Source organism: Pantoea sp. paga (assembly GCF_007558755.1).
In the GTDB taxonomy this organism is placed as follows: Bacteria; Pseudomonadota; Gammaproteobacteria; order Enterobacterales; family Enterobacteriaceae; genus Pantoea; species Pantoea agglomerans.
On the sequence record NZ_VLTF01000001.1, the window covers coordinates 1 to 57,671 of the forward strand.

Annotated in this window: 51 protein-coding genes and 2 pseudogenes (1 of these 53 running past the window's edge); 18 read left to right on the top strand and 35 right to left on the bottom strand. The window is 53.5% G+C overall.

The genetic code is table 11. From position 1 onward, the window contains the following. From FOV68_RS00005 to FOV68_RS00085, 17 genes and pseudogenes are all read right to left on the bottom strand, one after another. Positions 1–1,091: pseudogene (locus FOV68_RS00005) on the bottom strand (IS3 family transposase); the annotation flags it as partial. A gap of 313 nt (positions 1,092–1,404) precedes the next feature. Then, positions 1,405–2,199, bottom strand: coding sequence for an HAD-IIA family hydrolase (locus tag FOV68_RS00010; protein ID WP_122458706.1), 795 nt, complete (start codon positions 2,197–2,199; stop codon positions 1,405–1,407). 165 nt (positions 2,200–2,364) lie between these two features. Beyond that, the gene (locus FOV68_RS00015) at positions 2,365–3,918 is read right to left on the bottom strand and encodes an alkaline phosphatase family protein (protein WP_122458703.1); all 1,554 of its coding nucleotides are present in this window, start codon (positions 3,916–3,918) and stop codon (positions 2,365–2,367) included. Then, entirely contained in the window at positions 3,911–5,548 is a 1,638-nt protein-coding gene (locus FOV68_RS00020) for a dephospho-CoA kinase (RefSeq protein ID WP_122458701.1), read from the bottom strand. The genes FOV68_RS00015 and FOV68_RS00020 overlap by 8 nt, the downstream gene beginning before the upstream one ends. Next, positions 5,545–6,669, bottom strand: coding sequence for a hypothetical protein (locus FOV68_RS00025; RefSeq protein WP_122458700.1), 1,125 nt, complete (start codon positions 6,667–6,669; stop codon positions 5,545–5,547). The genes FOV68_RS00020 and FOV68_RS00025 overlap by 4 nt, the downstream gene beginning before the upstream one ends. Further along, positions 6,662–7,891 (bottom strand): hypothetical protein, encoded by a 1,230-nt coding sequence (locus FOV68_RS00030; RefSeq protein ID WP_122458698.1) that lies wholly within the window; start codon positions 7,889–7,891, stop codon positions 6,662–6,664. The genes FOV68_RS00025 and FOV68_RS00030 overlap by 8 nt, the downstream gene beginning before the upstream one ends. Before the next feature lie 10 nt (positions 7,892–7,901). Beyond that, positions 7,902–9,794: a PEP/pyruvate-binding domain-containing protein gene (locus FOV68_RS00035; RefSeq protein WP_143990124.1), complete on the bottom strand. Its 1,893-nt coding sequence runs from the start codon at positions 9,792–9,794 to the stop codon at positions 7,902–7,904. Continuing rightward, entirely contained in the window at positions 9,794–10,369 is a 576-nt protein-coding gene (gene dcd, locus FOV68_RS00040; RefSeq protein WP_122458693.1) for a dCTP deaminase, read from the bottom strand. The genes FOV68_RS00035 and dcd overlap by 1 nt, the downstream gene beginning before the upstream one ends. Further along, positions 10,344–10,901: a deoxycytidine triphosphate deaminase gene (locus tag FOV68_RS00045; RefSeq protein ID WP_122458690.1), complete on the bottom strand. Its 558-nt coding sequence runs from the start codon at positions 10,899–10,901 to the stop codon at positions 10,344–10,346. Before FOV68_RS00045 ends, dcd begins: the two co-directional genes overlap by 26 nt. A 101-nt stretch (positions 10,902–11,002) precedes the next feature. Then, complete coding sequence (locus FOV68_RS00050; RefSeq protein ID WP_122458687.1) at positions 11,003–12,262, bottom strand: ATP-grasp domain-containing protein; 1,260 nt, start codon at positions 12,260–12,262, stop codon at positions 11,003–11,005. Between the two features lie 39 nt (positions 12,263–12,301). After that, on the bottom strand, positions 12,302–13,228 hold the full coding sequence (locus tag FOV68_RS00055) for a fatty acid desaturase family protein (protein ID WP_122458685.1): 927 nt from the start codon (positions 13,226–13,228) through the stop codon (positions 12,302–12,304). Between the two features lie 11 nt (positions 13,229–13,239). Next, positions 13,240–14,565, bottom strand: coding sequence for a hypothetical protein (locus FOV68_RS00060; RefSeq protein ID WP_143990125.1), 1,326 nt, complete (start codon positions 14,563–14,565; stop codon positions 13,240–13,242). Next, the gene (locus tag FOV68_RS00065; RefSeq protein WP_122458680.1) at positions 14,562–15,659 is read right to left on the bottom strand and encodes an SDR family oxidoreductase; all 1,098 of its coding nucleotides are present in this window, start codon (positions 15,657–15,659) and stop codon (positions 14,562–14,564) included. The genes FOV68_RS00060 and FOV68_RS00065 overlap by 4 nt, the downstream gene beginning before the upstream one ends. Before the next feature lie 2 nt (positions 15,660–15,661). Beyond that, positions 15,662–16,111, bottom strand: a complete 450-nt coding sequence (locus tag FOV68_RS00070) for a type II toxin-antitoxin system RatA family toxin (RefSeq protein ID WP_122458678.1) — start codon at positions 16,109–16,111, stop codon at positions 15,662–15,664. A gap of 16 nt (positions 16,112–16,127) precedes the next feature. Then, the gene (locus FOV68_RS00075) at positions 16,128–17,351 is read right to left on the bottom strand and encodes an aminotransferase class III-fold pyridoxal phosphate-dependent enzyme (RefSeq protein WP_143990126.1); all 1,224 of its coding nucleotides are present in this window, start codon (positions 17,349–17,351) and stop codon (positions 16,128–16,130) included. Further along, a complete protein-coding gene (locus FOV68_RS00080; RefSeq protein ID WP_143990127.1) occupies positions 17,351–17,878 on the bottom strand; it encodes a DUF6031 family protein in 528 nt (175 codons plus the stop codon). The genes FOV68_RS00075 and FOV68_RS00080 overlap by 1 nt, the downstream gene beginning before the upstream one ends. Continuing rightward, positions 17,875–18,945 (bottom strand): DUF6001 family protein, encoded by a 1,071-nt coding sequence (locus FOV68_RS00085; RefSeq protein ID WP_122458671.1) that lies wholly within the window; start codon positions 18,943–18,945, stop codon positions 17,875–17,877. The genes FOV68_RS00080 and FOV68_RS00085 overlap by 4 nt, the downstream gene beginning before the upstream one ends. Positions 18,946–19,254: 309 nt before the next feature. Between FOV68_RS00085 and FOV68_RS00090 the strand changes: the two genes are divergently transcribed. Further along, positions 19,255–20,499, top strand: a complete 1,245-nt coding sequence (locus tag FOV68_RS00090; RefSeq protein WP_143990128.1) for an MFS transporter — start codon at positions 19,255–19,257, stop codon at positions 20,497–20,499. On the opposite strand, the gene FOV68_RS00095 is transcribed toward FOV68_RS00090, so the two are convergent. Continuing rightward, positions 20,482–21,033: a hypothetical protein gene (locus FOV68_RS00095; RefSeq protein ID WP_143990129.1), complete on the bottom strand. Its 552-nt coding sequence runs from the start codon at positions 21,031–21,033 to the stop codon at positions 20,482–20,484. The genes FOV68_RS00090 and FOV68_RS00095 overlap by 18 nt on opposite strands. A gap of 92 nt (positions 21,034–21,125) precedes the next feature. Here FOV68_RS00095 and argF point away from each other — a divergent pair, with 92 nt between their 5' ends. The 3 genes from argF to FOV68_RS24520 all read left to right on the top strand — a co-directional run bounded on the left by argF (position 21,126) and on the right by FOV68_RS24520 (position 23,364). Beyond that, positions 21,126–22,106 carry an ornithine carbamoyltransferase gene (gene argF / locus FOV68_RS00100; protein WP_122458667.1) on the top strand — a complete coding sequence of 327 codons (981 nt, stop codon included), beginning with the start codon at positions 21,126–21,128 and terminating at the stop codon, positions 22,104–22,106. A gap of 828 nt (positions 22,107–22,934) precedes the next feature. Next, the gene (locus tag FOV68_RS24515; protein ID WP_370513252.1) at positions 22,935–23,162 is read left to right on the top strand and encodes a hypothetical protein; all 228 of its coding nucleotides are present in this window, start codon (positions 22,935–22,937) and stop codon (positions 23,160–23,162) included. A gap of 64 nt (positions 23,163–23,226) precedes the next feature. After that, positions 23,227–23,364, top strand: coding sequence for an integrase core domain-containing protein (locus FOV68_RS24520; RefSeq protein ID WP_370513267.1), 138 nt, complete (start codon positions 23,227–23,229; stop codon positions 23,362–23,364). Positions 23,365–23,440: 76 nt separating this feature from the next. Here FOV68_RS24520 and FOV68_RS24525 read toward each other — a convergent pair. The 4 genes and pseudogenes from FOV68_RS24525 to pth all read right to left on the bottom strand — a co-directional run. Then, positions 23,441–23,665 (bottom strand): annotated as a pseudogene (locus FOV68_RS24525) (cell filamentation protein Fic); the annotation flags it as partial. Positions 23,666–23,842: 177 nt separating this feature from the next. Next, the gene (locus FOV68_RS00115; protein ID WP_143990130.1) at positions 23,843–25,036 is read right to left on the bottom strand and encodes an integrase arm-type DNA-binding domain-containing protein; all 1,194 of its coding nucleotides are present in this window, start codon (positions 25,034–25,036) and stop codon (positions 23,843–23,845) included. Between the two features lie 214 nt (positions 25,037–25,250). After that, entirely contained in the window at positions 25,251–26,342 is a 1,092-nt protein-coding gene (ychF, locus tag FOV68_RS00120) for a redox-regulated ATPase YchF (RefSeq protein ID WP_010245885.1), read from the bottom strand. A 108-nt stretch (positions 26,343–26,450) separates the two neighbouring features. After that, the gene (pth, locus tag FOV68_RS00125) at positions 26,451–27,038 is read right to left on the bottom strand and encodes an aminoacyl-tRNA hydrolase (protein WP_010245882.1); all 588 of its coding nucleotides are present in this window, start codon (positions 27,036–27,038) and stop codon (positions 26,451–26,453) included. A gap of 255 nt (positions 27,039–27,293) precedes the next feature. On the opposite strand from pth, the gene ychH reads away from it, so the two are divergent. Continuing rightward, positions 27,294–27,569 carry a stress-induced protein YchH gene (gene ychH, locus FOV68_RS00130; RefSeq protein ID WP_010245880.1) on the top strand — a complete coding sequence of 92 codons (276 nt, stop codon included), beginning with the start codon at positions 27,294–27,296 and terminating at the stop codon, positions 27,567–27,569. Here the strand turns inward: ychH and FOV68_RS00135 are convergent. The 4 genes from FOV68_RS00135 to lolB form a co-directional block, all read right to left on the bottom strand. Continuing rightward, positions 27,566–28,717 carry a GGDEF domain-containing protein gene (locus FOV68_RS00135; protein ID WP_039391735.1) on the bottom strand — a complete coding sequence of 384 codons (1,152 nt, stop codon included), beginning with the start codon at positions 28,715–28,717 and terminating at the stop codon, positions 27,566–27,568. The genes ychH and FOV68_RS00135 overlap by 4 nt on opposite strands. Positions 28,718–28,931: 214 nt before the next feature. Then, complete coding sequence (gene prs, locus FOV68_RS00140) at positions 28,932–29,879, bottom strand: ribose-phosphate diphosphokinase (RefSeq protein ID WP_010245874.1); 948 nt, start codon at positions 29,877–29,879, stop codon at positions 28,932–28,934. 136 nt (positions 29,880–30,015) lie between these two features. Further along, entirely contained in the window at positions 30,016–30,873 is an 858-nt protein-coding gene (gene ispE / locus FOV68_RS00145; protein WP_143990131.1) for a 4-(cytidine 5'-diphospho)-2-C-methyl-D-erythritol kinase, read from the bottom strand. After that, positions 30,870–31,493: a lipoprotein insertase outer membrane protein LolB gene (gene lolB, locus FOV68_RS00150; RefSeq protein ID WP_143990132.1), complete on the bottom strand. Its 624-nt coding sequence runs from the start codon at positions 31,491–31,493 to the stop codon at positions 30,870–30,872. Before lolB ends, ispE begins: the two co-directional genes overlap by 4 nt. Before the next feature lie 216 nt (positions 31,494–31,709). On the opposite strand from lolB, the gene hemA reads away from it, so the two are divergent. Genes hemA through kdsA form a run of 6 tightly spaced genes read left to right on the top strand, consistent with a single transcriptional unit; the run spans position 31,710 to position 37,031 of the window. Further along, complete coding sequence (gene hemA / locus FOV68_RS00155) at positions 31,710–32,966, top strand: glutamyl-tRNA reductase (RefSeq protein WP_143990133.1); 1,257 nt, start codon at positions 31,710–31,712, stop codon at positions 32,964–32,966. Positions 32,967–33,008: 42 nt separating this feature from the next. After that, complete coding sequence (gene prfA / locus FOV68_RS00160; RefSeq protein ID WP_143990134.1) at positions 33,009–34,091, top strand: peptide chain release factor 1; 1,083 nt, start codon at positions 33,009–33,011, stop codon at positions 34,089–34,091. Then, on the top strand, positions 34,091–34,924 hold the full coding sequence (gene prmC, locus FOV68_RS00165) for a peptide chain release factor N(5)-glutamine methyltransferase (protein ID WP_143990135.1): 834 nt from the start codon (positions 34,091–34,093) through the stop codon (positions 34,922–34,924). Before prfA ends, prmC begins: the two co-directional genes overlap by 1 nt. Positions 34,925–34,947: 23 nt before the next feature. After that, the gene (locus FOV68_RS00170) at positions 34,948–35,340 is read left to right on the top strand and encodes a SirB2 family protein (protein WP_031594610.1); all 393 of its coding nucleotides are present in this window, start codon (positions 34,948–34,950) and stop codon (positions 35,338–35,340) included. 1 nt (position 35,341) lies between these two features. After that, positions 35,342–36,151, top strand: a complete 810-nt coding sequence (gene sirB1 / locus FOV68_RS00175; RefSeq protein ID WP_010669988.1) for an invasion regulator SirB1 — start codon at positions 35,342–35,344, stop codon at positions 36,149–36,151. A gap of 25 nt (positions 36,152–36,176) precedes the next feature. Then, the gene (gene kdsA, locus FOV68_RS00180) at positions 36,177–37,031 is read left to right on the top strand and encodes a 3-deoxy-8-phosphooctulonate synthase (RefSeq protein WP_010669989.1); all 855 of its coding nucleotides are present in this window, start codon (positions 36,177–36,179) and stop codon (positions 37,029–37,031) included. A 60-nt stretch (positions 37,032–37,091) separates the two neighbouring features. Here kdsA and chaA read toward each other — a convergent pair whose 3' ends face one another. Further along, positions 37,092–38,183 (bottom strand): sodium-potassium/proton antiporter ChaA, encoded by a 1,092-nt coding sequence (gene chaA, locus FOV68_RS00185; RefSeq protein WP_039391743.1) that lies wholly within the window; start codon positions 38,181–38,183, stop codon positions 37,092–37,094. A 373-nt stretch (positions 38,184–38,556) separates the two neighbouring features. On the opposite strand from chaA, the gene chaB reads away from it, so the two are divergent. Then, a complete protein-coding gene (gene chaB, locus FOV68_RS00190; RefSeq protein ID WP_010245846.1) occupies positions 38,557–38,787 on the top strand; it encodes a putative cation transport regulator ChaB in 231 nt (76 codons plus the stop codon). A 225-nt stretch (positions 38,788–39,012) separates the two neighbouring features. Next, entirely contained in the window at positions 39,013–39,687 is a 675-nt protein-coding gene (locus FOV68_RS00195; RefSeq protein ID WP_162848978.1) for a gamma-glutamylcyclotransferase, read from the top strand. Between the two features lie 73 nt (positions 39,688–39,760). Here FOV68_RS00195 and FOV68_RS00200 read toward each other — a convergent pair whose 3' ends face one another. From FOV68_RS00200 to FOV68_RS00235, 8 genes are all read right to left on the bottom strand, one after another. Further along, positions 39,761–41,188, bottom strand: coding sequence for a serine/threonine-protein kinase (locus tag FOV68_RS00200; RefSeq protein ID WP_143990136.1), 1,428 nt, complete (start codon positions 41,186–41,188; stop codon positions 39,761–39,763). A gap of 44 nt (positions 41,189–41,232) precedes the next feature. Further along, the gene (locus FOV68_RS00205) at positions 41,233–42,186 is read right to left on the bottom strand and encodes a hypothetical protein (protein ID WP_010245838.1); all 954 of its coding nucleotides are present in this window, start codon (positions 42,184–42,186) and stop codon (positions 41,233–41,235) included. Positions 42,187–42,200: 14 nt separating this feature from the next. Continuing rightward, positions 42,201–42,977 (bottom strand): PP2C family serine/threonine-protein phosphatase, encoded by a 777-nt coding sequence (locus FOV68_RS00210; RefSeq protein WP_031590518.1) that lies wholly within the window; start codon positions 42,975–42,977, stop codon positions 42,201–42,203. Continuing rightward, positions 42,974–44,110: a type VI secretion system-associated FHA domain protein TagH gene (tagH, locus tag FOV68_RS00215; RefSeq protein WP_031590517.1), complete on the bottom strand. Its 1,137-nt coding sequence runs from the start codon at positions 44,108–44,110 to the stop codon at positions 42,974–42,976. Before tagH ends, FOV68_RS00210 begins: the two co-directional genes overlap by 4 nt. Before the next feature lie 36 nt (positions 44,111–44,146). Continuing rightward, the gene (gene tagF, locus FOV68_RS00220; RefSeq protein WP_010245828.1) at positions 44,147–44,845 is read right to left on the bottom strand and encodes a type VI secretion system-associated protein TagF; all 699 of its coding nucleotides are present in this window, start codon (positions 44,843–44,845) and stop codon (positions 44,147–44,149) included. Between the two features lie 13 nt (positions 44,846–44,858). Continuing rightward, positions 44,859–46,973, bottom strand: coding sequence for a type VI secretion system membrane subunit TssM (gene tssM, locus FOV68_RS00225; protein WP_039391748.1), 2,115 nt, complete (start codon positions 46,971–46,973; stop codon positions 44,859–44,861). After that, entirely contained in the window at positions 46,973–48,190 is a 1,218-nt protein-coding gene (icmH, locus tag FOV68_RS00230) for a type IVB secretion system protein IcmH/DotU (RefSeq protein ID WP_010669997.1), read from the bottom strand. The genes tssM and icmH overlap by 1 nt, the downstream gene beginning before the upstream one ends. 85 nt (positions 48,191–48,275) lie before the next feature. Continuing rightward, a complete protein-coding gene (locus tag FOV68_RS00235; protein ID WP_010245819.1) occupies positions 48,276–48,767 on the bottom strand; it encodes a hypothetical protein in 492 nt (163 codons plus the stop codon). A gap of 488 nt (positions 48,768–49,255) precedes the next feature. Between FOV68_RS00235 and FOV68_RS00240 the strand changes: the two genes are divergently transcribed. From FOV68_RS00240 to nirB, 5 genes are all read left to right on the top strand, one after another. Beyond that, complete coding sequence (locus FOV68_RS00240; protein WP_143990137.1) at positions 49,256–50,470, top strand: nitrate regulatory protein; 1,215 nt, start codon at positions 49,256–49,258, stop codon at positions 50,468–50,470. A gap of 262 nt (positions 50,471–50,732) precedes the next feature. Continuing rightward, positions 50,733–51,983, top strand: a complete 1,251-nt coding sequence (locus FOV68_RS00245) for a CmpA/NrtA family ABC transporter substrate-binding protein (RefSeq protein WP_115758409.1) — start codon at positions 50,733–50,735, stop codon at positions 51,981–51,983. An 11-nt stretch (positions 51,984–51,994) separates the two neighbouring features. After that, on the top strand, positions 51,995–52,867 hold the full coding sequence (gene ntrB, locus FOV68_RS00250; RefSeq protein ID WP_109653553.1) for a nitrate ABC transporter permease: 873 nt from the start codon (positions 51,995–51,997) through the stop codon (positions 52,865–52,867). A gap of 10 nt (positions 52,868–52,877) precedes the next feature. Beyond that, positions 52,878–53,666 (top strand): ABC transporter ATP-binding protein, encoded by a 789-nt coding sequence (locus FOV68_RS00255; protein WP_010245808.1) that lies wholly within the window; start codon positions 52,878–52,880, stop codon positions 53,664–53,666. A 10-nt stretch (positions 53,667–53,676) separates the two neighbouring features. After that, positions 53,677–57,671, top strand: partial view of a nitrite reductase large subunit NirB gene (nirB, locus tag FOV68_RS00260; protein ID WP_143990138.1) — the 5' portion only. Its footprint extends 70 nt past the window's final position; only the first 3,995 of its 4,065 coding nucleotides appear in the window; its start codon is at positions 53,677–53,679; its stop codon lies off the right edge, out of view.

Here is a 57,671-nt window from a genome sequence, read left to right on the forward strand (position 1 = left end):
TATTTCCTGTTTCGCAAGTCCGTTGCGAATTCAACTGGTGTCTGGTAATCCAGCGATGAATGGGGACGGCACTCGTTATAATCCTGCCGCCAGTCATTAATCGTTTTCCTGGCATGAACAATATTCCTGAACCAGTGCTCGTTAAGCACTCATCGCGTAATCGCCCGTTAAAAACTCTCAATAAATCCGTTCTGATTCGGTTTGCCTGGCTGGATAAGCCGCAGTTCCACTCCATGCTCAAAGGCCCATTGGTCGAGCGAGCAACAGGTAAATTCCGGGCCCTGATCGGTTTTTATTGTCGTCGGATAGCCCCGAAACAGCGCGATGCTGTCCAGAATACGCGTGACCTGAACGCCTAAAATACCGAAAGCAGCGGTGATCGTCAGACACTCCTTCGTGAAATCATCCACACAGGTCAGGCATTTGATCCTGCGAGCACTGGCTAATGCATCCATAACGAAATCCATCGACCATGTAAGGTTCGGCGCATCCGGGCGCAGAAGCTGAAACCGTTCGGTCGCCAGTCCTTTACGGCGTGGTCTGCGTTTTACGCTCAGTCCATGAAGGGGGTAAATACGGTATACCTGCTTGTGATTGACATGAAGGCCCTCCCTACGCAGCAACTGCCAGATGCGCTGATAACCAAAACGTCTGCGTTCAAGCGCCAGCTCAGTAATACGCCCTGATAAATGTGCATCAGCAGCCGGACGCTGGGCATCATAACGGCAGGTCGACAGGGACAAGCCTGTAAGCCAGCAGGCACGCCGTTGCGACAGACCGGTCGCATCAAACATCAACACCACGGCTTCCCGCTTCTGGCCTGTCGTCAGTACTTTCGCCCCAGAGCCACCTGAAGCGCCTCCTTATCCTGCATGGCTTCGGCAGGCAGCTTCTTGAGCCTGGCGTTCTCTTTCTCAAGCGACTTCAGGCGCTTAACCTCGGGCACCTCTATACCGCCATACTTCTTACGCCAGGTGTAAAAGGTGGCGTCGGAAATGGCGTGCTTACGGCAGAGCTCACGGACAGAAACCCCCGACTTAAGCCTCGCGGATGATACTGATGATCTGTTCGTCGTAAAAACGCTTCTTCATGGGGATGTCCTCATGTGGCTTATGAAGACATTACTAACATCGCGGTGTATTAATCAACGGGGAGCAGGTCACAACGAGGGGGACTTTCCACCGCTGGGGAAAGCATCCTCTTTTTTAGAGAGGAGAAAGACCATGATGCCCTTCTATGAAGTCAAGCCTTGGGAAGCTGTTTAGATCCCCAAGGCTTTTTAACACAGTAATCTTGTCCAGTACTTGATCGTTACTTTTGGCGGTCAGATAATAAATTTCGGCCCCAAGTTGATGAAAAATATTGTAACGTCTTTGTAAGACATCACCTCAATATTTAATAGCATCATAGAGATACCTCTGTGCGCTGTAGCCAGAAAGGTAAACCAGCAATATCGGGGATAAGGTGGTCGTCAGGCACTTGGTGCAGGACAGCATCGCTGCGAGTGAATTTACCAGTGCCTACCAGCAAGGCGGTCATTTTCGCTTTTCTTGCCCCGGCAATGTCGGTCAGGACATCATCACCCACTACCAGCACCTGTTCGTGCGTCAATCCCATTGAACACAACGCGCTGAGGAACATTATCGGTGACGGTTTTCCGGTAACAACAGCCTCAGTTCTGCCTGCGTATTCCAGCGCGTGGGCAAACGCACCGCTATCAAGCCAAGTTCCTCCGTCGCGAAAGTACCAAGGATTTTTATGAAATACAACCAGGTTGGCCCCGGTGCGCAAGTAGTTAAAAATACGATTAAGCAGTGGGTAGTTAAACTGATGATCAAGATCGCCGAGTACCACAAAGTCGGGCTGATCTGCGGTCTGAGCGATAGTGTTGAAAGTGGGCTGCAACGCGTCGGGTACGGCTATAAATCCTTTTTTCCCGTCGTAGTGCTGCTCAAGGTAGTAAAGACACGCGGACACTGACGTTTGAATCTCACTTTCATTGACCTTGATCCCCTGCAGGCTAAGCTCAGACGCCAGTTGTGCGGCGTTGCGGCTGGTAGTATTGCTGACAAAACGAAGTTGATAACCTGCACTACGCAACGTATCGATAGCTTTACCCGCTCCGGGCAGGGCTTTACCGTTAAGTAACAAGGTTCCGTCAATATCCAGAATTACTCCGTAATATTTCTTATTATTCATCGCTCTGCCTCCCTTAGCTCATGACAAATCAATAGTATAGTTCGGCATACATCAGAATAAATTGAGAAAATGCTCAGGGAAGTGGGAGGCAGAATTAGCAGCACAAAACTGAACAGATATCCGAGTAACAATAACGTAGGCATAACGAATGCTAGTGGCTCCATGCTATTCGTTCAAAATAAAGGTTTTGATATCATACATCTGCATCACCGGCGGCCGGTTTCCACTGTGGGTGGTAATCAACGTTCCTTTGAGGTCTGCGAGTAGGCTGTAACCACAGTGATCGCCGGCTTTGTCGCTGCGGGTGCTAAGTTGGGGTGACGTACAGGCTTTAACTCTTACTCCATCTGGCGGTAATAAAAACCAGCTTGTGTCAAACGACTGTTGCCGCGAAGGAACGGGTAAGCGTACTACCTGGGCATTCGAAATGCCGCAGTCGTCGAAAAAAGCATGGATTTGTGCGAATACCTGTTCGGGATCGCACCCATCGCGAATTAACAGGGTACCGTTCTCTGCCGGATGGTAGGCGACGCGGGTGGTAGAGTAGTCAATCTTTCCCTGATTATCAAAAGTCAGCCAGCCCTGCTGGGCCAGATACTGATTCAGATAGAAAATCGCAAAAATTGGCTGCATCCCGTGATCAGAATTGATTACCAGCCGCTCACTGGCACGGCATTGCTGTTGTAACGCCGCTACCACGCTTTCAGCCCAGACCATGATCTGCATGAAATAGCGCTCGATTTCCGCATCCTGATCGGACAGCTTTTCAATATTGAGGATTTCATGCAGCGCCAAATCTATCACCGGGTAGTAGCCTACCGTAAGATCGGCATCGTGTTGCGCAAAACTTGCTACTAACTCGCGATAGAAACTTTGATGAACACGCTCCAGGCTGGCGAACAGAATAGCCTCAGCTTTTCCATCGCCGCCAGAATCTCGCTTCATACCCAGTTCACCGTTGCGATACTGCTTTGCCAGACTGAGATGACAAAAATCTGTGCCCGGTGGTGTGCCTGTAGTCGACGGATGCAGGCCGCTGCGGTAGTAACGGCTCTTGCCTAGTAGAGCTCCTTGTAATGCTCCATTATCCATTTCGAAAGACATGAGCGTTAACGTGGCGTCCACCGGTGGCGGCAGCAAAATATCCGTAAAAACACCCTGCGCCAATCGAGTGCACACGTGAACCCCGGCGCCACTCACCTCCAACTCAGCTGCGAATGATCCCGCGGGGCGCAACTTCAAAGTCAGAAGATGATCATCAATGGTGAGTAGTGTCGTATCGTTAAAGATTCGGGAGTCATAGCCTGGACCACTATATATATCGCTGCGTGCCACCAGCATTGAACCGAGCCGGCTCTCATCGACAAACGGGATATGATTGAGTCGGACACGCTGGCCTGCTCGCGCATAGCTTTCCCAGATCATCTCCAGCTGGGCGGGCCAGCGGGTAAAGCCGTTGCGAAAGGCGCCAGCCTGGTTACCGTCCGGCGTATCGAATCCGGTGATCTGGTGTTCTGTGGCGGGCTGTCCGCTCCAGATGGAAAAGAGTGAAGGTGGCGTTTGGCAATTGGGCCACAGCGGCTCCAGCGGGGTGATCGCGCCCGACTGCATCAGTTGACACAGGACGGGCGTGGTGAGGGGGTCGAGATATTTATTCAATAAATGAAAGGGCAGACCATCGATCACCGCCCACGCCAGGCGGGGTAACGGATTATTCATCGCGCCTCCTCAGGAGTTGCCTGACAAGAGCATTGACGCTTTCGCGTAATGCACCGAGGTCACCGTTGTTATCAATTACGATATTAGCTTCTATTGCTTTTATATCTTCGTCCAGTATCGAGCTGGTTTGTGATTGTATATCTTGACGGGCATGAAGACGCGCGCGTCGAGTAGCATCGTCGCACTGCACCCGAATAACCACATAGCCATGGTCGGTTAAAGCTGGCCAGTCAGTGGTTTTGTCGCGCAGGTCGTCCGTTAAAATCACATCGGCATGGTTATGTTCAAGGCGGGCAAACAGATGGTTGATCAATGCTCGTGGATCCAGCATCCGCAGATTATCGGCAATTTTTTCCATTAGCTGCTGATGCTGTCCATCCGCACTGATGGCTTGCCCCATTTCCGTGAAATAGGCTTTCTGCAGTCGATATAGCGGCTGGGCCAGTTTCTCAATACAGACGCTCAGGCCGTGCTGACTGAATGACTGTTTTAACAATTCGGCAGTGGTGCTTTTTCCGCAACCGCTGCTAGCGACCAGCGCCAGACGGATCTGCATACCCTGCTGTAATCGGGCGGTTAATTGTGGGGCAGGGATGACTCCGGATAGGTTGAGCCAGCGGAGAAGGTACAGCCGATCACGGACGTGCTGATGGAGGCTCCTTGTAGAAGTATTTTGTTCAGGGAACGACAGCCCGTGCCAAGTAGCAGTTATGAAATTCAGCGGATTTTCAAAGAGATGGCTGCTGTCCAGCTCGCGCTTTTCGCGCGAGTTGAGAGCGGTAATAGTTGACGTATTACTCAGTACATTCGGTAGTACAATCGTGGACAGCGTGGCGGAACGCAGCAAAGATTTGTCTGTGGCGCTTTGAAACAACTCCGGTGCAAACAGAAACTTGTCCTGGTTATCGGCGACGGAGAGGGGCGGATGACTTAGCGAGAGCCCCATTCTTTGACAAAGCTCCGGATGCTGGCGCAAAGATCCAGCACCGATATGCGGGTAGTCGGGCCAGCTTCGCACCCGGAGCGCATCCTTATGAATATCGACCAGCAATTTATCGCCGCTGAAATAGCGGAAGGCGCTGGAGGTTACCAGATTGAGCATGGTTGAGGTTTTTCCGGCCCCCTTTATACCGCAAATAGCTACCACAGTACCGTTGATGCACGACTCTACCCCGGACGCGTGTAAAATCACACTCCCTTTCGCGACTTCAACCGCCAGCAGGTAGTAACGGAAAAATTCGATTACGTGGATAAAACTCTGCTGATTGACGTACATCTCCATCTGCGTTCCACCACGCTGCCAGCAATAGCCGGTTTGATCCGACTCATGCCAAGCGACCTGATGGCCATCATTAAGCTCACCTCGGTTAAGAGTGAGGTTAAATATGCTGGCTGTACTGTGGCGAATTGCACAGGGTGTAGTGCAGGCAGCTTTCCAGCTAGCCGGAAAATCTGCATACGGTCGCAGCATGAGGTGCAAATCCAGTTGGGTATCGTCAATTGTCTTATCACACAACAAAAAAGCTGGCGAAATAAACGCAGTCAGCCGCTGAAACAGTTCGTTGCATTCGGGATCAAAAGCTACCCTGACATTCAGTTTTTTATTGCTGAACAGTACCGATTCGATCATGGCCTACCCTCTTGCCGGTCCTGAAACTCTTTCAGAAATGTTAGTTTTGAGTAATGGCTTTTCTCAACATCGAGTCCTTGGGCTTGAATGAAAGATTCAGCCGCTTGTGCAAGCGCATTAAATCCACGGTAGATATTGTTCTCATCTGGCTTGCCGCGGGTTTTCAGGTATTCAATTTCACATTGTTGCAGGCGACCAGCTGAGTCATAAACATCGTTGATTCGGGAGTCTTCAAAATTAAGTATATATATATCGCCAGTTGGCAGATATTCGCAGGCAACATCCAGTCGCACTCGGCGCCAACGCGGCAGCGGATTGAGTGGTAGTTCAAAGAAGTGAGAAAGCGCCTCTCCGGCGGGCGTGTCGAGACTTTGGAAATGGTAGTTATGCTCCCCGTGTTCAAGCGTGTCTTCCCGATAAATTTTTTTCTTGAACGTTACCACCGGCTCGTCGAAACGGACTCGCTTCTTACGACTCCAGTGCATCACCGAGACAAAGCCGGCAACTCGCTTTTCGTTAGGAGCGATCTCGAAGAAATCGTTGTCATAGCTCCAGTGCTCAATTTCGTCACCCAGATGGGGACGAAAACCGGCGATCTCTCCATCCGCCAGCGCGGCGTAAAAGCGCTCATTCAGCGCGTAGAAGTTATAACTTTGTTTAATGTTAAACTTTTTCTCCAGTTCCGTACCCGGGATGCCCTTCTCGTAATAGCATTCGAAATTGTTGTTATTCAGATAGTGTTGGTGGAACTGAGCCACCAATAAAGGGAAAAGTTCCGCCCGCGTAATGTGCAGTGGAAACCCTTGATGCGCCAGAAAATGGGTAACCCAGACTTCCACCCTGTGCACAAGGTGGGTCAGTAGCCAATCGCCGGTTGTGGTCGAAATGATTGCTAGTGGAAGGAAGTCGGCGGAGAGGTTGGCTAGCACTACGCCGTCGACCGGATCGCCGCTGGGGTGGTCCAACACCGGCCCGGCCAGTGCCCGCAGATCGTACAGAACGCTTTTGTCGCCGATGGCCTCTCCTTCTGACAACTCCACAACGTAGAGCGACTGTTCTAAAGGAGAAATATATTCATCGTGACGGATTTTCCAGCTTCCCAGAATTACATAGTTAGCCATGCGTCAACTCCTGCCGGGTAAGGGCCAGATGGGTTTCACGAGCAAAATCGAGTTTTGAGTAGAGATTTTGTTCAAAGGGTATGTGCTGTTGTTCGAGGAAATTTTTGACCCAAGCACACACCTGTTCAAATTCTTCCATCACATTGTGGTAATTGAACATGGTACGCGAACGGCAATATTCCACCTCACACTGCGAAAATGCGTAGCGGGCGGGATCCTGCAAGCTGCGGCAGATATCGAAGTAAACACCGTAAATGTTACCAGTTTCCAGCGATTCAAAATTCACATCAAAACGTTTACGCCGGAACGGCGCCAGACGTTTAACCTCTCCGCCAGCCATCTCACGGGCTTTGGCTTCAAACTGTTGGCGATCGACGGAAATATCGTATGAAATACTCTCTTTACGTAGCTCTGCGTTTTGCGCGAACCACTTCTGCTTAACTGCTACTTTGCCGTTGGTTTGAGGAATAAACGAAATATAGCCCTTTGATGATGGCTCTAGCACTTCAAAAATATGATTGTCATAATCGAAAACCTGCAGGCTCATATCGAGTTCAGGTATAAAACCCGCCAGCTCACCACGCAGATTGATTGCTTCATATAACCGGGTATTTAATTTCCATGTGTCTGGAATACCTGAAAAGGTAAACTTTCTTTCCAGCTCCATATCGTGCTTCCAGCGCGTGTACCAGCAGGTATCATTCAACAAATGGCGGTACTTCAGTAATCGTGGATAGGCAACGGCGAGCGCAGAGGTGCAGCGCTGCCAGTCACTCACTACCGCCAGCGACGCAGTGCTAACCTCAGCATACTTGACCATCAAGGTTCCGTGCCACGCGGTATCATTAAAATGATACAGGTGCGCCCGTTGATTCCTGGAATCCATACGGATAGCCACTGCTGGCATGACATCAGCGCAGCGAAATGGGATCGTATTGCGGGCAAAGATAGCATCGAAATGCGCTTCGCTGGCCCGTTTAAGCTGACGGTGATGGTGCGTGAAGTAGTGAAACTGATAGGGCGCTGGTGCGATCGAATAACTTCCCTGTTGTACGATTACCTCACTGGCAATCAGGTCGTTTTCACAATGGAATAGCGCGTTATTGCCTCGATTGCTCGCGCTGTCATCGCACTTTAAAATCACATCTGGCTGAGTCACCATGGTGCGTGGCGCAAAAAACTCACCCGGCTGAAACAGCAAGATAAAAAGTTCGTTATCCATGATTATCACCTTAATGAACGGAACTGGCCTTGAGTAAACAAGGGTCGCCGTGTCGGGTGGCGCTGAAAAGCGTCTCGTCACATACCGCCGGCAGTTTTTTTTCGCGCAATAAAATCCCCAAGTGGCAGAGCAGCGAGCCTTTCTCAAAAACAAAGCCCGCCGCCCATGGGATCAGTGAGGCAAGTGCGGCATAGGGGCGATGGGCGAAAATGATCGGTGGAGCAGGCAATTTTTCCATCTCCTGCACAAGTGTCGAAAAAAGATCACCGTAAACCGATGCGTCAGGTACGTCTGTGAGGCTCATTGACGGTGCAATGCTATAGCTTTCAATCTGTTCTGTCTGACTGATGTGGTAGGCGGGACCACGTGCATAACCTGGCGACATTACGCGACCGCTGCTGCTAAGCGTCAGGTACGTATCACTAACGTTGGAGTAGTCGAGTGCATAAAGATGGCCCTGAGCCAGTACCCACTCGATCTGGACTTCCCCTAGCGCGCTCAGCACATCGGTCGTGACTCGCTTCAGCAGACTAATATCTTCTTCGGTCAGTACGTTTGTCTGCTGGTTGTCGCCCAGCGTCAGGATTTGACTGACAGCGCTACCTCGATTAATCGCCATCAAGCCATCTGCCGACAGTTCAGCCACAAGAGTTTTGCCTTCAGGTGTGGTGACCTCACGGGTGATGAGCCCATACTCGCCCTGAATAAAGTCACGAATGACCATCGTATAGAGCTGACCTCTTACCGTCATCAACTCGCTAAGTTGCGACGTTAGTGTTGATTTATCAATAATTAACTGGCGCACGCTGTCGGAAAAATCCACCACCACCTGCTGTTGATGAAAGTGCTCCAGAAGCTGCTTCTGTCGCTGGGCATCAGTCAGCCCGGCGTGATTCACCCGCAAAATGATGGCGCCTGGTTGTTTTTTTTGATGAAAATACGCGATATCGGTGAGAGGTTTTCTTTTCTGATTGAAGTAGAGGGCGTAGGCAGGCAATGTGTCGATCACTTCAGCGGGTAAATCGCCATAGAGTGGCCAGAACTGAGCGACTGGGGTGCTATCATAGGCGGTGATCGTTATATTGGTGACCGGACGTGCCTGCAGCAGCCAGACGGTTCCAGCCTCACAGGCCCACTCGATATCAACATGGCTATCCAGCAATGCGCGGGCGGAAGCTACAATGTTAGCTATCTGGGACGCGGCGTCACGCTGTACTTGATGGTCACTGTCGGAAAGTAATTGCGCTGGCTCTTGCTGCCCAGACACCAGTCCTTCACCCAGCCCGGAAACATATTCAATATACAGACTCTCTTGTCCGGTCAGAGGATGGCAGCTAAAAGCTACGCCGGAAAATTCAGCAGCAACCATCCGCTGCGCGATAATATTTACCGTGTCGTTATCGTTGTCGTTATGGATATTGCGTTTCTCCATTACGGCGCGAAGAGAATAGAACGAGTTGAATACAGTAATTACTGCGGACTGGACATCTTCAATGGAGCGCACATTGAGCACTGACTCATAAACACCAGCAAAACTCTTCTCATGCAAATCTTCGGCTAAGCATGCAGAGCGTATGGCCAGATCGAGTTCACCGTCGACATAGCCCAATTCGCCAATAAATTCTCCAATCTCGGACACAGCATGTTCTGACCAGCGTAGTTCTTGTAGCACGGCATTGATTTTTTTCATGTCCTGAGTCAAAAATGCGCCGGAGGTGATAGCAATATTGCGTTCAATATCGCGTAAAGTGGCTTTAACTGTGGAAAAATTATCCAGCCAACGAGCTAAATGGCTTTCAGTAATTAATTTCATCGCGGGTACCGGGTGCTGCTCGGCGAGCAAAAAAATATTTCTGAATTTCCCAGGTAATGTAACACTCTGATCGTTTATTAACGTACTCATCAGGGCTCCTCTTCATGATGTACATCGGGTAAGGTATTCAGGCTTTTAATCATCTTCTCGTTGAAATCAAGATGAATGCGGGTTTCAATCGGGCCTTCGGCACTTTGATATTTGCCGTTATACAGTTCGATCTCGCCAGATGTATGCCAGAACATCATCTGGCCAATATTCATGCCGTAATACACCTTGATCGGAAGAATACTGTAAAGCTGGATTGTCCAACGGCCAATAAATCCGATATCGCCCAACGGGGCAGACAAATTTATAAACATTCCCATGCGAGCTACCGACGATCTGGCCGCGTAAGTTGGCACAAAGCAGGTACTGCCAATAACTTCAATGGTCTCTGCCAGATAGAGTTTTCTAGGCTGTAAAATATAACCATCGTCGCCAAGTGTAATAGTATCTACTGGATTCTCCTGAGCAGGATCAATCACTTCATTGCGATACACCTTCATAGAGCGGCCAAGACGAAAGTTATAGCTATTGGGATTTATGTTTTCAGGGAGAAATGGTGAGATAATAATCTCTTCGCTCTTGACCCTTTTCTCAATTTCCTTGCCGGTAAGTATCATTATGTGATTCCTGACGGTTGAAGTCCTGATATATCCTTGAAGCCACGACGTTTTTTGATTCGCAATAACGTCCCTGATAATTGGTCAGCTCGCCGTAATTCTCCCAGAAACAGATCTTGCCTATTTTCATTCCCGGATAAACCACGACAGGTTGCGCAACGATAATTTCTAGTGTCCAGTTTATAATCGCACCAGTGTGGCCGAGTGGCGCGCTGGTTTGAATAAACATGCCACAGGCAGCGGTAGAAAAGTTGGCATAAAGTTCACTGGCGCAAATTGAACTTCCCATTTTTTCTATCGTGGAGGAGAGATAAAAATGTTCAGGTTTTAATACATAACCCGAGTCAGGGATTTGGATGGTGTTTGTCCTCAATGGGCGATGTGGGTCGATTATCTGGCATTCATATTCAATTAAACTATCACCCAGATGAAATGAGTAGGAATTGACGTCCAGATCGGAGGTGTTAAAAGGAGAGATAATGATATCACCTTTATTCAACAGTTCCTGTATTCGTCTTGCGGTTACGATCATTTTATATTTTTCCTGATAAATGAATTGTTAAGCCCGTCTGTTCGAAATGCGAAATTTATTTATAACAATTGATTCTATTAAATTAATCTCTGGTGTCCTGCTCAGATTGAGAGGGGGATGCCGACGATCGCTTCACATCGTTCCCAGATGGTCTTTACCTGTTCGCGCGGGTTATCCGGCTGTGAAACGTCTATATTCAGCCTGCCAATAATATCGCCGGCCGATACGCGATCTCCGACCTGATAGTAGGTCTCGAATAACAGCACCTTGATAGATAAGGCTCTGATGTCGCTCAATACCGGTAGCGCTGAGATGATGCCCGGCTGCCTGGCCTCCAGCCTCAGGGACACCACAAAGCGGCCTGCCGGAATGTTGGCAACCTCCGCTGGCTGCTGCAGATGGATGTTCAAAACCTGATCGTGAATGTATTTATTGGTTAAAAAGTCATACAAATAGGGCATAGAACCACCCATTAACCGTGGGTTGGCTTCGACCAGCACCGGGCCATGTTGAGTTAGGATAAATTCAAAATGAAAGACTCCTGTCTCGAAGCCTAGCGCTTGTGCGACACGATGCACATAGTTGAAACATTGTTGTTGCACGGCGGGTGAGAGGGTACTCGGCATAATATTACCCAGTTCAATGGTGGCATCGTGCGTCGCCTGAATGCGCTCTGAAATCATAAAGTCATAAAACTCGCCGTTCGCCAGCGCAAACTCAGCCGAGAACATCGGTCCGGTAATAAATTCTTCAAGAATAAAACTCTGCGAAATACGTCCTTGCATGATCACTGAAAGGTTCGCATATTCGCTGCGGATTTCGCTGACCGCAAAGGCTAACTCCTTTGCCGAAGACACTACTTTGGCCAGCAAGCTTTCGCACGATCGGGTCGGTTTAACCATCAGTGGATATGGCATGCCCGCACTTGCCGCGATGATTTCATCAACCGAGTCAGCTAGCCTGAATGCTATCGGGCTGAGTCCAGTGCGGCCCAGTATCTGCCGCATCTGGTATTTATCACGCGCGGCGAATACCGCATCGGGAGTTGTGGAGGCTACACCCAGAGTTCTGGCTACGGAGACCGCTGTTTCGAGCGCATATTCATTTACCGTTATGATGGCGTCAAAAGGCGAGGTGCGATGAACCTCTGCAAGACACTTTTTGACGTCGGGATAGCTGGTGCTGTCGCGGACGGTGATGACTGTATCCAGCGTGGAAAAAACCTGTTCGACGTAATCGTCCAGTGTGTACATATTATCCGTAGCTGAACGAATAAAGGTGACCGTATGCCCCAGCTTTTTGGCCCGTTCTAGCATACGAATACCGAGTCGGTTTGAATCAACAACTGCAATGTTCGCCATTTATACCCCTAAAAAAAATGTGAAAAAAGAGCGATGCCCTCAATGATAAATCTCATGTAGCACGCTACGGTGGCCAAAAAAATATCCGGTATTAATGACCATGTGATCAGAAAACTGCTTATCGCGCAGCAGAAGCCTGGAGAGTTTCTGTAGGTTGTAAAAGGGGATGTTAGGAAAAATATGGTGCTCAAGATGCAGATTAATATTAAGCGGGGCAATCAGGGCCCGTTCCAGCAAATTTACCTGGATGCTGCGGGCAAAAAAGAGCGCGCTCTGCCCGCGTCTGCCGGCGTGCTCACCCAGCGACCGCATGCGCAACAACGCCGGTAGAAAAAACCACATTGGGATAACCCAGTAGAGCAGATAAAACCTGAACAGGTGGAAAAAACTTAGTAGGCCAATTAACGTGGCGATGAATAGCAGGAAAAGTCGTCTTTCAGCCTTATGCAAGGGGTTACGAACAAACAGTTGCGTAACGCCAAACGTATTGATTGACCGCAGTGACTTCAATCCGTTAATGCCTGTGAAATCCATCAAAAGCAGTAGGTAGAGGGCTTTACGAGAGGCTGGGGGGGTCGCATCTAAAATGTCGGGATCATTCTCTGTATTGGTGTGAATATGATGCTGGTGATGATGGTGACGATAGAGACGGATACTCATAAATAGCGGAAACGCCAGCAGCAGGTTGGCCAGAACGTCATTCACCTTTGGTTTTTTATACAGTAGATGATGTGAGGCATCGTGAAATAGCACCAGCAAGGCATGCTGGCGCCCAGCAATAAACAGAGCACAGATAAAATAGACCCAATATGACTGAGAAAAGTAGGCGACACTCATTAACAATATCAGCGCGATCCATGTTGCAGTCAGGCCAAGCGTTGCCCTGAGCGGGTTTAGCTTTTGCAGTTTTCGGTACGCTTCCCTAGGAATAGCTCGGCGTATCGCCGCAGGTTGATGATTGTCCATCGTTGAAACTCCTATAACCAGTTATCGATTTCATCAATCTGATACCCCATGGCTTCAGCCATATTCGCAATATCTTGATTGTCTAAAAGGGGTAGCAGCGTCGTTTGCCTGGATACCCAACGGCGATTTTTTGCCGGTTTGGTGCTATTGACCACCTCGTTATGGCTGAGGGATGAGGAGAAATCTGCGTCTTCCGGCAGATTTATTGCCCTAATTACCTTCAGCAATAACGACTCTCTCGACTGTGCCGAGCGAATAAAATCTTCAAAATGACAGTGCAGCCACTGTTCATTAGGAAGAGGAGTGGCACGACAAGCTTCGATTGTCCGATTCGAATCAACCCACTGTTGACCAACTACGTCAAGCAGGTTCTGATGGAGGGCCTGTTTCCAGCCTGGGTAAAGATCAAAACACCAGCCGGCGGCAAAATGGTTGGGCGAAAAAATGTCGCTGAGATCGTGTTGCCAGAAACAACTGTGTTTCCAGCCATCCAGCAGACCGTTACAGGATGAGAGTGGGTTACGCGTCAGGCGGATGATATTCAGCGGGCGATTTTGAAACAGATTGCGTAACAATTCAAAACGATAGGGGTCACTCGAAGCTTTAAGTAAAATTGAGTCAACTTGACTATCGTGCGTTAGTAGCTTTCTCGGACGCGGAACTACAAACGGGGTGATCTCAATCACCGGAGTTATTCCTGCGTGACGTAGGGAAGGCCAGTGCTGGACAGAATCATCGCTGAGCGTATACCCGTCGTAAAATTCACGCTTAAACCACTGATATTGTTGTTCAAGTTGTTCAAATACCAACTCATCCAGATAGCTACCATTATCAGAGTCCGAAGCAGCAAAGTGCCTAGTGGCTGTTAGCACCCGTGCTACCACGTCATCCGGATTAATGTCGCAGGCGCTCCACTGCAGGGGCAGACGATAGGCCCATTCCCAAGCATAGCGGAGCTGTTCCTCATGGTTAGGTATCAGCACCGGCTGGTTAATAAAGGCCCGGCTAAAAATCATATCCAGCAGTTCAGCATTCTGTTTAGGCGATAAAGGACGATTCAGCGACTCCTCTTCACCACCGTAATCGGGGTAATTGAGACCAAGCAGGGTGAAAAATAGGCGATGCTCGCCCGCGAGGGTAAGAAAAGCTCGATGTTTCGCCAGAGCTGCTTTAAACGGGCTAGTGCCACCACGTGGACTGCCTAACACCAGAGTAACGGGCAACCGATCACGCAAGCTCGCGAGTTTTTCGCTTTCTTCTGGAAATAGCGACTTTATCCGCTCACGGGTTGAACGCTCTTGCTGCAACAGATGCTGAATTCGATTTGAACGAGTCATTGACTGTCCTTATTGGCATGATTCAACAATTCATCATGATGATCGTGTATCCAGTAAGAAATGATGTTGTCGATATAGGTGTCTGGGTGAGGGGACTGCGTCGATATTCCGAGCGGATGACGAACGTAATCGGAGGTGAAATAAACGCCGTAAATGCTCAGGATCTTTTCAAAAGCACGGAAGTCTCTGAGGCTAAGCTGTTCAGGTTTCCATGTAGTCAGCGAGCGCCGCAGAAAATTCCACCGACGCAAACTGATTATTGGGGTTTCTTCGATCTGGCTGATATTGTGTGTACGGTAATAGGCGTTCAGCCTTGATTCGGCAAGCCGAAGAAGCTGCAGGAAAGTGATCTTATTTTCTGCACCGGCTGCCGCAATAACTTCTCTTGGTGCCTCACCGGCAAGCTGTTCATTAAACAATACCAGCAGTTGCTGAATGACCCAGTCCACAGGCACTAAATCAAGCGCTACCTGTGCATCACCTACCATGAAGGGGGGCGTAAAGCGGGTTAAAAACCGCAAAAGCGGATAAATGCCATTGTAGCCACTAATCGCACCGCTACGGGAATCCCCAACCACTAGGCTACAGGAAAATAGCGAAAGTGGAATATTGTCAGTTGAGGCCTGTTTGGTCAGGCAGCATTGTGCCAGGTATTTGCTCTCTTCATAACCATTTCTGAACGCCTGCTGGCTATCTGCATAAGCGGTGGAAATATAGATCATGCGCGGGTAGCTGGCGCAGCTTTTCAGTAGCTGATAGAAGCGTAGGGAACCGGTGACGTTGATATTCATCAGCTCTGCGGTGGTTTTATCCCATGAAACATCGGCCGCGGCATGAATACCGATGGCGTGTTCTGAATAACCAATTGCGCTTAACGCCTGATGTGTTGAGATATCTGATGAGAGGTCGCACTCAACGTAAATAAGCGCAGATGGTGATTCACCGAGGCTGTTGCGCAGCTTTTCAAAAGCGGTGCGGGTTCGGAGCAGGCAAAAAACAGGCATGCCAGGAAAGGACCGCCCCAGAGCACTAACTAGCGCGGTGCCCAGTACGCCAGATGCGCCGCTCAAAATAATCGCCGGTTGACTAGCCATGATTAGCGTTCTTGTGCCACGGCAACGCTATTTTTTTTAATAGCTTGCAGCATCTGGAGGCTGTTAGCACGAATAGCTCGTTCGCCAATCGGATTAAGAATGTCTGCTAGAGAAGGAATGCCAATATCGAATTCAATGGTCAGGGTAGCAATAACATCATCACCGTTATCGGCTAAGGTCCACTCGCCTTGCCAGGTTTCCAGATCCCCATCAATCTGCTCGAACTCAATACGAAAGGGAGGATGTAAATGGTCACGCTCCGTCCAGGTAAATTCACTGCCATTAAGCAGCACATTCCAAGCAGAGACCATACTATGGCTGGCTATGTCTGAAACGGTCACTTCAACAACATCGTCCATTAAATGGGGATAGCGGGCAAAATCGATCAGTGTGGGCCATACATCGCAAGCATTAATATTTTCCAGCGTAACGCAAGTTGTAATAACAGGCATAAGACGTATCCTCTGATTATTCGTTATTTTTTAGCTGCCATGCCGTTGAGATCGCCTGAGACAAAATATCAACGGCTAACTGAATTTCTTGTGGTGTCGCCACTGCGGGTGGATAAATTCTCAGCACCTGCGGCGTGCTTAGGCAGAAGCTGACAATCAGGTTGTTGGCAATGGCTTCCAACACCACCTCACCGCACATATGTGCATCGCAAAATTCAATCCCGATCATCAGCCCAGCGCCGCGAATAGCGACAATACTGGCGTGCGAGCTTAGCGTCTTGTTCAGTAATCGCTGCAGCAGGTTGCCATGTTGATTGATGGTTTCAATAAATCCAGGGGCGGAAACAATATCGAGCACTTTGCAGGCAACCGCGCCAGCCAGTGCCCCGCCAGCATAGGATGAGGCGCTGATAATCGGATCACGTGCCGCATTGCCGAATTTCTGGTTATCGAAAATCACTGCCGAGATCGGATAAATGCCGCCGGCCAGTGTTTTACCCACCACCACGGCGTCTGCCCAGGGAGCTGACAACAAATGGCCGCTTCGGCCAAGCCCGCTCTGTATTTCATCGCTGATGTAACGAGTTTCGTGGTCCTGACAGAGCTTGTAAATCGCCTGCATGTGTTCAGGTGCCACAGGGCGAATACCACCTTCGCCCTGAACTGGTTCTACATACACCGCAGCCACATCGCACTGTGCCAGTCTTTCTGCGATACCCGCGATATCGTCCGCATCATAAAAGCAGGTCATTCTCTGCTCGGGTGCTGCGGCGTGCTGGTAGTAGCCATCGCTTAGTTGTAGAGCGCCATCTGTACGCCCATGGTAGCTGTGCCTGAGCGCGATGAATTTTTTACGGCCTGTGGCAATACGGCACATCTTCAGTGTTATCTCGATGGCCTCCGAGCCGGAGTTGCCGAATATTACGCCGTTGCGATCGCCACCCTTAAGCTGGGACAGTTTCTCGGCTGCGAGCAAAGCCGCTTCATTGGCGAGCGTCTTAGTCGACAGGTTCATGCGGGTTATTTGCTGTCGCACGACATGGATAATCTCGGGATGGCAATGTCCGAGTAAATGAATGCCGAAGGAGCCAAAGTCGAGCAAGGTTCGTTGATTCGTGTCTATGACCAAGCTTCCCCGCCCCTCGTTTTCAAAAGCCTCCAGGCCGGAAAGCTTGAGTAACAGAGAGGAGGGCCTGCCGAACACCTTGGCATATCGCTCAATAAAACTGGTGGTCATCATTAAATGTCCTGCATGATTTTTTTCAGGAAGGCTTGATCGATGCCCAGCTCATCACTCAGTTTTGACCATGTACGAAGTATCCTGATGACCTTCACTTGATTACTGGCGATCAGCGGATCGATAATTTCCAGCGGATACTGGCTGACAATTTGCGCCCAGTGATTGACAATCGGCGCGGAAGACAGCGCGTTATTCGCTAGTCCATCCAGTCCGGTGCGTTCAATGAACGTCTGCTGGTCAAGTTCGGCCATGCCGGAAATTCCATGCTCAACTGCATGGGCCAGCCGGTGTGTTGCAGAGAGAGCTGTAGTGCAGTAATGCTGATCGATTTCAGTGATGTAATCGGCATAGATAAGATGTAGTGACTGCAGCAGAGGGAGATTATCCATAGCACCTTCAAGATCTTCGATAATCGGATATCCCTCTGCCATCAACAGCCAAGCGACTTCAATCAATTGCTTAGCGTGTTGCTGAGGTGTCGTTGTCGCATGCCAGCAACGAAAAAAATAGGGATGTGTTGCGGTCATTTTTTCACCTCGGTCAGCAACATGTTAGCGCGTAAGGCCCGGAGTATTTCGCTTGCTTCGCTGTCATTCAGATAGCTGATTTCGCTGAAGTCGATGATGCGATCCATAATCTCACTGTTAAGCAGGCAAACTTGGTTGCGGGTAAATTTTAAGGAAAGCGTTACGCTGATTTTCTGGCTATAGGCGTGAGTCGGAACCAGTTGCAGGCCCTGAAAGCCCAGCGTCTGGTCGTGACCTAGCCAGTAACAGAAACGATCGCCTAGCACCTGCACGGTGGTATACTCTTTCTCACTGAGCGGCTTGCCAATCAGGCGATAAAGAATGGCGAGTTGCCCGGATAGGATGTCATCAGAGAAATTATTATCACAGTTGGAAAGTACTTTTTCCGAATAGCTATGCCAGCGAGTGGTGATCCATTTTTTATTGGAATATACATACCCCGCGCGGCAGAGCAGAACATCCATGATGGCGAGAACGACATCGATGGCATAAATTACGGCGGCTCGGGGTTCCCGGCTTTTGAAGGCAAGTTGTAGCGCCGCATAGCTCTCTGCGAAACTGAGTAGCGCTTGGCAGGCCCAGAGTGCAGAGAGTGGCGAAAGATAACCAGCAAAAGGCATTCCCTGATCGATACTGAGACCATTTACAACTCTTTCCAGATACTTCTTTTTGAGCCTGAAATAGTTGTCCCAGTTTGCGACCCGCAGAGCAACTTCGGAAAGCGGTACTGTGGTCAGTGTGGTTAAGGCTTGCAAATCATGCTGTAGATCTTCATCACTGATGGCGGCAATTTCGCAGTGATTCCCTGCCATATAAAATTGAGTTGCCATGCCGCTCGACAGTTCTTGTTCAGGGATAATTACAATCAGATCAATATCACTGGTCGCAGTCGCGCAGCCCTGTATCGGGGAACTGGTAAATAAAACATGTTTAGCGTTGGGATACTGACGCTTAGCATAATTCGCCAGTTCGTAAGCAGAAATATCTCTTTTCGCGGCGAATTGCTCGAAGTTGTTAAGAAAACGTTGAGATTGATTTTGTATAAAATCGTCATCAATAGTAGCCATGGTCGATGAATACCTATAAATTTCAGTATGTTAATTTTCAGTTGGCTTTGCTTGCTACCGCTAATTTAGGAATCACATCATTTTAAAAAAAAGTCAACATTAAATTTCTCTTGAAAAATGGCCATTAGACGAAATTATTTTAATCCATGGAGTATTATTTTTTTTCATGATGTCCTGGGCTCCAGAATTGGAATTGTTAAAAATTAGTTATTTCAGTGATATATGGATAGTTTAGGGTTTTTTGACGTATGTGAGTTTATGTGATTTGATTAGTGGTCTATGCAAACTTATAAAAAACCTTAGCTTACAATGAAGCGAGACAACGTGCTGGTCACGGCAGATTATCGAACCTTAACCGTACTACTTGGATCTTCATTATTTTTGACGGTGGCGAGAGGCTTGACGTTGCCTTTTATTTCTCTTTATCTGCTTAATACTGGTGGTTACAGCTTTTCAGTTACTGGCATCGTTCTGACCTGTTCAATGGTGACTGGCGTGCTTTTTGGTATATATGGGAGTGCATTAACGGATCGAATTGATAATAAAAAAGCTTTATTAGCAGCCACGCTGGTATTTGGCATTAGTTTTTGTCTGCTACCGCTGAATAACAGTATCATGTGGATTGTTATTTCATTCACCTTGGTTAACTGTGCTTACCCTGTGATTTCCACCGCGATAAAAAAGCAACTTTCACTGATCTCTGATGCTTCGGCCAGAAGTCGCTATTTCTCGCTTAATTACACGTTTATTAATATTGGCTGGGTGATTGCTCCTCCGCTAGCAGTATGGCTGGTCACTTTCAGCGCTAGTCTGACTTTCTTTCTCTCAGGTGGAATTGCGTTAGTCACGGCGTTATTGATTGCCTGCCTGTTAAAAACCGCACAGAGTGATAACAGATTGATGGCCAACAAGTCGAAGCCTAACGATTTTATGTCGGGCGCAATGGGAATGGCACTGAAAGACCGACGGCTTATTTTGTTTACTCTTGGATCGTTTTTTATCAGCTTTGTTGTTGCCCGGTTTTCCAACTGTGCATCCCAGTACATTACCTTTAACAGCGGTGAGGATCTCGCCTATGTGATTCTGGGGATTATCACCCCGGTTAATGCTATTGTGGTGGTGACGTTGCAGTATTTTTTAGGTTCAAAAGTCAACCAGGGCAATCTGGTGAGGGCGGTATGGCTGGGCGCGGGCCTATATATTATTGCGCTGGCTGTATTTATGGTTTCGAACGTGCACATTTCAGGCTGGATAATGGGAATGGTGGTGTTCAGCATCGGTGAGATTATTCTCTCACCGGTTGAGTATGTTGCGGTGGATGCTATTTCATCGGATGAGCTAAAGGGCACTTATTTTGGCTTGCACAATCTGTCGACGCTAGGTGGTGCAATCAATCCTTTGATCACCGGTTTAATGCTTGCTCATGGCATGCCAGAACTGCTATTCCCTCTAATGATCGGTTGTATGTTGTTCTCACTGTTATGCTACGGTTTTCTGGTTCCCTGGACGGAGAGGAGAATGCATAAATTGTCGCGGTTAACCAAATCGATGTGATAGCGATAGCAGTACCAGGGTAATCATCAATAAGAGCAATAGCATTAAGAGTCTACAGGCACCCCAGAACGCATAATTAATTCGGTGGCTGAAATAAAATAGAGTGCTATTAAAACTGACGGCAGCAACACAATAACCCGCGGAGGAAAGTAGCAGATCGCTGTTTACATCAACAAGACAGGCGAGAGTGATGGCGCAGGGCAGCACAACATCAAACCATATTCCGTAGTTGGCTAACGAAGAGGAAAACGGTGTTTTTTCCGCGCTATCTGTGGTCAGACGTTTTGGCGGACTAAAAAAAACAGACGCTGCAAAAAGGATATAAAATACCATTGTCGCGATGATTAACTGGCCTGACATCCAGAATCGCCAGACAACTGCAAAGCATAACAGGGTCAAACTAAAAACCACATCAGCTAGGTTCTGTTTTAGTAAAACGTTTTTATCGGATTTTCGCAGTAATGATTGCGTACGGGGACCAGGAGATAGTGACAGCGAAAGGTATAAAATTATGCCATAAAGTAAAGCCTGCATTATTCACGGGTCCTTAATCAGTCAGCTCATAATGTTCCGCTGCTTAATTCTGAAATCTTAGTATATCATGTATATCGCGAAAGGAGAGTGTGGTGAACAGATTTAAACTAACGGGGAAAAGTTTGTTGACGTTAAATGAGTTCTCTACCGAAGAGCTCGATTTTATTTTAACGCAGGCCAGTGAACTTAAAGAAAAAAAAAGAAACCGGGTATTTGATGAGAATCTAAAACACCGAAATATCTGCGGTATTTTTCTTAAACCTTCTGCCAGGACCAGCACGTCATTTGTGGTGGCCTGTGCTGATGAGGCAGCCAGTCTTGAATTTTTCCCCGCCGAAAATATTCGTTTTGGTTATAAAGAGAGCGTGAAGGATATCGCAAAATTGCTGGGACGGAATTTTGATGGTATTGCCTTCCGTGGCTTTGATCATACGGTTGCTGAAGATCTGGCGCGCTATTCGGGTATTCCTGTATGGAACGGTCTTACCGATGATCACCACCCAACCCAGCTTCTGGCCGATGTTTTAACCATGCAGGAGGAGTTTGGCGAGCTGGCTGGATTACAGGTTGCCTATGTCGGCGATGGCAGAAATAATGTTGCCACTTCGCTGGCGATTGGTGCGCTTAAGTTAGGATATCACTTGCGAATCGTCTCGCCAGAATCACTGTTACCTTCAGCAACCTTAGTCGCGCAAATTAAAGCCGATACGCCAGAAAGTTGGGGAAGCATCTCGTTCACTTCCTCAATCGAGGATGGGGTTAAAGACGCTGCGGTGATTTATACTGATGTCTGGGTATCGATGGGTGAAGAAGATAAAATTGAACAGAGAATCAATTCACTCAAAGCTTACAAGATTACACAGCAGGTACTTGATATGACTGGTCGGAAAGATACGATTTTTCTGCACTGTCTTCCTGCTTTTCACGATCTTGAGACTGAAGTGGCGCGAAATTTCCCCGATATCCGAGAGGTGGATGACGATGTTTTTACTGGTCCCCAAAGTCGGGTATTCGAGCAGGCTGAGAATCGCATGCATACTATTAAGTCGCTGATGATCGCCACAATTAATTGACAACCGGCAGAGGAAAATAAACGCAATGTCTGGATAATAGTCTGCTAATTCTGCATGACTGGCGGTCTGGTTTTGACATGCAATGCTAACACCTAGCCTGCTGACGCATAGCTGGACAAGCGTTAATTTTTTAGATTCGCCATCATCAGGTGGGGGGATGTGAGCAATTTTGATTAAAAATTTTAAGCCTCGCTAGCGCCGGGCGTTTGGCGATTGGCACGACGCACAACGATGATTTTCCGCTTGTGCTTACAAATAGACTGCAGCAATGCGGGGTTGATAACAATCAATCAACCTCATAACGCTTTAGTACAGAAAACCTTTTCAACTCGGAAAAGGTTTTTCTGTTTTGATTACCGTGTTGACCTGCGCAGCACAAGCATCGGTCAATAATTACAGAGTTTTGCTAAAGTCTTATTGTTATACACCTGAAAGAACCGCCATCATCCCCCTGAGAAAGATGCGCTCTTTTCGTTTCAACTGACATCAATAATTAGCAAAGCAAGTACTTGAAATGCCTCGCACAGAGCATGAGGAATCAGCTCAAGACTTAATTGCAGAGCTACTGTTAAAACATCCAAATAAGGATGAAGTAGAAAACTCTTGAGGTATGTAAGTCGACTAAAATTGTCTATGCCTACAGGTTGATTACATTGAGCTCAAAGAGCTAAACAAACGATTGTCTCTAGGGGCAGCCCCTAATGATTACGGCCATATTTGGCATGAATTAAAAAATTAATTATCATAATTATTGCACGACAAGTGTTGCTCCCATTACCCGTTCTGATAATGCAGTAGATCATTTTCGTCTTAAAAATTGTGTTAGTGATGCAACCAATCAACATGATGGTTATAAATGGTTGGCTTTCGACCGATTATGTGGTGAACGATTTTAATAGTGAAGCGCTGGTGATAGAAATTGACCTGAATAACCCGGCTCAGTGCGTCATCAGGGTACTGGACAGGATCGTGGAAAACCGAGGCTATCCGCTGAAGAAGCGGATATGGACAACGGACCGGAACTGGTCTAAATGGGGCTGGCTCAATGGACTTTAGAGCATGTAATGATGCTGGAATTTATTAAGCTGATTAAGCCGACGCAGAATGCCTTTATCGAACGATTCAACGGGACGTACCGGACAGAAATGCTGATTTTTATCTGTTCAGGATACTGAATGAAGCGAGGAATATTACGGAGCGCTGGCTGGGTGAATATAACACGCAGCGACCTCATAAATCCCTGAATAATCTGACGTAGGAAGAGTAGCGGTTGACGACTAAAAACCCGGAACTCTCAAAAAGTGCGTGGAACTAAAACAGTTGTGCTTACGGCAGATGTTACCTGACCAGCGGCAATGCCAGCGTCTTAGCATGGCTACAAGGAGCAGTCCTTTTGGGAACTGTTCTTCAAAAACGGACGGGCAGAGTTGTTCTAACAGGACAAGTCCGGCCTCATCCATCTCATCAGAAGTAGCGATCCCCACCTTGTTAGCCAAAACCTGCTCGCCAGAGTCTTTCTCAGGCTGTCCTTCGCTACTGGATGCATGGTATGGGCTCATGGGGATGCCATGTGTTATTAGAAGGATTGAAAACAGAGGGATTATATCGATGGATGATTACAGCAAAAAATATTCATAAAATCAGATGGTTACTATAGTGCAGGTTAAATGTTGTTTTTAAATTATTTTGTAAAATAATCGTTATTAATCAGTGTTAACACACCAATGCATCATCGTTTAAGAATCATCAGCACTGCTGTCAGTGCTGCTTACCAATCCATCAAGGTTATCAGCCCATTCCTGCATCATCACTTTACGCTCATCAAGGTAGGTCGCATGGTTGTACGCGCGGCGAACATTGTTGGTATCAGCGTGCGCTAGCTGAGCTTCGATAGCATCTGGTCGATAGCCCATCTCATTTAAACGTGTACTGCCTGTAGTTCTGGTAGCATGTGGGCTATAAGTACCACTCCAACCGAGGCTTTTCAGTAACTGTCGCAGAGAGTGCGATGTCATTGGACCTAGCGGATTATCCCTGCCTGGAAAAAGATGCTGCCGATGTCCCGTTAGTCCGTGTAGTGTTTTGAGCATGTTGAGGGCTTGGGAGGGGAGGGGGATAACATGCTCCTTACGAGCTTTCATGCGCGTTGCCGGAATGGTCCACAGTGCATTACCAAGATTAAATTCTGTCCACTCAGCCTCGGTGACTTCGGCTGGTCGCGCCAGCGTCCACCACATTAGCCACATGCAATAGTTAACCCGATATGAGCCGCGACTGTTATCAAAACAGCTTAATAGCTTCCCGATTTGCTGTGGTTTCAAGGCCTGTTTGTGCTGAGTTTTGTTTGCCGGAAGCGCCTTGCGTACAGGCCAGACAGGATCGCTGTCAGCTCTAAGCGTTGCCACCGCCAACTCGAAAACCGATGAAATAGTACGTCGCGCTTCAGCGGCAACAGTCGGAGCGCCTCGTTTAGCGGTTTCCTGAAGAATTTTAAGTATATGGTGTGGAGTAATCTCTCTGACTGAGAGCTTACCGATTGCCGGGAAAACCACGCGTTCAAGCATATCCAGTCGCCGCGTTTTAGTGATTTCGGCCCAATCTTTCATCTGCAGCCACTCTTTGGCGACTAGCTCAAAGGTGTTGGATGCGTCATTGACCTTGCGGAGCTTATCTAACTGGCGAGCCTGTGTAGGGCTAGCACCATCCGCGACTTGCTTACGCGCTTGCTCGCATTTTTCGCGGGCTTCGGCAAGTCTTACCATCGGGTAGTCGCCCAGCGCAAACATGCTGGCTTTACCGTTGAGTTTAAACCGATAGCGCCATGCCTTTTTGCCATTAGGTTTCACTTCGAGGTAGAGACCATTGAAATCATTGAGCCGATAAAGTTTTTCTTTCGGCTTGGCAGTGCGGCATTGCGTATCAGTGAGCATAGCGGGTCCTTGACTATTTCTTATACCGTCATTGTACTCACCTAAAATGATAATGGAAACGGATTGTACTCATCTATGTACTCATTTTAGACTGCGCTCCCATGAGATCATAAGAGACAATGTGGAATAAAAAATCCACGCAATTGCGTGGATTTTGATAGGTTTGTCAATTTTCATGAGTCTCAATGAAACCTCATGAGACAACACATTTTATTTAGACGTTGAACAGGAAGTTCATCACATCGCCATCTTTCACGATGTACTCTTTACCTTCTGAACGCATCTTGCCGGCTTCTTTAGCACCTTGCTCGCCTTTATAAGCGATGAAATCTTCAAACGCGATGGTCTGGGCGCGGATAAAGCCTTTCTCGAAGTCGGTATGGATTTTACCGGCTGCCTGTGGAGCCGTCGCGCCAACCGGGATGGTCCAGGCACGTACTTCTTTCACGCCAGCGGTGAAGTAGGTCTGCAGGTTCAGCAGGGAGTAACCGGCGCGGATAACGCGGTTCAGGCCTGGCTCTTCCAGTCCCAGCTCTGCCATGAACTCGTCACGGTCTTCATCTTCCAGCTCAGCGATGTCAGACTCAACGGCGGCGCACACGGGCACCACGACTGAACCTTCCGCTTCGGCGATAGCACGCACCTGATCCAGGTACGGGTTGTTCTCGAAACCATCTTCATTGACGTTAGCAATGTACATTGTGGGTTTCAGGGTCAGGAAGCTCAGATAGCGGATTGCCGCTTTGTCGTCCTCATCCAGATTCAGTGAACGCAGCATGCCCGCTTCAGAAAGATGCGGCAGGCACTTCTCCAGCGCAGCCAGCTCGGCTTTGGCATCTTTGTCGCCGCCTTTGGCTTTCTTCTGCACACGCTGAATCGCACGTTCACAGGTCTCAAGATCGGAAAGCGCCAGCTCAGTGTTGATCACATCAATATCTTCAGCCGGGTTAACTTTGCCCGCAACGTGGATGATGTTGTCGTTTTCAAAGCAGCGCACTACGTGGCCGATCGCTTCGGTTTCGCGGATGTTGGTCAGGAATTGGTTGCCCAGACCTTCACCTTTCGACGCGCCTTTTACCAGACCGGCGATATCGACGAATTCCATGGTAGTCGGCACCACGCGCTGCGGCTTAACAATCTCAGAAAGCTGGTCGAGACGCAGGTCAGGCATCGGTACCACGCCCGTGTTTGGCTCAATGGTGCAGAAGGGGAAGTTAGCCGCTTCGATGCCCGCTTTAGTCAGCGCGTTAAACAGAGTGGATTTACCGACGTTCGGCAGGCCCACGATACCGCATTTGAATCCCATGGTTTGATACCCTTTATAACTGGATGGACAGTGCGCAAGAAGGCGGACTGTCGGAGACGAATTGAAAAATTTCGCGCATTATACACGGAATCACGACGATTCGGGCGTTTAAGCAGGCTTGAAGGCGTGCAGCCGGTTCATCGCCTTGATACGATCCTCTTTCAGCCACAGTTCGGTGCAGCGCGCCGCCTCATCAATGGCATCATCAATCAGCTTCTGCTCACTGGCGGGTGGCTTGCCCAGCACAAATCCGGTCACCTTGTTGCGATCGCCGGGATGTCCGATACCGATGCGCAGCCGATGGAAATTATTGTTGTTGCCCAGTTTGCTGATGATATCTTTCAGCCCGTTATGGCCGCCATGCCCGCCGCCCTGCTTGAACTTCGCCACGCCGGGTGGCAGATCGAGTTCATCATGTGCTACCAGGATCTCTTCTGGCGCGATGCGATAAAAGGTCGCCATCGCCGCCACGGCTTTCCCGCTCAGGTTCATAAAGGTGGTCGGCACCAGCAGGCGCACATCCTCTCCGGCTATCGCCAGGCGGGCGGTATAGCCGTAGAATTTGCCTTCCTCTTTCAGTGACTGATTGTGGCGCTCAGCCAGTAAATCCAGATACCAGGCACCCGCATTGTGGCGCGTGGCGGCATATTCAGCGCCTGGATTGGCAAGGCCCACAATCAGTTTAATGCTGCTCACAATGATTATCCTGCTGTTATCGCGAAAGGGCGTTAGTTTACTTCGCCACGAGCGAGATGACAAAGTACAAGCATCGAAATGGTTCAGGACAGTGATTAATCATTTTCTATCTAAATCAACAGACTGCAATCAGGGCCAGTTAATTATTTATGGCTGATGTGTGATCTACTCCGCAACGTTATCTTCACCCATTGCCTAAGCTTATGGCACTTAACATTGTGTGCGGTTATTGACTCATATGGATGGAGGTGCAGCATGAAACATCAACACTGCCGTGTAGCGGGTAACAGCTTGATGGTACTGGGATTAGTCACAATGGTGCTGGGCGTGGGTTTCTCAATTATGAACCAGCTTCCCTCGCTTGATCTGCCAGATGCGCTGGCGCAGGGCGCAATCCTCGGCATCTTTGTTGGTGCAATGATGTGGCTGGTCGGGGCGGGTCTGAGTGGTCGTGAAAAGGTTGAAGATCGTTATTACTGGCATCGTCACTATGACAAACGTTGTCGCCGGTCACACAATTCACACCATTAACTAATGCCAGCAGTGACCGGATGCTGCGCGATGCGGTTCCGACCGCTGGCCTTGGCGTGATAGAGCGCTTTATCCGCCAGTGCGAGTAAATCGTCAAAACCCTGCTGCTGATGCGTGACAGAAGCAAATCCAATGCTCACTGAGTAGGTGATTGAATTGGGTTGTGACGCACAGACAGCCTGCCGAATCGTCTCACACCAGACTTCTGCCTCTGTTGCCGCCGCGGGAATTATCGCCGCAAACTCCTCTCCGCCCAGTCGCGCAAAACGCCCCTCGGCTGGTATCAGCCCTCTGACAATGTCGCAAAAGTGAATCAATATCTGGTCGCCCTGTTGATGGCCATACCGATCGTTAATGCTCTTAAAATGATCCAGATCGAACAGTATCGCGCTAAAGGGCCGGTTCTGACGGCGGCATCGCGCCACAATCTTCTCTGCTTCATTAAATAAAGCACGACGATTCCAGACGCTGGTCAAAGGATCGTGCATCGAGGCATGCTTTAAGACTGACTGCATCTGTTCATTCACCATGGCCAGGATAGTAAATGTCAGACCGATGACAAACAGAATCGATTCCAGGATGACGTAAATCGAGAAGTTTGATCCGCCAATCGCGCCAGGCAGCGTGCTGGGAATAGCGCTGTCCAGAAACAGGCGAGCGAGATGAAACAGCAGATGGATCCACAGCAGCAGCTGTGCAGGCCAGAAAGTTGCCTTTAGCGTGTCACGTGCCAGCCAGACCAGCTGGATCAGTGCGGCGGTATAGGCGATGCAGGCGATGCAGAGCACCAGCACCCGTTTGGGTAAGCTGTAATAGAACGCCGGGAAACAGCAGAGGATGGCCCAGAGCAGAGCGCCCAACAGCCAGTGAGTGCCGATGGGCTTGCCGCAGAATCGCCGGAACGCATTTAACAATCCGCCGTAAGCCAGCATCACTAAAACGTTACCCACAGCAACGGGCAGGAAATGCAGGCCACTGCTGCGCAGGCTACTTAAGAATACGGCAATCAGGGTAAAAACCAGCGACAGGCAGGTGAAGCCGAGAACGCGATCATATTGCGATCCGATCCAGGCAAAAAACATGATGATGCTCAGAAAACCCAGCACATAAAGCTCGCAGACAAATAACGTATAGATATCGAGGTTCATGGCGGTCAGGGTTCTTATGAGAAATGCGCTGCAAATTACCATTTTACGGCACAGGGCAGAAGCAGGGAACGTGGCGTTTTATCAAAAGAGTGAGTGGCGTTGAAAACAGGCGATTTTGGGGGAATTTATCGCGAAAATATCAGAAAAGGAAGCGCGTTAATCGGGCACCCGGCAGGCATAAAAAAACCGGGCACAGGGCCCGGTTCTGCGAAGATTAATGCTCGAACATTGCCGAGATTGATTCTTCGTTACTGATGCGGCGAATGGCTTCGGCCAGCATGCCAGATAAGGTCAGCGTGCGCACATTCGGCAGTGACTTAATCTCCTGAGAGAGTGGGATGGTATCGCAGACGATTACCTGGTCGAGTACAGATTTACGCAGGTTTTCAACCGCATTGCCAGAGAAGATCGGGTGGGTCGCGTAAGCAAATACGCGTTTAGCACCACGCTCTTTCAGCGCTTCAGCCGCTTTGCACAGCGTGCCGCCGGTGTCGATCATGTCGTCGACCAGCACGCAGTCGCGGCCAGCAACGTCACCAATGATGTGCATCACCTGGGAAACGTTCGCGCGAGGGCGGCGTTTATCGATGATGGCCATATCGGTGTCGTTCAGCAGTTTAGCGATAGCACGGGCACGTACTACACCACCAATATCGGGAGAAACAACAATCGGGTTTTCCAGACCGATCTGCATCATATCTTCCAGCAGGATCGGACTGCCAAATACGTTATCAACCGGGACGTCGAAGAAGCCCTGGATCTGCTCGGCGTGCAGGTCAACCGTCAGAACACGGTCAACACCGACGCTGGAAAGGAAGTCTGCCACTACTTTAGCGGTGATAGGTACACGCGCGGAACGCACGCGGCGATCCTGACGGGCATAACCAAAGTAGGGGATGACTGCGGTAATACGACCAGCAGAAGCACGACGCAGCGCGTCGACCATCACAACCAGTTCCATCAGATTATCGTTGGTGGGGGCACAGGTGGACTGGATGATGAAAATATCACCACCGCGTACATTTTCGTTGATCTGTACGCTCACTTCACCATCACTGAAACGTCCTACAGCGGCGTCTCCCAGGCTGGTGTAAAGGCGGTTGGCAATACGTTGTGCTAGTTCCGGGGTGGCGTTACCAGCAAATAGCTTCATATCAGGCACGAGAAGAACCTCAGGCTTTGCGTCCAGAGAATGAACGGCATGACTGTAACCGGCGCGTACGGTCATGTGCGTTCACACGGGTGTGTTGATGCGAAACGTGCAGTGTCCGGAACGTGGTGACACTGTCACGCATTCGCTAATCGCCTCGCAGGGTACGCTGTAGCGGCGAAACATTTACGCCCCGGGCTACAAATGCGCGTACCCCATTCGGGGCAAGCTCCAGCACCTGGCGGGCAGCAGACTCGGTGTCGAATTCAGCAAACACACAAGCGCCCGTGCCAGTCAGGCGTGACGGCGCGTATTCTAGCAGCCAGGAAACAAGCTCATCAACCTCACGAAAACGTTTTCTTACCACTGCTTCACAATCATTGGTGAAGGGTGATGCTAAAAGCGTCGATAAACTGCGCGATGGAGTATCTCGCGTCAGTTCAGGGTCGTTGAATACTACTGGGGTGCTGATATTCACGCCGGGATGGGCGACAAGATACCACTTTTCTTTCGGTTCTGCGGGATGAAGTTGTTCACCCACACCCTGGGCGAAGGCCGCGAAGCCCTGGACAAACACCGGCACATCCGCGCCCAGCTTCACGCCCATCGCTGCCAGCTCATCCGGCGTGAAGCCGGTTTGCCACAGATGATTCAGCGCCACCAGTACGGTTGCCGCATCAGAGGAGCCGCCACCGAGACCGCCACCCATGGGCAGGTTTTTCTCAACGGCAATCTGCGCGCCCGCGTGAGCGGACAGGCGGTGGTTATCCTGCGCCGCCTGTTTCAGCATGTTTGCGGCGCGGACAATCAGGTTGTCCGCATCCGCAACACCCGCCACGGGCGTTAACAGTGTAACCGAGCCGCTTTGATCGACGGTAATCTGCAGCTGGTCACCGTAATCAAGAAACTGAAACAGCGTCTGCAGGTTGTGATAGCCGTCGGGACGACGGCCAGTGATGTAGAGAAAAAGATTCAGTTTTGCCGGGGCAGGCCAGTGGGTGATCATTGAACGGTCCAGCCGTCCATACGCAGTTTAATCCGCTGGTCACCCTCTTTCAGCTCCAGACTCGAAGGCAGCGGCGGGGTGACTTTGCTGTCGTAGCCCGCAATAGAGACCTGCCAGTTCTGACCGTCGCGGCTGTAGTTCAGGCTGCGCAGCTGATAGCTCTCGTTAAGCTGATAGTCGGTGGCATCGCCTGGCAGACCCATCATCCACTGGCGCAGATTCGCCAGCGGAATGTTCATGCCCGTCAGCTGCGAAATCATTTTCTGTGCATCGTTACTGACGTAACGCTTGCCTTTGTTATCGACAATCTGCACCACCGAGCCCTGCGCATCCAGCTGCAGTTCGGTGCTGCCCAGCGGATTGGTCAGCAGCAGGCGATAGCGGTCGGGCGCGGTCTGCTGCCAGTTGAAGCGGGCATACACTTTCTGCTTGTCAGAAAGATAGGCAAAGGCGCCGCGGGTCTGATAGTGCGTGACCTTTGAGACCGCCTGCTGATGCTGTTGCCACTGTGGCGCGGTCACGCTGGGGCCCGGGCCTTGCGGTTTGTTGACGCTACAGGCTGCCAGCAGCACGCTGGCAAGGGGCAAAAGGCGCAACAGATTGCGTGGTGAATTAAGCATCAAGTGGTCATCTCCTCGGACACATTTATTATTCGTAACGGATAACGCTAACCGTCCCGGTTTTAACCGTCAATGCTGTTATGCAGCAAATTGAGCACGATCGGGTTAATCTTATTACAGTCATAGCCTTTGTATGGCTTTTCTTGATCTGTCGCATCTTGTAGAATGCGCCTCACAAAACCCTGACATTATTGGGACATCCCAACCAAAACCACCATGACGCTGCTCGCTCTCGGAATCAATCACAAGACAGCCCCCATTGCTCTGCGCGAACGCGTCTCGTTCGGGCCGGAGACGCTTGAGCAGGCGTTAAACAGCCTGTTATCACAGCCAATGGTGCAGAGCGGTGTGGTGTTGTCCACCTGTAACCGGACTGAACTCTACCTGAGTGTAGAGCAGCAGGCCGATTTACAGGCACGTCTGGTGAGCTGGTTATGCAATTATCATCAGCTCGATGAAGAGGATGTGCGAAACAGCCTCTACTGGCATCAGGATAACGAGGCGGTCAGCCACCTGATGCGCGTCGCCAGCGGACTCGACTCACTGGTGCTGGGCGAACCGCAGATCCTCGGTCAGGTGAAAAAAGCCTTTGCCGACTCTTCACGCGGTCAGGCGCTGAGCAGTGAACTGGAACGCATGTTCCAGAAAACCTTCTCGGTTGCCAAACGCGTGCGTACGGAAACCGATATCGGTGCCAACGCGGTGTCGGTGGCGTTTGCCGCCTGTACGCTGGCCCGTCAGATCTTCGAATCGCTCTCTTCCGTTAATGTCTTGCTGGTTGGCGCAGGGGAAACCATTGAACTGGTGGCGCGTCATCTGCGTGAACATCAGGTCAAAAATCTGATCATCGCCAACCGTACCCGCGAACGCGCCGAAACGCTGGCGGCGGAAGTGGGTGCAGAGGTGATCACGCTGGCGGAGATCGACGCCCGTCTGGCGGAAGCCGACATTATTATCTCTTCCACCTCCAGTCCGCTACCGATTATTGGTAAGGGAATGATGGAGCGCGCGCTGAAAGCGCGACGTAACAAGCCAATGCTGCTGGTCGATATTGCGGTGCCGCGCGACGTAGAGCCGGAAGTGGGCGACCTGCCTAACGCCTATCTCTACAGCGTGGATGACCTGCAGGCGATCATCGAGCAGAACCTGGCGCAGCGCAAAGCGGCCGCGGTTCAGGCCGAAAGCATCGTGGTTCAGGAAAGCAGCGAATTCATGGCGTGGCTGCGCTCACAGGGCGCGGTCAATACGATCCGTGAATATCGTTCTCAGGCGGAAGAGATCCGCGCTGAGCTGGAAGGCCGTGCGCTGCAGGCGCTGCAGCAGGGTGCCGATCCGCAGAAAGTCATGCAGGAACTGGCGCACAAGCTGACCAACCGTTTAATACACGCTCCAACCAAATCACTTCAGCAGGCCGCCCGCGACGGCGATAATGAACGCCTGCAGATTTTACGCGACAGCCTGGGTCTCGATTAGGCACACCGCTGTCGCCACCTGTTACGGGAATCCCACATTTAAATGAAAACCTCTATAGTTGCCAAACTGGAAGCCCTGCAGGAGCGCCACGAAGAAGTGGAAGCGATGCTGGGCGATGCAGGCGTGATCGCCGATCAGGAGCGTTTCCGTGCGCTGTCACGCGAATATGCTCAGCTGACCGATGTGACCCGTTGCTTCCGCGACTGGCAGCAGGTGCAGGAAGATATCGAAACCGCGCAGCAGATGCTCGACGATCCTGAAATGCGCGACATGGCGCAGGAAGAGTTGCAGGAAGCGCGTGAGAAGAGTGACGTGCTGGAGCAGCAATTGCAGGTGCTGTTGCTGCCGAAAGATCCCGACGATGAGCGCGCCTGTTTTATCGAAGTGCGCGCCGGAACCGGCGGCGATGAAGCGGCGATTTTCGCCGGCGATCTCTTCCGCATGTACAGCCGCTATGCTGAAGCGCATCGCTGGCGCGTGGAGATCATCAGCGCCAACGAAGGCGAGCATGGCGGTTACAAAGAAGTGATTGCCCGCGTGACCGGCGAAGGTGCCTATGGACGCCTGAAGTTTGAGTCAGGCGGCCATCGCGTGCAGCGCGTGCCGGAGACCGAATCCCAGGGCCGCATTCACACCTCAGCCTGTACCGTTGCCGTGATGCCGGAAATCCCGGAAGCGGAACTGCCGGAAATCAATGCGGGCGATCTGAAGATCGATACTTTCCGCTCATCCGGCGCAGGCGGTCAGCACGTTAACACCACCGACTCCGCTATTCGTATTACCCACCTGCCAACCGGTATCGTGGTGGAGTGTCAGGACGAACGTTCACAGCATAAAAACAAAGCCAAAGCGCTGGCGGTGCTGGGCTCGCGTATTCACGCTGCAGAGATGGCCCGCCGTCACGCCGCCGAAGCCAGTACCCGACGCAACCTGCTGGGCAGCGGCGATCGTTCTGACCGTAACCGCACCTACAACTTCCCGCAGGGCCGCGTGACCGATCACCGTATCAACCTGACCATCTACCGTCTGGATGAAGTGATGGAAGGGAAACTCGACAGCCTGATTGAACCGATTGTTCAGGAGTACCAGGCCGATCAGCTGGCGGCGCTGGCTGGTCAGGATTAATGGATATTCGTCACTGGCTGAAACAGGCGGTCGCTAGGCTGTGCGGTGGTGACAGTCCGAAGCGTGACGCAGAGATCCTGTTAGGTTTTGTGACCGGCAAATCACGCAGCTGGTTAATCGCCTTTGATGAAACGGTGCTCAGCGATGAGCAGCTGACGCAGCTGGATAGCCTGCTGGCGCGTCGCGCCCGCGGTGAGCCGGTGGCGCATCTGGTGGGCGAACGCGAGTTCTGGTCGCTGCCATTGCGCGTCAATGACGCCACACTGATCCCGCGCCCGGATACCGAACTGCTGGTTGAACAGGCGCTGGCGCATCTGCCCGTGACACCGGCAACCATTCTGGATATGGGCACCGGCACCGGAGCGATTGCGCTGGCGCTGGCCAGCGAACGTCCCGATTGTCAGGTCACCGGCGTGGATCGCATTGAAGCCGCCGTTGAGCTGGCGAACAGTAATGCGCAGCAGCTCAGCCTCACCAACACCACCTTTCTGCTCAGTCACTGGTTCCAGGCGCTGACGCCACAGCGCTTTACCCTCATTGTCAGCAACCCACCCTATATAGATGCCAGCGATGTTCATCTGGAGCAGGGCGACGTGCGTTTTGAACCGCGCAGCGCGCTGGTGGCGGATGAAGCGGGACTGGCGGATCTGCGCACGCTGATCGAGCAGGCGCCCACATGGCTGCTGCCGGGTGGCTGGCTGCTGCTGGAACATGGCTGGCAGCAGGGCGAGGCGGTGGCCACGCTGATGCGGCAAAAAGGCTATCACGCCGTGGAAACCGTCGACGATTACGGCGGCAACCCGCGTGTGACCTTAGGTCAGTTCCCTTCATAAAAGCGCTTTGAAAAGGATTCATGATGTTCGCCTTTTATCCCCTGATTAAAAATCTGCACATCTTAACGGTGGTGCTTACCGTGACGCTGTTCCTGCTGCGGTTTTACTGGCTGCGTCGTGGATCGGCAATGATGACGAAACGCTGGGTGCGCATCCTGCCGCACGCTAACGACACCCTGTTACTGCTGACCGGCGTCTCGCTGGTGATGATTACCCACTTCTATCCCTTCACGCCGCAAGGAAGCTGGCTGACGGAGAAGCTTTTAGCGGTTATCATCTACATCGCCTTAGGATTTGTGGCATTGAGTCGCCGTCCACGCACTGATCGCACCCGCTGGATCGCTTTTCTGGTAGCGTTAATCGCCCTGGTGACCATCATTAAGCTGGCGCTGACCAAAATGCCGTTATGGGGATAGCATGACCTCGACCGAACAATTAGATTTCAGCCAGACACCGCTGTGTGAAGCGGTGATTGGTGCCACGCTTGCCATCCGCGCCGATTTCCCGGCGTTGTCGGTGGAAGCACAACTTGCGGCGTTAGTCGCCGAAGCACGTGACTATGTCAGCCATACCGAAGATGCTGACATGCAGCTCGAAAAGCTGCTGGAGCTGTTCTATCGCCAGTGGGGATTTTGCGGTGCCAGTGGCGTCTACAATCTTTCTGATGCTCTCTGGATCGACAATGTGCTGAAGACCCGTCGGGGCACGGCGGTGTCACTGGGCGTTATCCTGCTGCACATCGCCGCCGAGCTGGAACTGCCGCTGATGCCGGTGATCTTCCCGACGCAGCTGATTCTGCGCGCCGACTGGATTGATGGCGATAAGTGGATGATCAACCCGTTTAATGGCGAAACGCTTGACCGGCACACGCTGGAAGTGTGGCTCAAAGGCAATATCAGCCCGACAGCGCGTCTGTATGACGACGATCTCGACGAAGCCAAAACCGTCACTGTGATGCGCAAGATGCTCGACACGCTGAAAGCGGCATTGATGGAAGAGAAGAAGATGGAGCTGGCGCTGAACGTCAGTCAGGTGCTGTTGCGTATCGATCCTGACGATCCCTACGAAATCCGCGATCGCGGTTTGATCTACGCGCAGCTGGAGTGCGAACATATCGCCCTGAATGATTTAACATACTTCGTTGAGCAGTGTCCTGAAGACCCGGTCAGCGAAATGATCAAAGTTCAGATTCACGCAATCGAACAAAAACAGGTCACGCTGCACTAAGCGGACCCACTGAAAAGGAAAGGGCATGACACAGAAAGTCGTGAGTATTGGCGATATCAAAGTCGCAAACGATCTGCCATTTGTGCTGTTTGGCGGGATGAACGTACTGGAGTCGCGCGACCTGGCGATGCGCATCTGCGAACACTACGTTACCGTCACCAGTAAGCTTGGTATTCCTTACGTATTCAAAGCGTCATTTGATAAAGCGAACCGCTCCTCTATTCACTCCTATCGTGGCCCTGGCCTGGAAGAGGGAATGAAGATTTTCCAGGAGCTGAAGCAGGCATTCGGCGTCAAAATTATCACCGATGTGCATGAAGCGTCCCAGGCGCAGCCGGTCTCTGAAGTGGTTGATGTGATCCAGCTGCCCGCGTTCCTGGCGCGTCAGACTGACCTGGTGGAAGCGATGGCGAAAACCGGCGCGGTCATCAACGTCAAGAAGCCCCAGTTCGTCAGCCCGGGTCAGATGGGCAATATCGTTGATAAGTTCGCTGAAGGTGGCAACGAGCAGGTTATCCTGTGCGATCGCGGCAGCAATTTTGGCTACGACAATCTGGTTGTCGACATGCTCGGCTTTAACGTGATGAAGAAAGTCACCAAAAACAGCCCGGTAATTTTCGATGTCACCCATGCGCTGCAGACGCGCGATCCGTTTGGCGCAGCATCAGGCGGTCGTCGTGCTCAGGTAGCTGAGCTGGCGCGTGCCGGTATGGCGGTCGGCATTGCCGGTCTGTTTATCGAAGCGCACCCGGATCCTGAACACGCCCTGTGTGACGGCCCATCCGCGTTGCCGCTGGATAAGCTGGAGCCATTCCTGGTGCAGATGAAAGCGATTGACGATCTGGTGAAAAGCTTCCCGGAACTCGATACCAGCAAATAAGTTTGCTGCAAAAAAAAGAGCGATGATTCGCTCTTTTTTTTCGCCTGAAATCCGGTGACGTTACAGCATGATGGTCATCAGATAACCGATAAACAACGCCAGATGCGCGGCTCCATTCAGTACATTTGTGCGTCCGGTCGAGAAGGAGAGCTGACAGAGAAGCAGCGATGCCATCATAATCACCATCTGCGGCGGCTCCAGACCAAATATCAGCTCCTGTCCGGTCAGGGTGGCGATAATGGTTACCGCCGGTACCGTGAGTGAGATGGTCGCCAGCACCGAACCAAAGAAGAGGTTCATGGCGCGCTGCACCTGATTCATCAGCACGGCCTTAATCGCCCCCAGGCCTTCCGGTGAGAGGATCAGCAGGGCCACCAGGAAACCGGTAAATTGTGCCGGTGCATTCAGATCCGTCAGCAGGCTTTCCAGCGTATTAGCATTCATCTTGGTCACGGCAATGACAGCAATCAGATGCACGATCAGCCAGCTGGTATGCCAGAAGCTGCTGTGGGCAGACGGTTTGCCATGATGCGGGTCGCCATCATCGCTCTCATCTTCATGCTCATAGACAAACAGGCTCTGGTGGGTTTTGGTCTGAATCAGCAGGAACACGCCATACATCGCCGCTGAAATCGCCGCGATCAGCAGTGCCTGAGTGACAGAGAAATTACCGCCTGGCAGTGCGTTGGGAAACACCAGCACCAGAATCGCCAGGGGAAAGATAGCAATCAGGTATTGCTTCACGCCCGCCAGATTCACGTATTGCGTCGCAAACTTATTACCGCCCAGCAGCAGCGCAAAGCCAACCAGTCCGCCGGTTACAATCATCACGATCGAATAGAGCGTATCGCGCATCAGCCCGGGTGCGGCATCGCCGGTCGCCATCAGCGCCGAGATCAGGCTCACTTCCAGAATCACCACGGAGAGACTCAGGATCAGAGAGCCATAGGGCTCGCCCAGCCGGTGCGCCAGCACGTCGGCATGTCGTACAACGCTAAAGGCGCTGCTCAGAATGGCAACCAGTGCTACTAAGTTAATACCGACTACAATCGGAAATGATGTGGTTGCACCAAAAAAATAGAGTATACCCAGCGTGATAAGGGGAAGTATCAGCGAGAATTCCTTGTGACGTGTTTTTTCATGTGAAGGCATTCACCATCCTCTCTGGTTAATGATTATCCGGACACAGCGAGTGCTGCTGTTAGAAATATAATCAGTTTTAGGGCAGGGCGCAGTTTATCTTTTCACCGGTCCGAACGGGGAAAATTTACTGCTTTTTACTTAAATGCAATAAATGGTCGAAGCGGTATTAACCTGAAGTTATCTCAAATATTGCAATATTAATCAGGCCACAACAATTTCTCTTTAACCATCTATCTGACCGTAGAATGCCAGAAAATCTGCTTATCATTGTAACTTGTGTGGCCTGTTTCTGGTTTTTAATTTGAAGGGGAGATAAGTGGCTGTTTGTATTTTTGTTGTGTTGCGCCAGGCTTAACAGGAATCCATAAACTGAGGAGCCGTTATGCCTTACTCTAAACGAACCGACTTACCTGACAACGTAAAACACGTGCTTCCCGCGCATGCGCAGGATATCTATCAGCAGGCATTTAACAGCGCGTGGGAAGAATATAAAGAGGCTAAGGATCGACGCGGCGATGATTCGCGGGAAGAGGTGGCGCACAAAGTCGCCTGGGCAGCCGTGAAGAAAGAGTATGAGAAAGGTGATGACGATAAGTGGCATCCTAAACGTTAACACCGCCGCTAGCCTGTTCACGCCAAAGGGCCAGGATAATCTGGCTCTTTTTTCATCTTCGCTATAAGGTTTATCTGGTTTTTTTTAACCTGCGACCGGAATCACGCTTGAAACGCCGCGCGGAAATAGATTAATGTCAATTTGATGAACGAAACGCAGCGCCGTTTTGGAGATCATGTTACAGGAGCCATTCTGCAGGACGCCGTTGATGTTGAGGAGGTCGCATTGCTTACCCGGGAATTTCTATTAAAAGCGGATTGTAAAACGTCGTTCGGGGATATCGAAGAGGCGTTGCTCTGGAGTTGCGAGCAGCGCGCGGCCTCGCTGGCAGCCACGCTGGCCTGTCGTCCCGATCACAGCCCGGTATGGATCTTTGGTTACGGCTCGCTGATGTGGAACCCGATTTTTGAGGCGGATGAAGTGGCGTCCGGTTCGCTGGAGGGCTGGCACCGTGCTTTCTGCCTGCGGCTGATTGCCGGACGTGGCACCGCCACGCATCCCGGCCGCATGCTGGCGCTGAAGCAGGGCGGCAGAACCACGGGTCTGGCGTTTCGTCTGCCGGAAGAGCGGCTGCATGAAGAGCTGGCGCTGCTGTGGAAGCGTGAGATGATCACCGGCTGCTATCTTCCTACCTGGTGTGAATTACAGCTGGAGGATGGTCGCAGCGTCACTGCGCTGACCTTTATTATGGATCCGCGTCATCCGCTGTATGAATCGGACTCCTGCCCGGAGGCGATTGCGCCATTAATTGCCGCGGCCACTGGCCCGCTCGGCTCCAATGCGCAATATCTGTTTGCTCTGGAAGAGGAGCTGACCCGGCGCGGCATGGAGGAGGAGAGTCTGAGCCGGCTGGCCCATCAGGTGCGGACACTGCAGCAAGCCTGCCTGAAGCAGGCCTGAACCGGGACATAAGCAGAGTAAAAGGGCGCGACAGTGTCGCGCCCTTTTACGATCCGGCTGCAGTTTACCGGGCTTAGTTACCCGGATTAATCAGCCATGTACCGGGTTTATCGATGGTCAGGGATTGTGTGTGCGTCTCACTGCCATTCTTAACGTCAATTTTGTACTGTCCCGCCGCCAGATTCAGCGCGGCAAATCCGCTGCTGCCCGTTTTTACCTCGACCGGCTGTCCGTTAAGCACCACGCTTTCACCGCTCTCCAGCTTAAGATAGACGGTCGCCAGCGCGGCCGGAACGGCAGCGGCTGACGGAATCGATGCGGGCGCCTGCGTCATGGCTGAGCTGTTGTTAACCACTTCCGGTGTGGCACTGTGGCGATTCGCCAGCCAGGTGGCGACAACCACGGCCAGAATAGCCACGGCAGCCAGGCCCAGCAATCCAGGCGACAGTTTACGCACCGTGCGCGGCGTCACCGGCTCGGCGGACGCGGCGGCATGATTCATCGCCATTACCACCGGCGCAGCAGCCTCCACCGGCTCCTCGACAGGCAGAGCAGGCGATTCACCCGGCACCGGGAAGCTGTTTACCACCGCTTCCACATCACTGACCGGCAGATCAATCAACGCGGCAAAGGCATCAATCGTTTGTGGGCGATCGCCTGGCTTCATTGCCAGCGCGCAGTCAATGGCATGCAGCAGCGGCAGTGAGTAGCCTTCTGGCTGGCGTTCCACCAGCGGCTGATAATTATCTTCAATGCAGCGCACCACGCTGACCGGCGGCGGATTACCGGTAATCAGGTTATGCAGCACCGCGCCCAGGGCGTAGATATCGGTCCACGGTCCCTGTTCAACTTCACCCTCTTCGCTGTACTGCTCAATCGGCGCAAAGCCAGGTTTAAGCATGATTTCCGTTTCGTCAGAGAGGTTGCCAATCTCTTTACGCGCCGAGCCAAAATCGAGCAGAACCGGCAGCTGGTTCTCCTGAATCTGAATATTGTCGAGCGAGATATCGCGATGCAGATAGCCGGCCTGATGGATGGTGCTGATGGCACCCAGCAGCGGTGGCAGCAGGCGGCGGATCCAGGCTTCAGTGATCGACGCCGGGGTGGTTACCTGCCACTCTTTCAGCGTCATACCGCTGTAGTAGAGCGTGCCCATATAGGCTGTGCCGTTCTGCTCCCAGAAGCGCAGCACGTGCAGCAGTCCCGGATGATTAAAGCGGGCCAGCAGACGCGCTTCCTGAATAAAGCTGGTGAGCCCGGCATTAAACAGCTTCTGGAAACGCTCACCGCGCAGCTCCAGCGTTAAATCGGCGGCACGGACTGCCAGCGACACCGGCATGTACTCTTTGATTGCAATAGTGCGTTCAAGCTGGTGATCCCACGCGCGATAGACGATGCCGAAGCCGCCGCCTCCGATCACTTCCTTGATCTCAAACTCATTGAAACGGTATCCGTCAGGCAGGGCATTCGGAACGGTTTTCGGATTATCATTTGCCGACATAGTGAACTCTCTGTACACGGCCTGCTCGCCAGGCTGCGCGGTAATTAATTGATGTTACGCCAGGCACCAATGGCAGGATCAACCAGATCCGCGTGCAGGGTGTCGATGAGTAACACATTCACTTTTTGCTGTGGCATGAAATAGGGCGCCCAGTGGCTGCGCAACGTATCAACTCGCGATTTCACAGCGTCAGCATCCTGCTGCGCAGCATTCTTATCCATCTTTATCAACAGGGCACCATTGAAGCGCCAGACATGTTGTTTGGCATCAAAGGGCAGCACCAGCCAGCTATCATTCGCATCCGGGCGTGTCACAATCATGCGCTGATTGTTCGCGGCGATAACCTCCAGCTTGCTGTCCGGGATCGTCAGATTGGCGATGGGATAGCCCTGATAAAAGGTGACTGCCACCGGCGTTGGGTGGTCCGGAGTCGCCAGCATCAGCTCACTTTTGCCTTCTGCCCAGCCATCCGGTGAGCACTGCTGCTTGCTGACATCCGGGATAAACAGGGTCTGGGCATTTTCATCCCAGGCGGTGCGAAAATGGCAGCCGCTGGGGAGATCAAAATGTTGCAGCGGCGTACTGTTGGCGGGCCGTGACAGGTCAAGCGGTGCAGCATTACTCTCACTGGCGCTGGCTGTGGCATCTGCCATCACGATAGGACGCCAGTTCTGCAGCTTACTGGCGCTGCCGCTGGCCAGTACGCCACCCTCTTTACTGGTCATCTGCCAGGGTAGCTCGTCCAGTAATCCGCACTGATTAGCGAGCAGGGTGCCGACGCGCGGTAAAAAGGTGGTCAGCACCGCCGAATCCTTACTTTTGCCGGAGACGATGCGCAGTGGCAGCGTCTCTTTGCACCAGTCGTCAGGCGCTTTACTCACCACATTATCGATATAGACCTCCAGCGCCAGGCTGGGGGAGTAAACAACCCGATAATTTTCAGCCTGGGCGTGAAAGGCAATCAGCAGGGTGATGATGCCGGGCAACCACAGTTTCATAAGGATCCTTGGAATCAAAAACGAGGCGGCAGAAAGCGCGCCGAATCAGCCAGTGAATAGAGCAGCGTTGCCTCCTCCGGCTCACCAATCCAGACCGCCAGTGCGCTGAGATTATCTTTCTTAACGTTGCGGCTCACCGCCTGTTCCATCAGAGCCAGCCACTCTTCGCAGGCATTCACCATGCGCAGCGCCTGTTCCATTTCATGACTGGCCAGATTAAGCCAGAAGCCATCGGTGCAGACCAGAAACGCGTCGCCATCCTCCAGCGCAATCTCCTGCGAAAAGCTTACTAAGCGAGGCGGTTCAGCGCCGAGCGCATTATAGAGTAAATTACTGTTAATGCCGGTATTTTCATAGCCCGCTTCTTTCAGCTGCTGGGCCAGACTGTGATCGCGAGTGACCTCATGAAGCACGCCGCGGCGGAAGTGGTAAACCCGGCTGTCACCGGCATGCGCCCACCATGCACGCTGTTTTTCACGGTCAATAAACAGGGCCGCCAGCGTGGTGCTCATGCGTGAATATTTCGGATTTTTACCCTGTGCTTCATGCAGCGCTAAGCGGCACTGTTCAATCGCCTGATGGGTTATCTCCGGCGTCAGATCGGCGTGCGCCTGTAACTGGCTCAGCAGGGTGTCACGCACCAGCTGCGCCGCCATCTCGCCGCCGGGCAGACCGGCAACGCCGTCGCAGACCACAAAGCAGGCTTTACGCTCATCCAGCTCTGCGCCGGTGCGATCCTGATTATCATCGCGTAGCCCCTGCTGGCAGCGGCTGGCAAAAACGATTTTCATGGTTCATCTACCCGCGTCTGAGAGTCCTTGTACTGATTCACCTCCATGTCATAGGCGTGGAGAAAGGCCTCGCCAAACAGCGTATGGAAATCATCTTCGATCTCTCCGGCCGTACGCTGATAATTACGGGTAAAATAGTCCCACAGCGCCGCCTTCTTCATGGCGGAAAAGGGCATTTTTGACACCACGCCATCGGCACGCGCCTGCTCCTCCAGCCGCTGCGGATTAAAGGATTGCAGCATCGCCGCAATAATGGCGCGGATACCGGCAATCATCCCCAGCTGGTGGGCCTGCAAATCGACCAGGGCATCGCGTACCGCCTGTTCCGGCGGCATAAACCCGGGCATCTGGCTCTGGTACATCTGCATCAGCACGGTTTTGCCGGAGGGCAGGATCTTGAACGGGTTGTTGGCCTCATTCAGGATCATCGTCATGTCCGCTTTGACACCACGCTTGAGAATGGATCTCGAGGAGAGCAGCGCGACGGTGCCCTGGGAAAAGAGGCTCAGCATCCGGCCAGTAATGCGCATCTGCTCTTCATCTACCGGCGTGGCGTGACCGTTGCTCAGCCCCATCCCCTCCAGCAGTGCGGCAATCAGCCGATCCTGATCCACCGGCTGCGCCGTCAGCGCCCGACGCGGCTCGCTGGCCTGGGGATCGATAGCCAGTCGCGCATCGTTGTGGCGCTCGTGGCGTGAAGGCGTTACCTCACTGACCAGCAGCCGGTCCTCAACCTCATGATGTTCGTGAATGCCCAGCGGATTTGCGGGCTGAGCGCTGTCGCCAGCAAACAGCGCCAGCGGATCGCTCTGCGTGGCCTGGCAGGCGGGGTCTCGTACTTCCAGCGCATAGTCACCGATGCGCAACGCATCGCCATGCTTCAGCACGACCTGCATGCCGCGACCCAGGGTAATGCCGTTATGCTCCACCGGGGTCACGCTGCCCTGGTTCGTCAGACGGCACTCCCCGTCATGCGACAGGTGAACCAGCGCCTGCAGACGCGAAATGGCCCGAGTCTCATCTGGCAGCACCAGATCGTTGTCCTGACTGCGGCCAATGGTGCCGCCAGGCGGTTGAAACGCGACGCTTCTGACCGGAACATCCGTAGTGCATTGCACAATGGTAAATTGCATGAGTTATCCCAGATTGAACGGCAAACGCTTCCGGCCTCACTCGAACATGGGAGGATAGAGGCCATTACGTCCCGGCTGTGAACCTGCCGCCGGGTTAAACAGTAACGAAAACAGTTGCGCGGTGAGGTTGCCGCTGTGCTTGTGGGTCGCGTGGGCAAAACCATCACTGCGGTTACTCCACCAGTAGCTCATATGCTGCTGAGGGTCGAAACGTTCAGCCACTTCACGCCAGCTCAGCGTGCAGGGCAGATCCTGAAAACCGATCACATCCATGATTTCAGAGGGCTTCCTGGCTGGGACCAGCAGCGGTGGCAAAGCCTGTATCTGCTGCTCTAACTGCTCGCCGTTCAGCGGTGTCTGAACCGCCCGTAACAGTGTCGCGCCCAGATCCTGAAACCAGTCGCCGGAAATGGTCAGCTGAGCAGGATGCCACTGAGCCAGCGTGAAGCTGTGCAGGGCCAGCAGCGGCCAGGCGCGTCCGACGCGGTCACAGGAGGGCAGCAGACAGCCCATCTGTATCTGCGGTCGGGTCGCGGTAACCGGCAACACAAAGTTCCACACTGGCGCGTGGAGAAAGTCCGCGCTGTAGGAATACGCCTGCTGATGCCAGTGCATTAATCCCTGCTGGAACCAGTGATTCCACGGGCTAATCTGTTGCTCGCTCAGTCGATGGTGCAGAAAGTCACCGGTCGACGGCAGCTTGCCATACCAGCCGGGGGCCGTGTAAGCAGCCATGTTCACCTCACCATTACTCGCTATGCGAGTTTGATTGCGGGGCCGGGTGCCGCGGCGCTACCGCCAGCATGCCGCCCGCCTGATCCGCAATTTTCAGATTCTCTGCAAGCTTGCGCATCATCAGTGCATTATCACGTGCATAAGGCGACGACTGAATCTGCTGATCCAGCAACTGGCTCAGGTGCCAGTCAAGCTGCTGCAGGTCGCGGGCGCTTACCGTATCGGGCAGGGAGCGCTGTAAATTTTGCAGCAGCCAGGCCCGTAAAAATTCGCCATCATAATTACGCGGTTGATAGAGCATCTGATAGGCGCGCAGCGCATTGCGGCTGTAGGCGTTATCATCACCCGGGTCGTTGCGCAGGATATTCGTGATCTGCTGCGCCACACGCGGTAGCAACAAAGACTTAAGCGCATTTTGATAAAGCACCCAGGCGGCATCGCTGATCTGATTACCCCGGTATAAGCCCGCCCGCATAGTAAGCGGCGGATTATCGAGGGAAAAGCGCGCCGAGAGCGGCAACTTCACCAGGTTATTCAGAAAGGGTAGCAGATCAAAAATATTATCAGCAGGCTGATGAATCACCTGCTGACTTTGCTCACGGATAATCGGGACGCGTGCAGCTACCTGCTGCAGATAGTGTTGATTCTGATAGTAACTGATGCCCCACAGGCTGGAGGCGATCAGCAGGGCGCCTGCCAGCACGCCGTAGCCAATCCAGTGGAACAGCTGATTACGGTACTCCCAGCGGCGATTACTGCCGGCCAGGCCGCTCTCTTTGAATATCAGATCGCTGAGCAGGTCACGAATAAAAAAGCTCTGGCCTTTGTTGCCGGGAATTGGACTGTTGCGATTAACGCTGTCCCAGGCCGCAATCGAGTGATCGCCCGCCTGACGCAACTGCAGTTTGCGGCTCAGTTCACCCATCACCCGATCAAACGGCAGGCCTTCCTGCGTTCCGCTGGTGAAGAAGAGGCCGCGCGGGCTCCAGGCGACCGCATCCTGATGGTCAGAAAAAACGATATCCAGATATTCGTTCAGCAGTGGACGCAGCGAGGCGAACTCCTGCGGGAAGAGGAAGCACTCAGCGCGCTCATTCAGGTCGCGCTCATGGGTCATCTGCTCCGCCAGTTGCTGCTGGAGCTGCTGTTCCAGCCGCTGAAACTGCTGACCAAAATGGCGATGCCAGTCATCTTTGTGCGGCTTGCCCAGCTCCCAGTTGAACGTGAAGCCCCAGATAGCGTCACGCCGCGCTTTATCAATCGAGCCGAAGTAGCTCATAAAGCCTTTCAGCAGATCGGTTTTGGTGACCATCACATAAACCGGGAAGTGAATACCGGTCTGCTGATGCAGTTCTGCCATGCGCTCACGCAGCGCGCTGGCCTGGGCGAAACGCGCCTCGGCTGAATCACTCAGCAGATCGGCGACGCTGATGGTCATGATCACACCGTTAATCGGCTGGCGGGTGCGATAGCGTTTCAGCAGGTTGATAAAGCTGTGCCATTCCGCGGCATCTCGCACGCGCTGGCTCTCCTGCAATGCATAACGACCGGCGGTATCAATCAGCACCGCGCTGTCAGTAAACCACCAGTCACAGTTGCGGGTGCCCCCGACGCCGCGGACCGCATTTTTGCCCAGCGTATCGGTCAGCGGGAAATCGAGGCCGGCATTAAACAGCGCGGTGGTTTTACCAGCGCCGGGGGCACCCATGACCAGGTACCAGGGCAGCTGATAGAGATAATTAGCGTTAAAGCGTGAGAGCAGGTTCCCGCTGTGACGACGGCCAAACTGGGTGCGTTTCAGCTGCATCGCAGCTTCGCTGAAGCGCTGGTTGAGCCGCTCTTCGGTCATCTGACGTTCCGCCGGGTCGTCGTTGCCCGACAGCTGAAGCTGGGTCAGTAAGCGGCTGTTGAACCAGGCACGATAGAGCGACGGGATCAGCTGGAACAGGATCCAGAGAAAATAGAGAGCGCTCACGGTAAGCTGGCGAGGCAGTACGGGTTCCAGTGGGCGCGATTCGCCCCATGACCAGAACGGTCCCAGCATCCAGACCAGGCAGCTCAGCGCCGTGACGCCAATAAAGCTCCACAGCAGGCGATGCGTTAGCAGCAGGCGAAGGGAGGCGCGCATTATTGTGCTCCTTGATGATTACTGAGCGTTTCAGGCGCGGCAAACAGGGTGATTTCAACGCGGCGGTTGCGGGTCCGGTTTTCGCTGCTGTCGTTGGGCAGCAAGGGGTCGCTGTCGCCGCGGCCTTCGGAGCGAACCGTATGACCATCAGCCAGTTGCAGTTGTAACAACTGGGTGATGGCGCGGGCGCGGGCAAACGAGAACTCATAGCTGGAGGCAAAGCGGCTGTTATCCACCGGATGATCATCGGTAAACACCGACACCAGAATGGTCCCTTTGACATCTTTCATTGCGGTTGAGACGCGGGCCAGCAGGGCGCGCCCGACTGGATTGATCACCGTGCCCTGCTCGGCGAACAGTTTGTCCGCGGGGATGATCACTTTGCTGCCAAAGGCACCATCGCTGACCTCAAGCTGCCCGGCTGCAATCACATCATTCAGGCGCTGACGCAGATCGAGCAGCGCCTGCGGGGAAGAGGGACGACGGCCCGCGGTAATCTGCGGCAGCGGCGTCTGATAGATAGTACGCAGCAGCGGTTCGGCGGCATTGCCGAGACGCCAGTTCAGGCCGCTGTAGATCAGGCAGCCGATCAGTGCGACCAGCATGGCACAGGCCCAGAGCGGCACCATCGGGCGGGCGAGGGTGCTCACCAGCGGATGCACTTCAACCAGTGGCGGTTGCGCTGTCTGGCGCTGGGCACGCGTTTCGTCAATCAGGGTTTTCAGGCGTTTACGGATACCATCGCACTGGGCGCGACCATTTTCACTGCCGCGATAGCGGCCTTCATAGCCCAGCAGCAGGCAGTATTGCACCACTTCCAGCAGCCAGAGATGTTGTTGTGGGCTCTGTGAAATGCGCGACAGCAGTTGAAAGAATTTTTCGCCGCCCCAGCTTTCATTATGGAAGGTCACCAGCATGCCGTTGCCAGACCAGACGCCGCGCGTGCCCCATGGAGTTTGCGCAGCCGCTTCATCGAGCGCGCTGCAGATGCAGTAACGCGCGCCGATAATCATCTCAAACGGCAGCCCTGCCTGTTTACAGCGTTGTTCAAACTGGCGGATTTCATCGATCAGAGACTGGCGCAGGCCCGCAGGGTCATCGTGGGTGGCTGCCTGACGAATTTGCACCACCGCGTTCAGCAGTGGCGCCGCAGCCTGAAGTAAGAGATTCTCATTGCCTGAGGGGGTCGCCTCACGCGCAGGGGATTCCACAGTCATTAATTCGTGATCTTCCAGCCAATGGCAAATCCCTGTACCCGCAGCCCGGGACGGTTCTGCGGGCAATATGCGCCGGATTTCATATTCAGTCTAAGATCCAGGTCGCGGTATCGTTAGTCCGGCAGGCTTTGCTGGCGCCACCGACGGCCACACAGACCTGTTTCGTTTTGCGGGGACGGGGACGATCGCTCTGCACGGTGGCATCGTAACGGCTGCTCTCTACACCCGCTTTTAACGGCACATAACCGATCAGCGGGCCGTCAGCCTGGTCAGCAATCGCCAGCCAGCTATGTTCCACATTACCTAATACTTCGAACGGTTTACCCGTTTCGAGATAGCGAACCACTTTGCCGCCGTAATCAGGCGAGGTCATGACGGATGCGCCATAAAGCGCCCGCCAGGTCTGATTGACCGGCTCAAATTCAGTCGGTGCCGCGACAGCGTGTCGATGGACCAGTTTGACGCCGTTAATTTCGCTGGTGACCAGCGTATCGTCAGTGACGGGCGGCGGCGGGGCCTTACAGCCTGCCAGGGTAAGAACCGCCAGCAGCGTTAACGCAAGACTCTTTTTCACCATGTTCCTCGTGATCTCATCAAAGTATCTGCATATTGCCAGGCCCGATGCCAGGAGGCGATCTTTATCGCGCCGCATCGTGCCGAAATTCTGTTTTTAAAAAAAGGGTCAGATTACATCGGGATAGTAACGCATTCAGTTTACCTAAGACTTTTGAGAATTCAAACCATTGCACCCGCTGCCGATGCGTGATAGCAGGCGCTTTACGGGCGGGTTTCGGTATAAGAAAAGCGCCAGCTAAGGTGATAGTTAAATCGAACTGAATTATCGCAGAGACAAACTGGTTGAGAACAGTGCCGCGCATTCTGACATGCAATGAATTCGATTGGAAACTATTAAGATTTACTAATAAATTGTTGCCGAAAAAATTTATCAATTTGCGTTAAGAAACTTATCAAAATCAGATTTTACGCCCCTGCTCAGACCCTCTTTTTTCCGGAAAGCGGCACGCCTTTTGCTTCTGAAAGGTTTTAACCGCACTGAGGTGAGCAATGAGGGACGCCCTGACCTGGCTGCAGGCATCACGCGCGAGCGATATCGCCAGCCTGCAACGTCTTCTGGAAACCGGTGAGCTGATGGCTGCCGTCAGTGAACTGGTCCATCGGTTGCAGCGGGAACGCGGCGCAAACAACCTCTGGATCTGCTCTGGCGGAGCGCTGTTCAGCGCCGAGCGTCATGCCCGCCAGCAGGAGGTCAGCGCCGGCCTGGAGCATTTTTATCAGGCGCTACCGCCCGCCATAGCGCAGCCCGGCTACAGCCGCTTCTGCAACCTGATTGCCGCAGCCCTGCAGGCGCTGGCCGGACTGCCTGCGCTGCGACAGCAAATCAGCCAGCGTGAGCTTGATCAGGCCGCGGCGATGGCCGCCTTTAACCAGGTCATCCGTACTTTACTCAATCTGGTGTTTGAGGCGGCCGACACCGCCAGCTATCCCGGCATCTCCCGTGCACTGATCGCCCTGTTCAGTTTTATGCAGGGCAAAGAACTGGCCGGGCAGGAGCGGGCCATCGGCTCAGCCGGCTTTGCGGCGCGTCAGTTCACCCCCAACCAGCGCAGCCAGATGGTCGCCCTGATTGCGGCACAGGAGCAGAGCTTTATCACCTTTCGGGAGTTTGCCGACAGCGCCGCGTGTGAATCCTGGCAGCCGCTGGCTCAGGCCAGCCGCGACATCGAACGCCTTCGTCGCATCGCCTGCACCGGCGGCCGTTGTGATGAGACCGGCGCGCTGCACTGGTTTTCGCTGCTCTCAGAGCGGCTGGATCAGATGAAAATGCTGGAGGATGCCCTGACGGCAACATTGATGCAGCGCTGCCGGGCTGCCATTGATCAGGCACAACAGCAGGCGGCAGGAAAAGTGGTGCAGGGCGACAGCAATTTTTCACTTTACGTCTCCGGGGCGGACTGGCTGCCTGGCGCGGCGGCGCTCGACAGCGACGGTCTGGCCCCGAAGCTGGGGCGCTCGGTGCTATCGCTGATTGGCGAACAGTCGCAGCGTTTGCAGCAGCAGGCGGATGAACTGGCGGCGATGCGCGCCTCACTGGACGAGCGGCGGGTGATCGATCAGGCCAAACACTGGCTGATGCAGCAGCAGGGTTTCACGGAAGAGGCCGCGTGGCAGGCATTACGCAAAAGTGCGATGAATCAGAATAAGCGGGTACTGGAGATCGCGCAGGCGGTACTGGCGGTAGCGAAGACCCTGAGTAACTAACCCGGACGAGGTAGCTGCACAACCGTTGTGCGTGATCTGCGTCAGAAACGTGCAAAAACGGTTAATTTTTCAACAGTACGTCACCGCAGGTCGGCATTATGGCGGTTTCGGGGATCTGGCACACCCTTTGCTTAATCCCTACAGAGAGTACGCATTGCTCCCGCCAATGGCGGTGGGGTCAGTGCTTTGGATAAAGGCGTCCATCCGCAGGCTTCGGCTTGTCGGAGGACGCCTTTTTTTATTTCTGTTCAGGGGCAACATGATGAGCAAAACGCCATTTTCACTGACACGACGTCAGGCGCTGATCTCCGGCGCCGCGCTGGGTGCGGCCTGGATCGTTCCGGGATTACGAAATGCGGTCTGGGCAGCGGGATCAGATGCGCCAGAAAAAGCGCAGGTGCGGGTCGGCTTTATCCCGCTCACTGACTGCGCGCCGGTGGTGATGGCCTCTGTGAAAGGCTTCGACAAAAAGTATGGTCTCACATTGCAGGTCAGCAAAGAGGCGAGCTGGGCGGCGGTGCGCGACAAACTGACCTCCGGTGAGCTGGATGCGGCGCATGTGCTCTACGGCATGATCTACGCCCTGCAACTGGGCGTAGCGGGCCCGCAGCACGACATGGCGAACCTGATGACGCTCAACCATAACGGCCAGGCGATCACCCTGTCGAACCAGCTGAAAGCCAGTGGGGTCACCGATGCGGCCAGCCTGAAAAAGGCCATTGATGGCAGCGCCAAAGGCAGCTTTACCTTCGCCCATACCTTTCCGACCAGCACCCACGCCATGTGGCTCTACTACTGGCTGGCCAATGCGGGCATCCACCCGTTTGATGACGTGCGCACCGTGGTCGTGCCGCCGCCGCAGATGGTGATGAACATGAAAATTGGCAACATGAGCGGCTTCTGCGTCGGCGAGCCATGGAACCAGCGCGCCATCAGCGACAACATCGGTTTTACCGCCGCTACCAGCCAGCAGATCTGGCCGGAGCATCCGGAAAAAGTGCTTGGCACCCGCGCGGAGTGGGTGAAAGAGAACCCCAACACGGCCCGTGCACTCACCGCTGCTGTGCTGGAGGCCGCGCGCTGGATTGATGCCTCGGACGACAACCGCCGCGAAACCGCGCAGGTGTTAGCCGGTCGCCCCTGGATCAATACCAAAGTGGAGACGTTACAGGGGCGGATGCTCGGTCAGTATCAGAACGGCCTGGGGCAGTCGTGGCAGGACGCTCACCCGATGCGCTTCTTTGACAACGGCAACGTCAGTTTTCCCTGGCTCTCAGACGGCATGTGGTTCCTGACCCAGATGAAACGCTGGGGCCTGCTGGCCAGCGATCCCGACTACCTCGCGGTGGCGCGCCAGATCAACCGCATCGACATCTACAAACAGGCCGCCAGCGCAGTCGGGCAGGTTGCACTGCCCGCCAGTGAAATGCGCAGCAGTACCTTCATCGACGGCAAGGTCTGGGATGGCAGCGATCCTGCCGCCTACGCCGCCAGTTTCGCCATCAAACGTTAAGAGAGGTTGCTATGAAAACTGACGCGCGCGCCCTGGCGCAGCCGGTGCAGAGTCACAACAGTGCCACCGTTATTCCGTTACAGGTCACCCCGAAAGCCACGGCCCGTCCGGCGCGTCTGCGTCCGCTGTTGCAGCGCGCCATTCCCGCCACCGGTGGCCTGTTATTAATGCTGCTGGTGTGGCAGATCGCGGCGCTGTCGCAACCGGGTTTCCCTTCGCCTTACGCCACCTGGCAGGCCGCTCAGGTCCTGTTTGCTGATCCGTTCTACAGCAACGGCCCCAACGATCAGGGCATCGGCTGGAACGTGCTGGCGTCGCTGCAACGCGTCGGCATTGGATTCGGCCTGGCCGCGCTGGTCGGCATTCCGGCGGGCTTTTTAATCGGTCGCTTTAGCTTTATGGCGCAGATGTTCAATCCCGTCATCGCCCTGCTGCGGCCGGTGAGTCCGCTGGCCTGGCTGCCGATTGGCCTGCTGCTGTTTCAGCGCGCCGAGCCTGCCGCCAGCTGGACCATTTTTATCTGTTCGATCTGGCCGATGATCATCAACACCGCCGAAGGGGTTCAGCGTATTCCGCAGGATTACCTCAACGTGGCGCGGGTGTTACAGCTCTCTGAGTGGACGGTAATGCGCCGGATCCTGCTGCCCGCCGTGCTGCCCGCGGTGCTGACCGGGGTCCGTCTCTCTATCGGTATCGCCTGGCTGGTGATCGTCGCCGCCGAAATGCTGACCGGCGGACTGGGCATCGGCTTCTGGATATGGAATGAGTGGAACAACCTCAACGTGGAAAACATTCTGGTCGCCATTCTGGTCATCGGCGTAATCGGGCTGTTGCTGGAACAGGGCCTGATGCTGCTGGTCCGTCGTTTTAGCTGGGATAAATAAGGAGAGCACGATGCAACAGATCATTCGCGTCCAGCAGGTCAGCCAGCGTTTTGCCACCGCCAGCGGCGAGTTTCTGGCGCTGGACAACGTCAGTTTTGATATTCACGAAGGGGAAACCCTGAGCCTGATCGGCCACTCCGGCTGCGGTAAATCGACGCTGCTGAACCTGATTGCCGGTTTAACCCGGCCCAGCAGCGGCGTGCTGCTGTGTGATAACCGCGAAATCACCGGCCCCGGCCCGGAGCGCGCGGTGGTGTTTCAGAACCATTCGCTGCTGCCGTGGCTGACGGCATTTCAGAACGTCGAACTGGCGGTGCAACAGGTGTTTAAAGGACGCTTCAGCAAAGCGGAGATGCGTGACTGGATCGAGCACAACCTTAACCGGGTGCAGATGAGCCATGCCATGCACAAGCGGCCCGGCGAAATATCCGGCGGTATGAAGCAACGCGTCGGTATTGCGCGGGCGCTGGCGATGAAGCCACGCGTGCTGCTGCTGGATGAGCCGTTTGGCGCGCTGGACGCCTTAACCCGCGCCCATCTGCAGGACAGCGTGATGCGCATTCAGCAGGAGCTGAACACCACCATCGTGCTGATTACCCATGACGTGGATGAAGCCGTGCTGCTGTCAGACCGGGTGTTGATGATGACTAACGGCCCGGCGGCGCAGGTTGGCGAGATCCTCACTGTCGATCTGCCACGTCCGCGTTCACGGGTGGCGCTGGCGGATGAGCCGCGCTACCACCAGTTGCGACAGAAAGTGCTGCATTTCCTCTATGAAAAACAGACCACTGCGGCGTAAGGAACAGACCATGAAGCAACGGTTGCTGGTGATAGGTAATGGCATGGCGGGAATGCAGATGGTGGAGAGCCTGCTGCAACGTGCGCCGCAGCGCTACGCCATCACGGTCATTGGCCGCGAGCCGCACGGCAATTACAACCGTGTGCTGCTGTCGCCGGTGCTGGCGGGTGAAACGCCGTTCAGTGAAACGCTGATCCACGATCGCGACTGGTATGAGCGGCACGGCGTCACGCTGCTATCCGGCGAAACCGTGCTGCAGGTCGATCTGGCGGCACGTACAGTGCAGACCGATTATCGCCAGCTGGGCTGGGATCGGCTGGTGTTTGCCACCGGCTCACAGCCCCGTTTGCCCGCCATTCCCGGCATCGACGCGGATTGCGTACTGGGTTTTCGCAGTATCGCCGACGTCCGGCAACTCCTGACAGGCCAGGGACCGGTGGTGGTGTTGGGCGGCGGTTTTCTCGGCATTGAAGCGGCGGCGGCACTCGGTGCCCGTGGACGTGAGGTTACGCTGGTTCATCACAAGCCCTGGCTGCTGGATCGCCAGCTGGATGCAAAGGCGGGCGAGCTGTTGCTGACGTCACTCCAGCAGCGCGGTATCCGCTGCGTGCTGAACAGCGGACTCACGGCGATTGACGAGGCGGGTGTGACGCTGACCAGCGGCCGTCACTGCGCCGCCACGCAGGTGGTGATTGCCATCGGCGTTCAGCCGGAGATAACGCTGGCGCAGGCGGCGGGGCTGCCGTGTCAGCGCGGCATTCTGGTCGATGGGCAGTTACGCACAGCGCTCCCGTCGGTGTACGCCGTAGGCGAGTGCTGCGAAATTGCCGGCGAAACCTTTGGCCTGGTCGCACCCTGCCTGATGCAGGCGCAGATTCTGGCCGCGCAGCTGGCGGGGTCGCCACTGGCGGATTTTGTCAGCCAGCCGCAGGCGACGCGGCTCAAAGTCAGTGGTATTTCGCTGTTCAGCGCCGGGGACGTCAGTGAGGCGCCCTCCATCAGCAGTTTTGATCCGATCTCCGGCGACTACCGCCGTCTGTTTCTTCGTCAGGGCCGCCTCTGTGGCGTATTGCTCTCTGGCGACACCCGGCAGGGTCCCGCGCTGCTGGCGCGTCTGCTGCGCACCGAAGCTGTCACGCTCGAAGCCCTGTTCGATTCCCGTCAACCTGAACCGCAGCCGCAGGCTGCAGAGAGTCCTGAGATGAGTAAACCGGTATTAGCCGTGGTGGGTCACGGCATGGTCAGTCACCACTTTCTTGAACAGCTGGTTGCCCGCGAACTGCATCAGCACTACCACATCGTGGTTTACGGCGAGGAGCGTCAGCAGGCTTACGATCGGGTGCATCTGTCGGACTATTTCAACGGCAAAACGGCCGACGATCTGTCGCTGGTCAGCGCGGACTTTTTTACCCTGCACGGCATCGAACTGCGCAGCGGCTGCGCAGTCGTAGCGATCGATCGTCAGCAGCGCAGTCTGCGTGACAGCGCGGGCAATGAGCTGGCGTGGGATAAGCTGGTGCTGGCTACCGGCTCGCGTGCTTTTGTACCGCCGGTGCCGGGCCACGATGGCGAACGCTGCTTTGTCTACCGCACGCTGGACGACCTTGATGCCATAGCCGCATGCGCCCGCAATAGCCAGCGCGGCATTGTGATTGGCGGCGGCCTGCTGGGTCTGGAGGCGGCGAATGCGCTGCAGCAGCTCGGGCTGGAAACCCACGTGGTGGAGTTTGCGCCACGCCTGATGGCAGTGCAGCTCGATGAGGGCGGGGCGCTGATGCTGCGCCAGAAGATCGATGCGCTGGGCGTCACGGTTCACACCTCAAAACAGACCGAACTGATTGAGCGTCAGACCGACGGCAGCGTGGTGCTGCGCTTTGCTGACGGCAGCAGTTTACCCGGCGATCTGGTGCTGTTCTCCGCCGGTATCCGGCCGCGCGATGAGCTGGCACGTGAAGCGGGCCTGACGCTGGGACCGCGCGGTGGCATTGAGATTAACGATCGCTGCCAGACCAGCGATGAAGAGGTGTTTGCCATTGGTGAATGCGCACTGTGGAACGGTCAGATCTTTGGTCTGGTCGCGCCAGGCTATCAGATGGCACGCGTGCTGGCCGGGTATCTGGCGGCTGAATCCACCGCTTTCAGCGGCGCGGACATGAGTACCAGACTGAAGCTGCTGGGGGTGGAGGTAGCGTCGTTTGGTGACGCGCATGGCCGCACGCCGGGCAGTCAGCACTATCACTGGACCGACGGGCCAAAAGGCATCTACAAGAAAATCGTGGTTTCTGCCGACAGCACCCGGCTGCTGGGCGGCGTGCTGGTCGGTGACAGCAGCGACTACGCCACGCTGCTGCAGATGATGCTCAATGAGTTACCGCTGCCCACCGCGCCAGAAAGCCTGATCCTGCCTGCACTGGCCGGTGCGCCGAAAGCGCCAGGCGTTGCGGCGTTGCCTGACAGCGCCCAGGTCTGCTCCTGTCACAACGTCAGCAAGGGCGATATCTGCGCGGCGGTGAAAGGCGGATGCGGTGAGATGAGCAGCATTAAGAGCTGCACCAAAGCGGCCACGGGCTGCGGCGGCTGCGCGGCGCTGGTGAAGCAGGTGATGGAGTTTCAGCTGGAAAACCTCGGTGTCGAGGTCAAAAAAGATATTTGCGAACATTTCAGCTATTCGCGCCAGGAGCTGTATCACCTGGTGCGGGCCGGTGAGTTCAAAACCTTTGATGCGCTGCTGGCGTCGCATGGGCGGGGGCAGGGTTGTGAAGTGTGCAAACCGCTGGTGGCGTCACTGCTCGCCTCATGCTGGAACGACTATCTGCTAAAACCGGCGCATCTGCCGTTGCAGGACACCAACGATCGCTATTTTGCCAATATCCAGAAAGATGGCACCTATTCGGTGGTGCCGCGCGTCCCGGCGGGCGAAATCACGCCGCAGGGGCTGATCGCGATTGGCGAGGTGGCGGCGCGTTACGATCTCTACACCAAAATCACCGGTGGTCAGCGTATCGACCTGTTTGGCGCGCGGCTCGATCAACTGCCCGATATCTGGCAGACGCTGCTGGCGGCGGGTTTTGAAACCGGTCACGCCTACGGCAAGTCGCTGCGTACTGTGAAGTCCTGTGTGGGGTCGACCTGGTGCCGCTACGGCGTGCAGGATTCAACCGCTTTCGCCATTGCGCTGGAGAACCGCTACAAAGGGCTGCGCGCCCCACACAAGATCAAGATGGCGGTATCGGGCTGTACCCGCGAATGTGCGGAAGCGCAGAGCAAAGATATCGGGGTGATCGCCACGGAAAAGGGCTGGAATCTCTATGTGTGTGGCAATGGCGGCATGAAGCCGCGCCACGCCGACTTGTTCGCCAGCGATCTCGATGATGCCACGCTGCTGCGTTATGTCGACCGCCTGCTGATGTTCTATATCCGCACCGCAGACAGGCTGCAGCGCACCAGCGTCTGGATGGACAATCTGGAAGGCGGCCTGGACTATCTGCGTCAGGTGGTGATTGAGGATAGCCTCGGGCTGGGCGCGACGCTGGAGCAGGAGATGCAGCGGGTAGTGGACGCGTATCAGTGCGAGTGGCAGACCACGCTGGCGGACCCGTCGCGACTTGCGCTGTTTACCCCTACGGTCAACAGCGATCGCCCGGATGAGACGCTGCACTACAGCCGGGTGCGCGGTCAGCGTCAGCCGGAGGCCGTTGCCGCTCGTCCGCTGCTGCAGATGCCCGCCGAGCCGTGGAGCGCCATCTGCGTGCTGGAGGCGATTCCGCAGCAGGCGGGGATCGGGGCGCGACTGGGTAGCGAACGTGTTGCGCTGTTCCGCTTTGGCGATGCGCTTTTTGCGCTGGAAGACCGCGAACCTGGCAGCGACGCCAGCGTGCTGTCGCGCGGGATTCTGGGCGATGTGGGCGGCGAGCCGGTGGTGATCTCCCCGCTCTATAAGCAGCGGATACGGTTGCGTGACGGGCAGAGCCTGGATAACCCGCAGCATCAGCTGCGCTGCTGGCC

Excerpts from the sequence above, each read along its gene's own strand:
- FOV68_RS00080 (WP_143990127.1), bottom strand. The coding sequence starts at position 17,878 with ATGACCGCAACACATCCCTATTTTTTTCGTTGCTGGCATGCGACAACG.
- FOV68_RS24515 (WP_370513252.1), top strand. The coding sequence starts at position 22,935 with ATGCAACCAATCAACATGATGGTTATAAATGGTTGGCTTTCGACCGAT.
- FOV68_RS00030 (WP_122458698.1), bottom strand. The coding sequence starts at position 7,891 with ATGGATAACGAACTTTTTATCTTGCTGTTTCAGCCGGGTGAGTTTTTT.
- FOV68_RS00010 (WP_122458706.1), bottom strand. The coding sequence starts at position 2,199 with ATGAATAATAAGAAATATTACGGAGTAATTCTGGATATTGACGGAACC.
- dcd (WP_122458693.1), bottom strand. The coding sequence starts at position 10,369 with ATGATACTTACCGGCAAGGAAATTGAGAAAAGGGTCAAGAGCGAAGAG.
- ychH (WP_010245880.1), top strand. The coding sequence starts at position 27,294 with ATGAAACATCAACACTGCCGTGTAGCGGGTAACAGCTTGATGGTACTG.
- FOV68_RS00245 (WP_115758409.1), top strand. The coding sequence starts at position 50,733 with ATGAGCAAAACGCCATTTTCACTGACACGACGTCAGGCGCTGATCTCC.
- lolB (WP_143990132.1), bottom strand. The coding sequence starts at position 31,493 with ATGCTTAATTCACCACGCAATCTGTTGCGCCTTTTGCCCCTTGCCAGC.
- FOV68_RS00235 (WP_010245819.1), bottom strand. The coding sequence starts at position 48,767 with ATGGTGAAAAAGAGTCTTGCGTTAACGCTGCTGGCGGTTCTTACCCTG.
- FOV68_RS00055 (WP_122458685.1), bottom strand. The coding sequence starts at position 13,228 with ATGGACAATCATCAACCTGCGGCGATACGCCGAGCTATTCCTAGGGAA.
- FOV68_RS00210 (WP_031590518.1), bottom strand. The coding sequence starts at position 42,977 with ATGAAAATCGTTTTTGCCAGCCGCTGCCAGCAGGGGCTACGCGATGAT.
- FOV68_RS00115 (WP_143990130.1), bottom strand. The coding sequence starts at position 25,036 with ATGCTCACTGATACGCAATGCCGCACTGCCAAGCCGAAAGAAAAACTT.
- FOV68_RS00200 (WP_143990136.1), bottom strand. The coding sequence starts at position 41,188 with ATGTCGGCAAATGATAATCCGAAAACCGTTCCGAATGCCCTGCCTGAC.
- prfA (WP_143990134.1), top strand. The coding sequence starts at position 33,009 with ATGAAAACCTCTATAGTTGCCAAACTGGAAGCCCTGCAGGAGCGCCAC.
- FOV68_RS00255 (WP_010245808.1), top strand. The coding sequence starts at position 52,878 with ATGCAACAGATCATTCGCGTCCAGCAGGTCAGCCAGCGTTTTGCCACC.
- chaA (WP_039391743.1), bottom strand. The coding sequence starts at position 38,183 with ATGCCTTCACATGAAAAAACACGTCACAAGGAATTCTCGCTGATACTT.
- ychF (WP_010245885.1), bottom strand. The coding sequence starts at position 26,342 with ATGGGATTCAAATGCGGTATCGTGGGCCTGCCGAACGTCGGTAAATCC.
- ntrB (WP_109653553.1), top strand. The coding sequence starts at position 51,995 with ATGAAAACTGACGCGCGCGCCCTGGCGCAGCCGGTGCAGAGTCACAAC.
- hemA (WP_143990133.1), top strand. The coding sequence starts at position 31,710 with ATGACGCTGCTCGCTCTCGGAATCAATCACAAGACAGCCCCCATTGCT.
- FOV68_RS00020 (WP_122458701.1), bottom strand. The coding sequence starts at position 5,548 with ATGATCGAATCGGTACTGTTCAGCAATAAAAAACTGAATGTCAGGGTA.
- tssM (WP_039391748.1), bottom strand. The coding sequence starts at position 46,973 with ATGCGCGCCTCCCTTCGCCTGCTGCTAACGCATCGCCTGCTGTGGAGC.
- FOV68_RS00085 (WP_122458671.1), bottom strand. The coding sequence starts at position 18,945 with ATGGCTACTATTGATGACGATTTTATACAAAATCAATCTCAACGTTTT.
- FOV68_RS00090 (WP_143990128.1), top strand. The coding sequence starts at position 19,255 with ATGAAGCGAGACAACGTGCTGGTCACGGCAGATTATCGAACCTTAACC.
- FOV68_RS00060 (WP_143990125.1), bottom strand. The coding sequence starts at position 14,565 with ATGACTCGTTCAAATCGAATTCAGCATCTGTTGCAGCAAGAGCGTTCA.
- FOV68_RS00035 (WP_143990124.1), bottom strand. The coding sequence starts at position 9,794 with ATGAGTACGTTAATAAACGATCAGAGTGTTACATTACCTGGGAAATTC.
- FOV68_RS00095 (WP_143990129.1), bottom strand. The coding sequence starts at position 21,033 with ATGCAGGCTTTACTTTATGGCATAATTTTATACCTTTCGCTGTCACTA.
- FOV68_RS00045 (WP_122458690.1), bottom strand. The coding sequence starts at position 10,901 with ATGATCGTAACCGCAAGACGAATACAGGAACTGTTGAATAAAGGTGAT.
- FOV68_RS00050 (WP_122458687.1), bottom strand. The coding sequence starts at position 12,262 with ATGGCGAACATTGCAGTTGTTGATTCAAACCGACTCGGTATTCGTATG.
- FOV68_RS00025 (WP_122458700.1), bottom strand. The coding sequence starts at position 6,669 with ATGGCTAACTATGTAATTCTGGGAAGCTGGAAAATCCGTCACGATGAA.
- FOV68_RS00075 (WP_143990126.1), bottom strand. The coding sequence starts at position 17,351 with ATGATGACCACCAGTTTTATTGAGCGATATGCCAAGGTGTTCGGCAGG.
- FOV68_RS00240 (WP_143990137.1), top strand. The coding sequence starts at position 49,256 with ATGAGGGACGCCCTGACCTGGCTGCAGGCATCACGCGCGAGCGATATC.
- tagH (WP_031590517.1), bottom strand. The coding sequence starts at position 44,110 with ATGCAATTTACCATTGTGCAATGCACTACGGATGTTCCGGTCAGAAGC.
- FOV68_RS00015 (WP_122458703.1), bottom strand. The coding sequence starts at position 3,918 with ATGAATAATCCGTTACCCCGCCTGGCGTGGGCGGTGATCGATGGTCTG.
- icmH (WP_010669997.1), bottom strand. The coding sequence starts at position 48,190 with ATGACTGTGGAATCCCCTGCGCGTGAGGCGACCCCCTCAGGCAATGAG.
- sirB1 (WP_010669988.1), top strand. The coding sequence starts at position 35,342 with ATGACCTCGACCGAACAATTAGATTTCAGCCAGACACCGCTGTGTGAA.
- FOV68_RS00065 (WP_122458680.1), bottom strand. The coding sequence starts at position 15,659 with ATGGCTAGTCAACCGGCGATTATTTTGAGCGGCGCATCTGGCGTACTG.
- kdsA (WP_010669989.1), top strand. The coding sequence starts at position 36,177 with ATGACACAGAAAGTCGTGAGTATTGGCGATATCAAAGTCGCAAACGAT.
- tagF (WP_010245828.1), bottom strand. The coding sequence starts at position 44,845 with ATGGCTGCTTACACGGCCCCCGGCTGGTATGGCAAGCTGCCGTCGACC.
- FOV68_RS00170 (WP_031594610.1), top strand. The coding sequence starts at position 34,948 with ATGTTCGCCTTTTATCCCCTGATTAAAAATCTGCACATCTTAACGGTG.
- FOV68_RS00135 (WP_039391735.1), bottom strand. The coding sequence starts at position 28,717 with ATGAACCTCGATATCTATACGTTATTTGTCTGCGAGCTTTATGTGCTG.
- ispE (WP_143990131.1), bottom strand. The coding sequence starts at position 30,873 with ATGATCACCCACTGGCCTGCCCCGGCAAAACTGAATCTTTTTCTCTAC.
- FOV68_RS00205 (WP_010245838.1), bottom strand. The coding sequence starts at position 42,186 with ATGAAACTGTGGTTGCCCGGCATCATCACCCTGCTGATTGCCTTTCAC.
- prmC (WP_143990135.1), top strand. The coding sequence starts at position 34,091 with ATGGATATTCGTCACTGGCTGAAACAGGCGGTCGCTAGGCTGTGCGGT.
- FOV68_RS00070 (WP_122458678.1), bottom strand. The coding sequence starts at position 16,111 with ATGCCTGTTATTACAACTTGCGTTACGCTGGAAAATATTAATGCTTGC.
- chaB (WP_010245846.1), top strand. The coding sequence starts at position 38,557 with ATGCCTTACTCTAAACGAACCGACTTACCTGACAACGTAAAACACGTG.